The organism is uncultured Psychroserpens sp., from assembly GCF_947503375.1.
Taxonomy (GTDB): Bacteria; Bacteroidota; Bacteroidia; order Flavobacteriales; family Flavobacteriaceae; genus Psychroserpens.
Map to the genome: position 1 here is coordinate 173014 of NZ_CANNDQ010000007.1, position 53958 is coordinate 226971.

Below are 53958 nucleotides of genomic sequence, written 5' to 3' on the forward strand. Positions count from 1 at the left end.
AACGTGTTATAGCCTTAGCTGGTTCTTCGGTTAAAAAACCAAGATACTTTAAAACTAAAATTGGTAGTGAAGTAGCTACAATGATATACGATAACGGGGTAGAGAAAGACGGAAATGATAGAATAATATCAGGAAACGTTTTATCAGGTAAACATATAAAACCCGATGGGAGTTTAGGTTATTACGATAACGTGATTACTGTTATTCCTGAAGGTGATGATTATGAGTTTTTCGGTTGGAATAAGCCTATCTTTAATAAAATATCCACATCTAGAGCGTTGACATTTTCATGGTTGAATTCGAAAAAGAAATACGATCTAAATACTAATACAAATGGCGAACATCGTGCTTTTGTAACCACAGGAACATATGAACAAGTATTTCCATTAGATATATATCCAATGCAAATCTTGAAAGCTTGTATGTACCAAGATTTAGATGAAATGGAAGCTTTGGGGATGTATGAAGTAGCACCAGAAGATTTCGCATTGACCGAATTTGTTTGTGTGTCTAAACAACCACATCAAGAAATTATAAGAAAAGGATTAGACTTAATGCTTAAAGAGATAGGATAATGGGTTTAAAAAGTAATTTACATAATTTAAAAGAAAAGTATAAAGGGAAAAAAATGGCGCCTGCATTTAACGCACTCCATACCTTTTTATATTTACCTAATGAGACTACACATAACGGTACTCATATCAAAGCCGCCGATGATTTAAAACGTACGATGAATACGGTAATTATGGCTTTAGTTCCTTGTTTGATTTTTGGAATGTTTAATGCTGGATACCAACATTATTTAGCTCTGGGAGAAATTGAAGCTTCTAATGGATTCTTAGGTTCTACCTTTTGGACTTTAGATAATTTAGTAGTTGGGCTTTGGCAAGTTTTACCATTAGTAGTGGTGTCTTATGGTGTCGGGTTAGCAGTAGAATTCCTTTTTGCAGTAATTAAAGGCCATGAAGTAGAAGAAGGGTACTTGGTTACAGGAATGTTAGTTCCATTGATTGTTCCAGTAGATATCCCTTTATGGATGTTGGCTGTTGCTGTAGTTTTTGGCGTTGTCATCGGTAAAGAAGTGTTTGGTGGTACAGGGATGAATATTTTAAATCCAGCTTTAACTATTAGAGCATTTTTATTCTTTGCTTATCCAACTTGGATGTCTGGTGATAAAGTTTGGGTTCATGGTGCTGTAGAACGCGATCAAATGATAGCTTCAGGTCAAAATCTTGATGCCATTTCTGGAGAAACACTATTAGGATATTATGCCAAGTCTGGTCAAGAATTGACTTTAGCAGGATCAAATGGTGCTGCAGATGTAGTCACAACTTATGGTGATCGTGCTTCAGAATTATATTCAATATGGGATATGTTTTGGGGATTGATCCCAGGATCAGTAGGAGAAACTTCAAAATTCTTGATTATCATTGGTGCTTTATTTTTAATTTTCACAAAAGTTGGTAGCTGGAGAATTATTTTATCCACACTTATTGGAGCACTAGTAATGGGCTTGATATTTAATGGTGTTGTTGATGCTGGGTGGATTGGAGAATCCAGCAAGTTCTACGGCTTAATGAGTGTTCCATTCTGGCAACATTTAATTATAGGAAGTATTTTATTTGGTGCCGTATATATGGCAACAGACCCAGTTACTGCTTCACAAACGAATAAAGGCAAATGGATCTATGGTTTCTTGATTGGATTTATTTCAATTATGATACGTGTATTCAATCCAGCTTATCCTGAAGGTGTGTTCTTAGCTATACTATTAATGAATGTGTTCGCACCTACTATCGATCACTATGTGGTTCAAGGAAATGTTAAACGTCGTATGAAACGTCTAAAAGTTAAAACTGCTTAACGATGGAAAAGAGAACAGATAAAAATTCGTATACAATAATTTTTGCCATTGGTATGGTGTTGGTTGTAGGCTCCTTATTAGCCTATCTAGCATCATCTTTAAAGCCGAGAATTAGTGAAAATCAGCGTTTAGAAAAACAACAAAATATTCTTTACGCTATGGGTATCAATGATAATGATGAGACTAGTGCAGTATTTATTTCAACAGATAAAGCACCAGAAGCATTCGCTTCTAATGTTAAAGATCAATTGGTAATTACCGTTGACGCTAGTGGTAAAGTTGTTAAGAAACAAACAAGAGATGAGTATTTTCAAGAGACCAAACAAGAGCCTTATCTTATTGATGTTAAGAAGCAACAAGCTAGTGCTAAAAATGGTGGAGAAAGAAAATTACCATTATTTGTTGGTGAAAATAAAGAAGGTAAAAAAGTTTATGTGGCACCAATATATGGTAAAGGTCTTTGGGATGCCATTTGGGGATATGTAGCTATGGATGAAAATATGGTAGTTCAAGGTGCCTATTTTGATCATAAAGGGGAAACACCTGGTTTAGGCGCAAATATCAAACAACGTTACTTTATGGATGATTTTTACGGAGAGCACTTGCTTACTTCAAATGGAGCTTTTAAAGGTATCACAGTTGCTAAAGGTAATGCAGACCCAAAGAATAATGATAAAACAGATAATGAAGTAGATGCAATAGCTGGAGCTACTATTACTGGAGACGGTGTCTCTGCTATGATTAAAAAAGACTTGAAACTGTATAAGCCTTATTTTGATAATTTAAAAACACAAATGAATTAATATGGGACTACTTTCAAAAAAAGACGCCGCTTTAATTAAAGATCCTTTAACTGATAATAATCCCATTACTATTCAGGTATTAGGTATCTGTTCTGCTTTAGCAATTACTGCAGAATTAGAAGCATCAATTGTAATGTCTATATCAGTACTGTTTGTAATGGGTGTAGGTAATGTTGTGATTTCTTTGATGCGTAACATTATTCCGTCAAAAATTAGAATTATAGCACAGCTCATAGTAGTTGCTACTTTAGTAATTATTGTTGATTTAGTTCTTAAAGCTTTCGCTTACGAATTAAGTAAAACACTTTCGGTATTTGTTGGACTAATTATTACGAACTGTATTATTATGGGTCGTTTTGAAGCTTTCGCTTTAGGAAATGGACCATGGCGATCATTTTTAGATGGTATTGGTAATGCATTAGGATATGCGGTGATATTGATAATTGTTGGATTCTTCAGAGAATTACTTGGTTCAGGAACTTTATTAGGGATTCCTGTATTAGGAGATCCAATTGAGAAAACAGGATTGTATTCTATTGGTTATGAAAACAACGGATTCATGTTATTGTCGCCAATGGCATTAATTGTCGTAGGTATTATTATTTGGATACAACGTACAAGAAATAAAGATTTAGTAGAAGATTAAAAATAAGTGTTATTCTGAAATAGATTTCAGAGTTCAAAACGCAAAACATATGGAACACGTAGAATTATTTTTCAAATCAATATTTATAGATAACATGGTATTTGCTACATTCTTAGGAATGTGCTCTTACTTAGCAGTATCTAAAAAAGTTTCAACTGCAGTAGGTCTTGGTGCTGCTGTAATCTTCGTATTAGCGATTACAGTACCATTAAACTGGTTGTTAGATCAATATGTATTACAACCAGGTGCCTTAACTTGGTTAGGTCCAGAATATGCAGATTATGATTTAAGTTTCTTATCATTTATTATGTTTATTGCTACTATTGCTACAATGGTTCAATTGGTAGAAATAGTGGTTGAGAAGTTTTCACCATCATTATACAATTCTCTAGGTATATTTTTACCACTAATTGCAGTAAACTGTGCAATCTTAGGTGGATCATTATTTATGCAATCACGAGAGATTGCTACACTAGGTTTAGCACTTAATTATGGTATTGGCTCTGGTATTGGTTGGTTCTTAGCCATATTAGCTATTGCAGCCATTAGAGAGAAGATTAGATATTCTAATGTACCTCCAGCATTGAGAGGTTTAGGGATCACATTTATAATTACCGGACTTATGGCAATTGGTTTTATGAGTTTTGGAGGAATGCTCACTGGTGGTGATGAAGAAGCAAAAGAAGAGAAAACAGTTGAAGTGATCAAAACTAATGAAGACGATAAAACAGAATTAGCAAACAACACTAAAATAAATGAATAGTATGATTTTAGCAGCAGGTACAATAGGAACAGTAGTAGCTACAGTAGCAGCGTTTTTACTTGTTACACTAGTATTAGTAGCCTTATTATTGTTTGTTAAGCAAAAATTATCACCATCTGGTCCAGTGACTATAAAGATTAATGGTGAAAAAGAAATACAAGTTGCTTCAGGAGGTACATTATTATCTACTCTAGGAGGCGAAAAGATATTTTTACCATCGGCATGTGGTGGTGGTGGAACATGTATTCAATGTGAATGTCATGTACTTTCTGGAGGAGGCGAAGCGTTACCTACAGAGACACCACACTTTAGTAGAAAAGAATTACAACATGGTGCGCGTTTGTCTTGTCAGGTAAAAGTAAAACAAGACATGGAGATCACTATTCCTGAAGAAGTTTTCGGAATTAAAAAATGGGAAGCCACAGTAGTTCGTAATTATAACGTAGCCTCATTTATCAAGGAATTTGTTGTTGAGATTCCAGAAGATATGAATTATAAAGCAGGTGGATATATTCAGATTGAGATTCCACCATGTGAAATTAAATATTCTGATATCGATATTACAGCACATCCTGAAGAGCATGAAACTCCAGATAAATTCCAAGCTGAATGGGATAAATTTGGACTTTGGCCTTTAGTTATGAAAAATGACGAAACGGTAGAAAGAGCATACTCTATGGCCTCTTATCCTGCAGAAGGAAGAGAGATCATGTTAAACGTACGTATTGCAACACCACCATGGGATAGAGCTAAGAATGCATGGATGGAGGTGAATCCAGGGATTGCGTCCTCATATATTTTCGCTCAAAAGCCAGGTGATAAAGTGACCATTTCAGGACCTTATGGTGAGTTCTTCATTAACGAATCTGAAAGTGAGATGTTATACGTAGGAGGAGGAGCAGGAATGGCTCCAATGCGTTCGCACTTATATCACCTGTTTAGAACCATCAAAACTGGTCGTAAAGTAACATATTGGTATGGTGGACGTTCAAAGCGTGAGTTATTTTACATTGAGCATTTTAGAAAATTAGAAAAAGATTTCCCTAATTTCAAATTTTATATGGCACTATCTGAACCATTAGAAGAAGATAATTGGAAAGTTAAAAAAGATATTAATGATGAAGAAGGAGATGGTTTTGTAGGTTTTATTCACAACTGTGTAATTGATAATTACTTAAATCATCATGAAGCTCCTGAAGATATAGAATTATACTTCTGTGGACCCCCATTAATGAACCAAGCCGTTCAGAAGATGGGCGAAGATTTTGGTATTCCTGATGAACATATTAGATTTGATGATTTTGGAGGTTAATTCGAATGAATCTCAAATACAAATAAAAAAGCCAGTTTATTAAAACTGGCTTTTTTATTCATTTTAAGTTTTAAATCAACTGGTATTTTGGTTGATTGTTTTCAACTTCAAACAGTTTGGTGTAATCCATAACATTAGGAATGTTATCAAGCTCGCATAAGAACTTAATAACCTCAGACAAGCCATTAAATAACAAATCTTTGTCTTTTGGGTCTTTAGGTTTGAAATGATTGTGATGCAGTGGCAATTTATAATTACAAGCTTTCAGAAATGTAGCTTCTATATGTAGTAACTCTAATGGAGAATACCCATTGAACCGTCTGCCTAAGTTTTGGTGGACTTTACCCACATAATTTAAATCTAATGAGCCATGGTGGTCAGATAGATGCTTCCATGCATCAGTACGATCTAGAATATTTCCAACAGCACAACTCTTACAACATTCTGGGTGTAATTCATTGTTGTGAAAAGCAGTGTATAATTTTTTAATAGCTGTTTCTAATCGATGAGATGTTTTCATGAGTTTAATGATTTTCTTTTTCGATACTAAAAAGATACAAAAATAAATCCTCCTTGGTATAGAATATCTAATCAGTGTTTATTTGTATTAATTCATTATCAATTTGAGTTTTTAATATTACCGCACTTTTTTTCATCATATCCCAACGATTAATTTGCTCACGATTAACACCAAATTTCATTAGTGCCATTTTCCAGAAGGTCTTATTTTCTTTAATGCTAAATAAATCAAGCGTATCTAAATTTGAGAGGGTTTCAACATTGATACCAACTAATGATAACCCATCTTGATTTAGTAATAACGATTCCATATAGAGCGGTGTGATAATATCATCTGTTACCTTACGACTAGTTTCATCAGTATAGTTACTTCTAGAGGTTCTATAATAATCAAAAATTTGTTGTCGTAAAGTGTCGTTCATAACATAACTCATTGTGCCAGATGAAACTGCTTCGTCAAAAACACCACTATTGCATTGAAAATAATTATCTATTACAAATTGATACGACTGTTCAATAAAATTCGCCCTATCAATGGTATTTGGAGACGCTAATGATTGCAATAAAGTTTCAAGATTATCAAGCCTATCATTCGATAATTTAGTGTTATTCTCTATTTGAAGAATATCTAACTTAATTTCATTTGCTAAGCTTTTAAGAAGTTCAATTTCTTGATCGCGTTCTTTTCGATATTCACTTTTATTATTTATTTGTAATGCAATTAGAATACCAATAACTACCAATATGATCTCACCAATTGCATATAGAAGATATTTGCTGAACTTGTTTTCAGAAATAAATTTCTTTTTTGCTCGTCTAAAAAATTTAATCATAAGCACCTAAATTATTAGATTGATAAAATAAGCAACGTAATGTGTTAAATGATCAATAGTAAATGAATGACATTAAAAATAAGATTTTTTAGACTGAATACGAAAACTTCAATCACCTACGTTTATACTTTTATGAAAAAGCCATATCTAATTCTAATCATACTTCTCATAACTATAGCTGCTGTAGCATTTCAATTTAAGCCTGTAAAAAAGGTTGTTGAAACAGTGAAGGCTACTATTGAAACACCAAATTTAATTGCAAAAGATAGCTTAAGTATTTTAACACGAGTTAAGCCTCCTAAAGGGTACAAACGTGTTAATTACCCTAAAGGAAGCTTTCAAGAATACCTTCGAAATTATAAGTTGAAACCCTTTGGAAGTAAGATTGTCAATTATGACGATTCAGAATATTTTTGGCAAGGTGGTCACATAGGTGTTTTGGAAGTACCTGTACCAAAAAATGGCCTCCAGCAATGTGCTGACGCACTAATTAGAATTAGAAGTGAATACTTATGGGAACAAAACAGGAAAGATGATATTGGGTTTAATTTCACTTCAGGAGATTATTGTTCTTGGAAACGTTATGCAGAAGGGTATCGTCCTAAAATTAATGGAAATCAAGTGACATTCAATAAAGTAGCAAGAGCTGACCATTCAAAAGAGAATTTTTACAAATACCTAAATTTAATTTACACCTATTCAGGTACGTTATCCCTTTTTCATGAATTATCTGAGGTAGATGACAAGAACCTCAAAATAGGAGATATGTTGATTAAAGGTGGCTCTCCAGGTCATATTGTGATGATTTGTGATGAAGCGATTAACGAGGAAGGGCAGAAATTGTATTTATTATTTCAAGGAAACACGCCTGCACAAAGTGTGCATTTGGTAAAAAATTTGCAAAACTCTAATATTTCGCCATGGTATCAACTCCAAAAGGATGCAGTGATTTCTGTGTCTAATTATACATTTAGCAGTTCAAAATTTGTAAGGTTTAAGTAGCAAGTTCGTATCTTTGTAGCATGAGTAAACCACTTACAAAACAAGAACTACATAATTTAGCGATGAATCACGTTGGAAAAGATTTAGAACAACGAGGTTTTGAATTTGTAGCTATTAATAGTACATTAAAAAAGCATCCTCAATTTGTATGTATTGATAAGAATAGCCAATACTTTTTTGTGATTGTACGTGCTGTTATACTTCCAGAAAATCCGAATAATTATGATGTGGTTTGGATGGAAACATTCAAAAAGCATGCTTTCGATAAAAATGCTAAAGTATTATACGCTGGAGTAGGGTTGGGCAATCCTAAAGGCGAAGAATTACCTGTATATTTGAACGAAGACTATCTTATTGAGTATAATGGAATACAGGTGATTGAATCCAACCTAAATTAAATGAAAAAACTTATTCTGCTTCTAGTGATTGCATCGTTTTCTTGTAAAAAAGAAGTAAAACAATCTATCGTTCAACCTGAAAACATCAAACTTTCTGGGCCAGTTTTTGGAACATCTTATAATGTAATTTATGATTCCAAAATCAATTATGAAAAACAATTTGATAGCTTGTTTGCCAAAATTAACCAGTCGTTATCAACCTATATTCCAGATTCAGATATTTCAAGATTAAACAGAAATGAGGATGTAACCATTGATAATCACTTCTTGAAAGTTTTCCAGACCTCTAAGATGATCTATGAACTAACTGATGGTGCTTTTGATCCTACCATTGGAGATGTAGTAAATGCATGGAGTTTTGGAGCTGATAAAACTAAGTTTTTGACAGATAGTATTACAATAGATAGTTTGATGCGTTTTGTGGGCTTTGATAAAGTAATGATCGCCAACAATAAAGTAAAAAAACAAACGAGTACTTATCTTGAATTTAATGCCATTGCTAAAGGGTATGGTGTTGATGTTATTGGAGTGTTTCTTGAAAGTAAAAATATTAGGAATTATTTAGTTGAAATAGGAGGCGAAATACGCGCAAAAGGTATTAATATTGAAAAAGGGACACCTTGGCGTGTAGGCTTAGATGAACCTCGATTTGATGGAGGACAGTCTGTTTTAAAGGCCATCACATTAAAAGATGTAGCTATGGCTACATCTGGCACCTATAGAAAATTCAAAGTAGATCAAAATGGCAATCGCTTTGCACATATTATTAATACAAAAACAGGTTACCCAACAAAAACCAATATTTTGAGTGTATCTGTAATTGCCGATGAATGTATGACTGCAGATGCTTATGCAACAGCATTTCAAGCTATGGGAACGGATAAAGTAAAAACATTTTTAGAGCAGCATCCCAAACTTAAAGTCTTTCTTATTTTTGAGAATGACCAGCAAGAATTAGAAACTTTAAGTCTAAATAATTTTCCAGAAGATTAAGTCTTATAAACAACAGGAATAATTTCTCCTTTCGCCAAGCAATAGGTCTCAATAGCTTCTTCTGAAAGTGAAGTAGTGTAATCCACTTCATCTACTTTAAAACCAATAGTACGTAGTTTGTTAAAGTAGTCTAAACCATAAACTCTAACGTGATCATATTGACCAAAGATCTTCGCTCGAGCTTTCTTATCAGTTATGGTGTCATCTTCAAAGGTAATGTCTCTAGATAAATCCTGTGGGATTTGAAATATACCATAACCACCTGGTTTTAAAATACGATAAAGTTCTTTCATTGCTTTAGTGTCGTCTGGTATATGTTCTAAAACATGATTACATAAAATTACATCATAGCTGTTGTCTTCAAAAGGAAGGTTACAGATATCTGCTTTGACATCAGCTATAGGCGATTCTAGATCTGTTGTAGTGTATTGTAAATTAGACAGCTTTTTAAAGCGTTTTAAGAAACACTGTTCAGGAGCAAAATGTAGCACCTTTTTTTTTGCTAAAAAGAAATCGGTCTCATTTTTTAGATATAACCAAAGTAGTCTATGACGCTCTAATGAAAGTGTAGATGGTGAGAGTACATTGTTACGTTGATGACCATACCCATAAGGTAAAAAAGTCTTAAAGCGCTTACCATCAATTGGATCTACATATTTATTCCCTTTTAGAAAAAAAGCAAGTAAAGGGCTAGCAATGTAACTCAGCCTAATAAGAACAGGTCTCGGTATAATGTTTAAAATAAATTTGAAGAGTGTCTTCACTATTTATAATCTTCTCTAACAGGTGAAAATATATCTGTTATTTTACAAGCCGTTATTGCTTTACCAGAATGTTGAATATTAGAAGGTATGATCGCAAGTAAGCCAGGTGTATAAATATTTGTAATGCCATCAATAGTCATTTCAAATTGACCTTCAGTAACGATAAATATTTGCTCGTGAAGGTGTGAGTGCAAAGGTAATTCTGCTCCAGCTTCTATTTCCCAAAAAGCAGTAGTTGTATATTCACTATGAACAAAGCGGGCTTTAAAACCAGTTATGATTTCTTTCTGGTGAATATTTAAAATGTCTACATCCATTACAGTACTAAAGCTTCCCTTCTAAACTCATCTTCTTCAGTTGAGGTAATACCCAAAGCTTCATGAACATAACCAAATGTTGATAGAATTTCAGGCTTTCCGTCAATAATAGCGATGTCGTGTTCAAAGTGAACACTTGGTTTTCCATCTTGTGTTACAATGGTCCAACCATCTTTAAGTTGCTTAACTCGATGTGTGCCACCATTGATCATAGGTTCAATGGCCACAACCATCCCCTCAATAAATTTCTTTCCCCGACCTCTACGACCATAATTTGGCATTTCTGGATCTTCATGCATTTTACGCCCTAAACCATGACCAACGAGTTCTCTTACCACACCATAGCCATGAGCTTCACAGTGTTTTTGAATAGCATAACCTACATCTCCAACTCGATTCCCTATTTTAAGTTCACGAATCCCTACATACAACGATTCTTTGGTTACTTTAATTAGTTTTTTTGTTTCAGGAGCAACATCTCCAATTTCAAAGGTATATGCATGATCACCATAAAAACCATTCATCAATGCACCACAGTCTACAGAAACAATATCGCCATCTTCAAGAGGTCTATTTGTTGGCAATCCATGAACTACAGCCTCATTTACACTACATAATAAAGTAGACGGACAATCGTACAAGCCTAAAAAGCCTGGTAATGCACCTTGTGCTCTAATAAAATCTTCTGCAAGCTTATCTAATTGCATTGTGGTAACTCCAACCTTTATTTCTTTGGCTAGCATTCCTAAAGTTTTTGAAACAACTAATGCGCTTTGACGCATGAGTTCAATCTCTTCTCGTGTTTTTACTATAATCATATTATCGTTTCAAAAAAGAAAACAAGCCTTTTTTAGGTTTATTGTTTTTAATATTGAGTTCTTCATTTGCAATAAGTTGATAGACTTCTCCCCAACCCAAAATACCACCAATATTTCTATCGTCTATATAAATATCTGCATAGATCTTACGGCTTACCTTATTATCGTATTTTTCTTCAGGAAAACTTTGGTTTACAGCATAAAATTCTATACCATTGTCTCTACAAAATTGAACAGATTCATCCAATTTATCGCCACTTCTGTAGGTCCATAAAATGAGTCTATGACCGTCTTGTTGTAAGCGTTTCATAGTTTCAAAAGCGAAAATTCGAGGTTTTCCTATTTTTGGATAAGCATCTTCAACTATAGTGCCATCAAAGTCTATAGCTATTACTAGTTTATCTAAAAAGTTCATTCGTTAGTTCTTAATAATGCTGTAAAAGTACGATAAATATCTTTTTTAATTTAGAAGCTAACTAAAGATTGTTGCGTCATGGCCTCAGGTTTTTCGACACCCATCAGTTTTAAAATAGTTGGTGCAATATCTCCCAGAATACCATCTTTTACAACAGTTTTATCATTATTTATTAATATAATAGGTACTGGGTTTGTTGTATGAGCAGTGTTTGGTGAACCATCTGGATTGATCATGGTCTCACAGTTTCCATGATCTGCAATTAAAATTGTGGTATAGTCTTTTTCAAGGGCAGTAGTAACTACGTCTTTAACACAAATATCAACAGCTTCACATGCTTTTATAGCAGCATCCATAACACCAGTATGCCCAACCATATCTCCATTAGCAAAATTTAGGCAAACAAAATCTACAGTACTTTTTTCTAATTCTGGTATTAATGCATCTCTAAGTTCGTATGCACTCATTTCTGGTTTAAGATCGTAGGTCGCTACTTTAGGGGAATTTCTTAAAATTCGAGTTTCACCTTTGAAAGGTGTTTCTTGTCCTCCAGAAAAGAAAAACGTTACATGAGGATATTTTTCAGTCTCTGCGATTCTTATCTGCGTTTTATTGTGCTTTTCTAAGACTTCTCCTAACGTATTGGTTAGGTTATCTTTATTAAAAACAATTTTAATGTCTTTATAGGATTCGTCATAGTTGGTCATGGTTACATAATGTAAATCCAGCTTATGCATATTTTGTTCATGAAAATCATTTTGTGATAATGCTTCGGTTAATTCTCGACCACGATCTGTCCTAAAATTGAAAAATATAACCACATCACCATCTTTAATTTTTGCTACAATTTGATTGTTTTCATCAGTCATTACAATTGGCTCTATAAACTCATCAGTTATATTTTTATCATAGTTATCTTGGATAGCTTCTGTTGCATTTTGTGAATACTCACCGATGCCATTAACTATAGCATCATATGCTAGTTTTATACGTTCCCATCGCTTGTCTCTATCCATTGCATAATAGCGTCCAGTGATTGATGCTAGTTTTGTATTTGTATTTTTAATTTTGCTTTCTAAGGAGGTAACAAAACCAAAGCCAGATTTTGGGTCTACGTCGCGACCATCTGTGAATGCGTGAATGTATGAGCGTTTAACTCCATAATTTTCAGCAGCATCAATCAAGCCAAATAAATGATTAATATGTGAATGAACACCTCCGTCACTTAACAATCCTAAAAAATGAATAGGCTTATCATTTTTTTTGGCATATTCGAAAGCTTCTATCAGTACTTGTTCATCTTTAAGAGTGTTATTTTTTACTGCCAAATTTATTTTAACTAAATCTTGATAAACTATCCGACCTGCTCCTAAATTCATATGTCCAACCTCGCTATTACCCATTTGTCCTTCAGGTAAGCCTACATGTAAACCGTCTGTCCTTAGTGAGGCATGTGAATATTTCTTGTATAAAGAATCTATAAATGGCGTATAAGCATTATCGATAGCAGAAACTTTCGGGTCTGGAGATTTTCCCCAACCATCAAGAATCATTAAAATAACTTTGTTATTCATTGTGGTTTTAATTTGTTTCAAAGATAAAGTATAAAATGTGTTATGATTAAAATAAGATTGCAAATATTTTCTTTTAAAGATGTATTAAACAATGATTTAACTAGTGTTAAACAGGTATGTTAATTTATGAGACACTTAACATATTTGTTTACAAATAGTTAAAAAAATGTTATTTGTGATTTTTATTTGTAACACTAATAAAAAAAAATCGTCTATTTAATATAATCAAAAAACAATCAATTAATTTAAAATCTTTCATCATGAAAAAATCAGTAGTTATTATTGCGATCGCAATGGCGTTTTCTGTTAGTACTTTAAACGCAAAAAATGTTGTAGAATCTTCAACAACTTATGAAACAGTTACTAAAAAGGCTAAAGTGAGTGCTTTTTGTATGTCTATTGTTAAAGGTGATCTAGAAACCGTTAAAAAATTAATAGACTTAGGTACTGATGTTAATGAGAAATCTAATGGTCTAACTCCTGCCATGTATGCAGCACGTTATAATCGTTTGGATATCTTAAAACTTTTGGTTGAAAAGGGTGCGGACATTGACGCAAGAGGAAAAAAAGGAATGACAGCAAAAAAATATGCTAAGGCATCTAATGCTAAAGAAGTTCTAGATTATATTAAAAGTCTGGACTCATAAGAAGAAAGTATTTAGTCACTAATAATGGCAATATTTGAGTTAAGTTAGTTAATAAGAGAAAACGCTTTAATTTTAGTTAAAGCGTTTTTTTATACTTTTCAATAGAAGCCTTAATCTTTTCAATCCTATTTTCTGGATCTGGATGTGTACTTTGAAACTCAGGAACTCGATTAGGTCCTGCAGCCGCTTTCAAGATTTCCATAACGCCTATCATTTCATTAGGGTCGTAACCTGCTCGTATCATAAATTTAACACCTAAATCATCACTTTCTAATTCATCATCTCTCCCATTGGTTAGTAATGTATTTTGACCAATTCCACTTACCAAACCTCCAATATCACCTCCAACCGAACCAGCAGTTACTAAGCCTTGCCAATATTCGCTTTCGGCGATACGTTCAGCACTATGACGCCCCAAAACGTGACCAATTTCATGACCTAATACGCCAGCCAGTTGGTCATCGTTTTCTAGCTTAGAAAACAAAGCAAATGTGATAAATATTTGACCTCCAGGCAATGCAAAAGCATTAATGGTTTTTGAATCTGCTAATAAGTGAAATTCATAATCGTATGGTGTTTGTTTTGCAATACTATTATTTACCAATTTACGTCCTACATCATCAACCAATGCCTGGTATTGATTATTAGGATGTAATCCACCGTGTTGTTGTGCCATTCCAGGAGCACTAGCAAGACCTATTTGAATCTCTTCATCAGAAGACATAGAAATTGTTTGCATTCTACCTGTATAAGGATTTTCTTCTCGTTGGCTACACCTCTTGATCACAAAGAATAATGCTATAGCAACACCAATTAATAATCTGACTTTGAAATTTTTTCCTCTCATGATTGTGATAATTAGAATTATAAATTTACAAAAGTTCTGGATTTATATCCAAAATATTGTGATTTAAGTAATTGGTAATAAAATCAGTTGAAAAAAAACGATTACCAAGTAGGTTTTCATTTGAGATGATATCTTTTATATTCAAACATTTATATTTTGTAAGATAAGCCTTTGATAAGGGTTTATAGCTATAATGCCAAGGCTCATATTTGAAGCCTTTACGGTTAGCCGAGTTCGTATATACCAAATGAAATCCATACGAATTAGCATGTTCATCCATCCATAATTTAAGTTTACTATAGCATCCGTTGCTTTCAAAATGATTGGGTTGTAAAATAGATGCTGGTTGTTTAACATTAATATCAATAACATCTATATCTGTAGCCCAATGATGTCTCGATGTACCTGGAATAGTGGAGTATTCAATTATTTTTTCAATACTCTGCATGGGTGTTAATCCTCTATTGATGTAATTATTGTATTTACGTTCCCAAATACGGTTTTGGTGATCATAGCCTCTATAACTAGACACAATATGTATATTAATGCCGTTTTTAAGTGCTTCAGATTTTAATTCTAAAAAGGCATAGTATGCTTCTTTTCTCAATTTATAAGTATCGCCATATAGTTTTGGATTACCTTTTCCAATTAGTTCCTCGTAAGTTACACGTGTATTGATCTCTTGAAAAGCTAACTGAGGTAAGGTAGATAAGGCAATCCCAGTAGCAACTGTTTTTTTTATGAAATGTCGTCGTTTCAAGGCAGATAATTGTATTTGTGTTGATAATTTACTAATTCATTTTCAGTGAAAATAATTATATTCACATTAAATTTTCACGCATGTCATTTCATTTCAAAATTATTGAGTCTTTCAAAATAAATGATATTATACCTTTGGTACAACAATTAACCAGCCATAAATTTTCTGATGCTATTTTAGAATCGCGTTTTGCAGAAATGATAACTCAAAACTATGAGTGTGCTGTAATTTACGCTGAAGATCAACCCATAGGTGTTTCTGGTCTTTGGTATTGTACACGACATTATGCAGGTAAAAGTGTAGAGCTAGATCATGTGTTTATAATAGAAGAATATAGAAATAAAAGTCTTGGCAAACAATTTTTACAATGGATATATGACTATGTTTCTGAAAAAGGATGTACTACTATTGAACTTAATACTTATGTTCAAAATCATCCGTCTCATAAGTTCTATTACAATGAGGGTTTCGAAATTTTAGGATATCACTTTTTAAAAACATTATGATCATTTTAAATGACTTAAGCTTGTCCCAGAGTCTACCTCGTAAGGAGCTTTGTTATGCTCAAAAATACGAGCAGTAAGCGGTCCTTTAAGAACAATAGAATCACCAGCTACCTCTAACCAGCTTCCTTCTCGAATACCAACTACAGGTTGCGTGTTAAATGCATGAAATTCTTTAATACGAGTTTCTCTTGTTTCTCCCTTATGAGTGCTCGTTGGATCTGGGTCTAGATAATGAGGATTAATATTAAAAGGTATAAATCCAAAGGTTTTAAAGCTAGGAGGATACACAATAGGCATATCGTTAGTTGTGTTTACAGTTAGTCCACATATATTACTTCCGGCGCTAGTACCTAAATAAGGTGTGCCAGAGTTTACAGCACTTTTTATTGGTTCTAAGAGGTCATTTTTATAGAGCTGATTCACCAATACAAAGGTGTTGCCTCCTCCAGTAAAAATAGCTTTAGCATTTTTGACAGCAGTTTTAGGATCTTCAAACTCGTGTATACCTTTAGCAACTTTTCCTATTTGGCTAAATGCTTTGTTAATATTAGCAGTATATTCGTCATGAGATATTCCGCCAGGTCTAGCATAAGGAATAAATAAAATCTCAGAAGTGTCTTTAAAAAACACAGACAACTCACTCAGTAAATACTCTAGAGGTCCACTTCCGTGTATGGTAGATGTACTTGCAATAATTATATGCTTCATAGTTTTATTTATTTATCGTAAATTTAAGTAAACCTTTAATTTAACAAAAGTTTACAAGCTTTTATGTTTAAATAAAGCCAATAAGCAATTATTTTTATAGTTAAAACCAAACCTATGAAACCACTATTAACTCTTATCTTACTAATCACGAGCCTTAATACCATTTCGCAAGAAATTACACGAATAAAAATCGACGGTAAAATCATTGTTGAGAGTAACGATATTGAAGGAATAACTGTTTTTAATGCCTCATCAAATAAAGGTACGGTTACCGACGAAAATGGAGCGTTTTCAATTGATGTGGCTCTGAATGATCTTATAGAAATTAGAGCATTACAATATCAAAACTTTGATGTTAGAGTAAACGAAGCAATAATGGAATCTAAAAAAATGCGAATTTTTTTAATAGAAGAAATTAATAAGTTAGATGAAGTATTGGTAATGACTAAAGGACTCTCTGGTGATCTGGAAGTAGATATCAAGCGTGCAAAAACATTTAATCCAAAATTAGATGCACTTTATTTTGGAGTTAGAAATAGTGATGAATATGATTTTGCAGATGATAATAGGAGTCAAGTTGAAAATCCAGTGATGCATTCTCAATCACAAACCATGGTTAACGGGTTGAATATTGTTAATGTAGTAGACCAGTTATTAATACCACTTTTCAGGTCAGAGGTGAAAGATAAAAAAGCAGCTGGTATATCTGAAGTACCAGTGAAATCAATTAAATACTATTTTGGATCTGCATTCTTAGTTGACAATTTCGATATTCCAGAACATCGCGTTGAAGAGTTTATAAGATATGTTGAAGATGGTGATTTTGATTTTACACTTTTAAATTATGGTAAAGAATTAGAATTTCTTGAAGTGCTTAGTCAAAAGAGCAAGTCGTTTTTAAATTCTAAAAATGATACCGACTAAAGCTTATGTTTTATTAATTGTATGCTTATTTAAGTTGAGCATTTTAGTTGGTCAAACTACCGATATTTCTGGTAAGGTAATCGCTAACAGTGATGTAGATCGAATTCATATCATTAACAAAACATCAAATAAGTTTACAACTACAGATGATAATGGAGTATTTACAATTCCTGCTGCATTGAACGATACTATTTTAATTTCTGCTATCCAATATAAATCACTTGAAATTAAAGTCAATCAATTCATGATACAATCGCAAAAGATGGTTGTGAATCTTACCGAAAAAATTAATGAACTCGATGAAGTGATTGTTGGAAAAGTACTTACGGGAGATTTAACTTCTGATGTTCAAAACAGTGATGCTAAAGCAGATATTAATTTTTATGATGTTGGTATTCCTGGGTACACCGGAAAACGGAAAACTCAAAAGGAGAGACGATTGTACGATGCCAATCATGGAAAATATGTGTACTATTATGGGTTACTGGCTAGTATTAATATCAATAAAATACTTAACAAGATTTCTGGACGTACCAAACGATTAAAAAACTTAGTTCGACTAGAGCAACAAGATACTTGTATGCAAAGGGTCAATAGCGAGTTTTCTGATGATTTGTTTGGAGATTTAGATTTAGAGGATCACTTAAAAACGGAGTTTTTTTATTATGCGTCTGAAGATCCAAAATTTTTAGAGCTGTGTAAACTGAATAGCGATATAAAACTTTTTGAATTTTTAGCTCAAAAGTTATTAGATTTCAATAATCAAGTTGAAAGTACCAAAGATTAGTTTAATTTGTATTTTAAGTAGAAAAATCAGTAAATAATTACAGCAACGATTTATTCCCAAACCAAACATCTTAGTATATTTGCATCGTGATACAATTGACTACATTTTTATTTATAGGTACAACAGAGGTAATCTTTATACTTTTTATAGTTGTAATGGTTTTTGGTGCTGATAAAATACCCGAGATTGCTAGAGGTTTAGGTAAGGGTATGCGTATGCTGAGAGATGCTTCAAATGATATCAAATCAGAGATCACAAAAACTGCTGAAAAGCAAGGTATTGATACTGATATAACCAATAATATTACTGAAGAAATTAATAAAGTAAAAGATGATTTAGAAGACTTCTCTGGTTCTATTCGTCGTGAACAATAGATTACTTTTTTCTGCTAATCGTTAAACCATCTCGAATTGGTAATACAACAGTTTCAATTCTATGGTCTTCTTTTAAAAGCGTATTGAACTCTAAGACTGCTTTAGTGGACTCATCTTTTTCTTTAAGAGGTTCAACTACCTTTCCATGCCATAATACATTATCAGATATGATAATACCTCCAGGGCTCACCTTGTCTATGATTAGATGGAAGTAGTTGACGTAGTTAGTTTTGTCAGCATCAATAAAGACGAGATCATAGGTGTTGTTCAATGTAGGTATAATGTCTAATGCATTACCAATATGCTGATGAATTTGGTGGCCATAATCAGACGCATGGAAATATTTTCGTTGAAAGTCAGCAAGTTCTTCATTAATGTCTATGGTGTCTATCCTTCCGTTAGTCATTAACCCTTCTGCTAGACATAGCGTAGCATAACCCGTGAATGTACCCAATTCTAATATGGTTTTTGGTTGTTTCAATTTTGAAATCATACTAAGTACTCTACCTTGATATGGACCACTAAGCATAATAGGCTGCAATACCTTTTGATAGGTTTCTCGAGTTAATTGTTTTAATAATTGTGGCTCTTCTTGAGAATGAGCTACAACATAGTGGTCTATTTTTTTAGGTAAAAAATACATTTCTTGTCAATTGTATCACAAAGTAAATGATTTTAGTTTAGAAATTTTAGCTGAAGTCACTAAAGAAAGGTTTTCAATTAATTTCCTATCTTGTCTATAACTAAAACCCTCAATATGCCATATTGGTTGTCTATAGTAATCATTGTTGTTGTTATTTACATTGCTATTAGTACTGCATTGTATTACCTTCAAGATTATATGTTATTTAAACCTGAAAAACTTCCTAATGATTTTCAATTCAACTATGATAATCAAGCCACGAAAGAGTATAATCTAGAAACCAGAGATGGTGCAGTAATTAATGGTTTGCGATTCTTCCCAAAAGGTGAAAGCAAAGGTGTTGTGCTTTATTTAAAAGGAAATTCAAAAAGTATAAAAGGTTGGGGAAAATTTGCTGTAGATTTTACTAGACATGGTTATAATGTTCTCATGGTTGATTACAGAGGCTTCGGCAAAAGTACAGGCAGACGCTCACAAAAAGCAATTAAACGTGACTTGCAATTGGTTTATAACAAACTTAAGGAGATGACTACTGAAGACCGAATTATTTTATATGGTAGATCGCTTGGTTCTGGTTTTGCTGCAAAATTAGCATCAATGAATCACCCTAAAATGCTCATTCTTGATGCGCCTTATTATAGTTTAACCAAGGTAACTGCTCGTTATGCACCTTTTATGCCGTTATCGTTATTAATTAAATATCCATTGCCAACTTATAAATGGTTAAAATATGTGCAATGCCCTATACATATCATTCATGGAACTCACGATAAATTAATTCCGTATAAAACAAGCGTCAAATTATCACAAGTGAATCCTAAACTTACGAAATTACATACAGTGATTGGAGGTGGTCATAAAGATTTGAATAATTTTGAATCATACCATAGTATGCTTGATGATATTATTAATCAGGCACCAAAAACCATAGATTTAGAAACTACAAGCATAAATGTCATTCACACTTCAAAACCCAATAAAAAAAAGGCTTAAAACCCTCTTCAAACTATTAGTAATACTTTATGTTATGATTGGTGCATCTCTTTATTTTCTACAAGAAAAACTATTGTTTCTGCCTACAACATTACCGCAAGACTATACCTACCAATTTGAATACCCATTTGAAGAAGTGTTTTTGAATACAAGTGAAGCTGCTGTCATAAATGCAATTCATTTCAAAGCAGAACACCCTAAAGGTGTTATTTTATATTTTCATGGAAATGCTGGAGACTTAAGTCGATGGGGAACTATTGCTGAATTTTTCGTGGCAAATCACTATGATGTATTCATTATGGACTATAGAACCTATGGAAAAAGCACAGGAGCACTCAGTGAACAAGCCTTTTATAATGATGCTCAATACTGTTACGACTATTTGTTGAAACAATATTCGGAGAGTGACATCACATTATATGGTCGTTCTTTAGGAACAGGAATAGCTACTTATTTAGCTTCTAAGCATCAACCAAAACAGCTTATTTTAGAGACGCCTTATTACAGTATTTTGGATGTTGCTAAGCAGCGATTTCCAATATTTCCAATTAAACCTTTACTAAAGTATAAGTTTCCTTCAAATGAGTTTATAAAAAATGTGGAGTGTTCAATCACTATTTTTCATGGTACAGATGATAGTGTTGTTCCATATAGTTCAGCAAAGAAATTATACGCTGCGGTACCTGAACATGATATCGAGTTTATTACTATTAAGAACGGCGAACATAACAATTTAATTGACTTCAATGATTACAAGATAACTATCGAACTGATTTTGAATAATTAGATTTTCCAACTAGAAAAAGCTTGTAGATAAAATACAAAAATGGACCACCTGATACAGTAGTTAAAATTAAAAGGACTATAGCGAGTTTTCCTCCAATAAATGGTACTTTGCTTACTTCGGCATATATATTTGTTTGTCTCATGATGTAATACATTGACATTAAAGAAACGCCAAGACAAAAACCAAGAATTAAATAATTGACTTTAATAGGTTGTAACTTTAGCATTTGATACCCAAAGACTATCAATGATAAAAATATGCCAGAGACGAACATTCTCAATACTTGCTTTTGATTTTGATGTAGAGAACTACCTTTGAAGAACGACTTTAAGCAACTTTGACAGTAATCATTATGATTATTAATGCATGTGTGACACATGCCTCTATGGCAACCTTTACACTTTTTTTGAAGAAAGAGATTAGGATGTGTATGGCAAAAATACAGGGCTTTAGTATTATGTTCGTTCAATACAATTTTATTTAAAACGTAATTTAATAAAAAAAGCTTCAGATATCTGAAGCTTTTTTTACTTTTTGAATACTAAACATTATCCATTTGGATTCAATATAGCGTCAATTCGTTCTAACGCATCACGTAGGTGAATTTTACTCATATTATCACTAGTTCTATTCAAACCGCTTCGAATAGAGCTTTGTAGCGTCTTCAATTCAGCTCTAACAACTGCTCTTATATCTGATTGACTTGTATTTACTGCTGTTCTTTTAATATATGGACTAGGTGTGCGTCCACTTTGGTTTTTAGCAGTCATTAAATAGGCCAATCTATCAATGTGTGCACGTTGTAAATTTCGTCTATAGGTATCTATTGTTTTTCCACTACGTAATTCGCTCCAAATACCTTGACGTAGGTCTTTCATCATATCAGTAAGTACATATGCCTCACTACCATTAAATGTTTCTGCTTCGATCAAGCGCTGCATTTTACCCAAACTCATAATATTATTCAACGTTCTTACTTGTATTCTACGAACTCGTTCAATAGAACCAGAATATTCAATACGGTCAAAAATTGTTTTATCAATTAACCAATCAGGTGTATCAAATAGATTATTTTGTATGAATTTCATAGCTCTTTTTTGATGGTCTTTATCAACTGGAGTATAGACCGCACCAGGTTGATCTGCAGCCTTGTAATGTTCGTACACACCTCCAATATTGTTAGAGACATGTCCCATGTATCTATTGAATTGCGATACTACATGACCATACATCTCTTGTAAATCATCATAATCTTCACCAGCTTCGGTGGTCCAATCAATTAAATTAGGAACAATACGTTTTAAGTTCTTTATTCCGTATTCACTAGCCAACATTGCGTCATCACCTAAATCTTCAGTTTGAGAGCTAGGGTCGTGTACATCACCAACTTGTTGATGGCCAAATCTGTACATTGGATCTCCTGCATGGTCCATTATCCATTGGTTTAAAATAGGTTTCTCTTCTTCAGCAGTTTTTCCTAAAATTGGTCTGTAACCCCAAGAAATAGCGTACTTATCATAAATACCAATGTTCGGCATTAACGCAACACCTTCATCACCTGGTTGAGCAACGTAATTAAAGCGAGCATAATCCATTATAGATGGTGCAGTGCCATTCTTTTGAGTAAAAGCAGCGTCTCTTAATTTTTCTACTGGATAGGCGACACTACTTCCCATATTATGAGGCAAGCCTAATGTATGACCAACTTCGTGAGCAGATACAAAACGAATTAAGCGTCCCATCACTTCATCTTTAAATTGCGGACTTTGAGCGTCAGGGTTTATGGCTGCAGTTTGTACAAAGAACCAACCACGTAATAGTGACATTACATTGTGGTACCAATTAATATCACTTTCAAGAATTTCTCCAGTTCTAGGGTCGCTTACATGAGGCCCATTAGCATTTGGTATTGGAGACGCCAAGTAGCGTACTACAGAATAGCGCACATCTTCAGGAGTCCATTCAGGATCTTCTTCAATAGTAGGAGGATCTTTGGCTATGATGGCATCTTTAAAGCCTGCAGCTTCAAAAGCCACTTGCCAATCTTCGATTCCTTGTTTAATGTATTTACGCCATTTAACAGGAGTTGCTCTATCTATATAATATACGATTTGTTTTTTTGGAACAACCAATTCGCCACGTTTGAATTTTTCAATGTCTTCGTCTCTAACTTCTAGTCTCCAACGGTCTAAAAATTCGACCGATTTACTTTTCTGATCTTCTAATCCATAATCTGTTTGTGAGCTAGTGAACCAACCTACACGTTCGTCAAAATAGCGACGCTTCATTGGATTCTCAGGTAATAAGATCATTGAGTTGTTAATCTCAATTGAAATGCTTCCAGTACTAGAGTTAGATGGAGGTGAGCCAGCAGCATATGTTTTAACATGTCTAGCTTCGATATTTCTAGGATAGCTTTTTACGCTTTCAATAAACGATTTGTCACTTTCTAATCGTGTGATCTTAAAAGGTCGTCTTCTAAATGTAGGTAAGCCTAAAGATTTGACATCTTTTTCAAATAGAGGTGTAATATCTATAACAGTACTTGTAGAATCCTTACCAAAAGCTTTGATAGGAAATGTATACAATACAGGTTCAAAATTTGAATTTATAACTGCTTCATTTACTGGAAGTGAATCTGCAGCCACAACATTATAAGAAACGACTCTAAGGATTACTTTTTTTCCTTTCTTTTGCCAGCGCAATACTTGTTCATTTTGTTTTCCTCCTCCAAAACCAAGACCATTTGCAGTTTTAGAAATACGAGTTACCATGAGCATTTCACGCTCAAATAAAGAGTCTGGAATTTCATAGAAGAATTTTTCGTCTAGTGAATGAACCGTAAAAAGACCTTCATCACTTTTTGCCTCTTTGGTAATAACCTTACTGTAAGGTTGAATATCATTTTTACCAGGCTTCTTTGCTGGTTTTTTTGCAGCTGCTGCAGTAGCTGCTTTAGATTTTTTTGCATTTTTTGTAGTCGAGCAGGATACAATAAATAGTGCTGCTACTACAAACAATAATTTATAGGAAAAATGTTTCAAAATGGTTGAATTTTAAATTAGTACGTGAAAATAATAAATACTAGAGGAGTTATAAAAACCTATCTGGGTTTTAATACTTTTTTAACTTATGAAATAACTAGATATTAAACACAAAAAAGCCACTCATTAAATGGCTTTTTTGTGTTTTTTGAATGGTTTTATAATGTATCTAAATATTCTAATAAAATTTCAACACCCTCTTCATGAACTATTGTGGTTCCAATAAAAGGCATGCTGAATCCTTCATTGTAGTTAGAGATTCTGTTAATAATACTGTTCTTTCTACTTACGATATTAGAATCCTCTAATGACGTTTCAAAAGCCAATCGTAAGCTGGATTGTACTTCACAGAATCCACCTTCAATATGGCAATGCGCGCAATTGATATCAAAATAAGCTCTTGCACGTTGTTCTAAGGTATAATTTTCAGTATCTGTCCATTTTGGTAATTCTCCAATAGTAGCTGGATCTGCAACACCATCTAACAAATTACTATCAATCAATGCTTGCAATTGATTGATGCCGTTTGTACTAAAATTAAGCGTTCTTAGTTTTGGACCAATTGGTGTAAGGTCACCATTGGTTTGATGACAAGTTAAACAATCTGTATCAGAAGGAATTCTATAAGTTATTGAGTTCGATTCTCCTTCAGCATCAATCCAAGTGACTGGCACATCTCCTCCAATAGGGTCTAATGTTGCCTCTGTTTGAGCATCATTCCATCTGTAATCACCACTTACCCAATCACCATCTATTTTTATCAAGATACGAGTCTCAATAATTCTTTTTCCTAGCGAAAGGTCAGTTTCATTATTATTATAGAAAAATGTTTTTGCAATAACCGTATTTTCAGGAAAAAGAGGTAAGCCATCACCATCATAAGTCATAGATGCGCCTGTTGGTAAAGCGATCAACCGTTGTTTGTGAGCGTAATCTGAAAATAAAGTTGAATGTAAGTTGTATTCAAATACATACACGCTAGGGTTCAAATCACTTAACGTGCCTGAGAATAAATTCAATTCAGAAAGATTCTGTCTAAACTCTGGTACAACAGGTAACGACTGCGTTGTAAAACTGTATACATCAGAGTACATACTTAGATTGTCGGTACTACAAACTACTTGCACGTAAACGTCATAAGTGGTTTCTGGTAATAAGTTGTTTAAATCTAAGGTGGTATTGCTTTCTAAAGCAGTAGTTCCAGTGCCAATAACAAACCCTGAAATACCATATTCTATGATATATGAAGCAGCATTATTTGAATCTTGCCATGAGAGCGTTACACTTGTTGTTGTAATATTACTTGCTAAGATATTTGTAGCTTTACTGCAAGCAGCTACTGTATCATCGTCATTATTACAGGCAAAAAGGAATAATGAGAAAATGCATAGGAAACTTAGTCTTTTCATAATTTGGGTCAATGTTTTTCTGATTAATAGCTTAGCGAATGTAATAAAAATCTTTTTTATAGGCTCTATAAATCGCTGACAGGTAGTAATTTTCTTTTTAAATGATATGGTTACAATTGGTTTTTATATTCGGCAATCAATAGTGCATGATCAGATTCAGAATGGTATTCTTTTTCTAAAGATACAGGAGAATATTTATTACTAAGCCAAATATGATCGATTTCCATTAGTGGAATGCCTAATGGCCAAGTTGCTGTGAAACCATTGTTATACGTATGGAAACTCGTATAGTTTTTGTGATAATTTAAAAAATGTACACTTTCATAAGGCGTATTAAAATCGCCCACGATAAATGATGCATTATGAGTTTTGGCAACGTCAATTATTGAGTCTAAAGCAGGTTTTTTGTTTACAAAAGGATATGCATATATATCGACTACAATAAAGTTAACCGTTTTATTATTTATTGTAGCATTAATAAGATATGCTTCATGACTTTTCTTCTGGGCATAAATTTTTGCACTATTAATTTTGCCTTTTACACCTACTAACATGTGCGCATATAAATCTTTGAATGTATAATCTGGTAGTACTTTTTTAAGTATGTCTAAGTCATTTTGAGTAATATATTTTGCTTCTACAAAAGCTAAAACTTTTGGTTGGTGTTCCTTAGTTTGTTCTATAATAATATCTAAAGGGAGTTGAGGTTTTTTAGCAACATTCCAATACAATATTTTAGAGGTATTTAATGGAATTGTTTTATCGATTTGTACATAATAAAAGTTGCTTAACCAATAGAATACAAGGCCTAAAAGAGTGATAAACAAGCAATAGAAATGAACTTTTTTTCTAATGTGAAGTAGTATTATCAAGCTTCCTATAATAATTATTATTGGGATAGGGAAGGAGTAGAATAGAGTACTTATTGGGTATATATGATCTTTAAAAACAAAATGAATAAGTAATAAAAAAGCATATCCTATTAAAAGATATGCTTTATAATTTTGTTTTAATTTCAGATTCAAATCAAAAGTGTTTTGAATCTAAAACTAATAATATAACATTATATTGTTTTAGATGATTTCAACAAAGAGACCGTCATTATTCTTAACAACTTTAGCTGCTTTTTTTCCAGTTAAGCCTTTAATGGTTTTATCCCATTTTTTGTTACTTAAACCAGATTGTACTTTTAACTCATTCAAAGCAATTGGAGAATTAGATTTCAGCGTTTCAAAAACTGCTTTTTCTTCTTCAGTCATTTCTATTTGTTTCTTTTCAGGTCGCATTTGTGGAAAGAATAACACTTCTTGAATGGATTGATTATTGGTTAAAAACATGATCAAACGATCCATGCCAATTCCCATTCCAGATGTTGGTGGCATACCATATTCTAATGCACGTAAAAAATCATAATCAATAAACTCGGTGGCTTCATCATCCCCTTTAGCGGCTAATTTCAATTGATGCTCAAAACGCTCACGTTGATCTATAGGATCATTCAGTTCAGAATAAGCATTGGCAATTTCTTTTCCGCATACCATGAGTTCAAAGCGCTCAGTCAAATCTGGATCATTGCGATGTTCTTTGCATAGTGGACTCATTTCTTTTGGGTAATCTGTAATAAAAGTTGGTTGTATGTAATTGCCTTCACATTTTTCACCAAAGATTTCATCTATAAGCTTTCCTTTTCCCATAGTTTCGTCTACTTCAACGCCCATATCTTTGGCTGCTTGACGAATTTCGGCTTCAGATTTTCCTGTAATATCAAATCCTGTAAAATGCTTTATAGAATCTGCCATTGTGACTCGAGCATAAGGTGCTTTAAAGTCTATTTTGTGCTCACCAAAAGTAGCTTCAGTTGTTCCATTAACTGCTATTGCACAATGTTCTAATAGTCGTTCGCAGAAGCCCATCATCCAATTGTAGTCTTTATAAGACACATAAATCTCCATGGCGGTAAATTCAGGATTATGAGTTCTATCCATACCTTCATTTCTGAAGTTCTTAGAAAATTCATAAACGCCATCAAATCCACCAACAATTAGTCGTTTCAAATACAATTCGTTAGCAATTCTCATGTATAATGGAATGTCTAGACTATTGTGGTGCGTGATAAAAGGACGTGCTGCTGCTCCTCCAGGAATAGGCTGAAGGATGGGTGTTTCTACTTCAAAGTATCCAGCATCATTAAAAAATTGACGCATGGCATTAAACAGCTTAGTACGCTTAACAAATACTTCTTTTACATGCGGATTCACTACTAGATCTGCGTAACGTTGTCTGTAACGTTGTTCTGGATCAGTAAATGCATCGTGAACTTTGCCTCCACTATCAACTCTTGGTTGCGGTAGCGGTTTCAGTGCTTTACTCAATAAGGTAAAGTCTTTTACCATGACTGTTTTTTCACCAACTTTAGTAGTAAATAATTCACCTTCGATACCAATAAAATCTCCAATGTCTAATAGTTTTTTATAAACATCGTTGTATTTAGTTTTGTCTTCACTACTACTAATTTTATCTCTATTGAAATATACTTGTATTTTTCCAGCACTGTCTTGTAATTCAGCAAAACTTGCAGAACCTTGAATACGACGTGACATTAATCGCCCTGCTATAACAACCTTTTTGCCTTCTTGAAAAGCATCTTTTACTTGTTTGGATGTATGATCTACAGGAAATAAATCTGCAGGATAAGGATTGATGCCTAAGGCTCTTAATTTTACGAGTTTATCGCGTCTTACTGTTTCTTGTTCTGAAAGCTGCATGCTGTTTAATTTTGATTTGCAAAATTAAACTATTTACAAGAATTAATGCAAAAAAATAGTCTTGAATCCTTGTAGGTTTCAAAGTTCTTGGCTTCTTCTAGTTAATTTGTGACAATGCAGCAATTTCATTTTCTATATCTAATAGATAAACTTTAAATCCAGCATTAATATTTATAAAACGATTGGTTTCACGATATTTTGATAAAGCTTTAGTAAATTGTTTTTTAGCTTCAACTAGGTTTAGTTTTTCTTTGAGTGCAATTCCTAAAAAATAGTTGGTGTCGGCCATGTCCTCGTTTATAGTCAATTGTTTTTTTAGAGTGGCTATGGCTTTGCTATATTGTTTGTCTAACACGTAGAGTATGCCAAGCGAATGATAATCTGTTAAACCAATATCATCTTTAGATTTGTAATTAATAATACAATTTGATATGATTTCGATTCCTTTTTTGTATTGATTTGTTTTTGCATAAGCAAGACCAAGTATGATTCGCATGTCTTTATCGCCTCCAGGGGTAAATTGAACATATGCTTTTGGTAGTTTGTAGTAGGTTTCTAAATCTTCAATACAAAGGTTATAATTTTTATATTGCCAGTACCAGTACGCTCTGTAACATAAATATTCCTTAGGATCAATTTTAATGGCTTTGTTCAATATGTCTAGGCCTTCTCTTAGCAACCCTCTTTTAAAATAAGGAACCGATTTTTCATAGTAAGCCCAAGCAAACTCAGGAGCTATAGCTATGGCTTGATCAAATAATTTTTGTGAGGCTTTACTACCTTGAGGATATTGAATTGCTTTGTAGCTTAATTCGCAAGCTTTTCGTTCTTGGCTATTTTCAGCATATATATAACAATTTGGTTGTGCATAACTGAAAAGAGAAGATGTAAGAAGTATTAATAATGTTCTCATGTACTTTGAATTTTACCGTGATCTATTTTTATAACATGAAATGTATACCCGTCATAATCTTCTCCTTTGTAAATTGCATGATTCCAATTTTTCAAGTTTTTAAAAATTGTTTGAATGTGTTGCATTAGCACCTCAGAACAATTTGTTTGGTTAAAATTTGAATCAAGTACCTGAATTCTGATTCTTCCAGGTTCATTGTTACAATTTATAGCAAATCGCACAATAAAATAGCCATTGAAACCACTGTATTCAGGTTTAAATTCATAGTGTTTTATAATAGCTTTTTCAAGAGCTCTTTTACCTCCAGAGTAAGAGATGTAAGCTCTCTTGTGCAAAACATTAGTTGAATCACAAAACTTGAATTCAGGATCATCTAGATTAGGATTAAACGAGGTGTCGCCAATTTGATCTTTGTAGATCATTTCAACATTATTGCTGTTCACACAACTTATGAAAGAAAAGATCAAGATTAGGATCAATAAGTAGGTTTTACTTTCCATTAATGCTAGTTTTTAAAGCTTCAAGATTCTCTAATAAATCGTTATCATCAGGGAATTTTTCAATGGCATCTTTTAGCGTTTGAATAGCTTTTTTTGAGTACCCACTAATGCCTAAAGTATTTGCTAAACTCATAAAAGTTCTTGGATTGTCGGGAAATAATTGGGTATTCAATTTAAACACTTCAATAGCTTCATCTAGTTTATTTGAGGCGTATAATATGCGCCCATAAGTATTCAATTCATACATACTTGTGACTTTATTATCGTAAGTTTTTACTAAGCGCTTACTTTGTTTTTTGAGACCATTCAAGCCATCATCTTTTAGTATTGCATTTACTGTTTCTACAATTTGATAATTAGATTTATACGTGTTTTTAGTGACAATATTTAGTATGTCTTTTTCTAAAGTTTCTATTGGGTGCTCTACAATACGATTGACTTCTTTTCGATCTTTATAAAAGATAAAAGTAGGTACACGATGAATATTTAAACCAGCTTCCTCATGATTTGGGCTCTGCTTGTACATGTAAGGTTTTTTGCTAAGCGCAATAACAGTAAGTTGATCTTTAGGGAAATTGCAAGCTTCAATAATTTTGTAAAATCTCGGAACTTCCTTTTTACTGTCACCACACCAAGTACCCATAAAAAGTTTGATGTTGTAATCTTTAAGTTTTGACGTTAATAATTTTATGGTCGCTTGATCTAACTCATAGGTTTCATAGTTTTTCGAAAACCAGTGGTTATAATTTTCAGACATTAAGCCATCTTTATTTATTTTTCCGAGCAAAAAAGGTGATTCTTCATTAATGTTTATTTCATCATTAATGCTTTGCGCTATTGTAGTTGCAGAAAAACAAGCTACTACAAATAGTAAAAAATAGTTTTTCATAACTTTTATTTTGAATTAGCGTTTTTAATGACTTCTCCGATAATACGAAGTTTTTTCTGATTGTTATTCGCATTAGAAATCACAGTTATAGACTTTGAAAATTTACCTATTTTATTAGTGGCATATTTGATCTCTATAGTTCCAGATTCACCAGGTAGAATTGCTTGCTTTGGGTAGGTTGGTACTGTGCAACCACATGATGTTTTTACTTTGGAAATTACAATTGGAGCTCGACCTCTGTTTTTAAATTTAAATGTACGAGTCCCATTGTCATTTTGATGTATTGTACCATAGTCAATAACTTCTTCTTCAAATAGAAATATGCCTACATCTTTGTTGGAGGCTTGCTCTTGAGCGTAACCTAGACTAGAAAAGAAAAGTGTAATTAAAAAACCTAAGGTTAAAGTTAGGTAGCTTACTTGTGTTGGCGCATAATGTTTCATAATGTTTGTTTTTTGATTAATACAATAACAAACATCAAGATTTGTATGAGAAAACAGGGTGTATTATAGGTTGGAAATGAGTACTAGTCCCTAGGTTGAATTCTGTAACTAACTGTTAAACAGGGATTTTAATTCGTCTCTAGAACTAACGTTAAGTTTTTTGTAAACGTTATTTACATGTGTTTTTACTGTACTTACGCTTACAAAAAGGGTATCAGCTATATCTTTATTGCTATTATTTTCTAATAAAAGCTCCAAAACCTTTTGCTCTTGTTTGGTTAGTTGTGCTTTAACTTCAGAATGGCGTTTCTTTCTATTTTTATTTCTTGCAAAAAGGAGCCAAATATTAAATAAGAGTGATATAGATAATGCTATAATCAAAACATAAAGCCAATTAAAGCCTTTTGCATTTTCTGAAGGTGATGCAATGTATTTATCAGAAGACAATTCAGCCTTATATTGGTTGGTATATGGAGAGTTTGGATATTTTTCTGATAATCTTACAAGTAACTCGTCATAGTAACTATTACTTTTTAGGTCCTCTAAGTAATATTCATGAAATTGATTACTTCTGTCTGATAAAAATGCATAAATATATAATTCTGCTAGAGGTTCGTTGAGGTTTTTACCAAAGTCTTGTAGCGTTTTAAACCACTTTCTATTATTCAATTCTCTATTAGCTTTACTTCTAAATTCGCTGTAAGCAAATTTCATTTCCTCTTTTAAAGAATCAACTTTAATAAACGCAGCGGTTTTTGGGTTGTTTGATATAATGTCACAAAACATTTGCGCATCAAACGATAAAGGAAAGGTAATGGTGTCTGTATGTTTTGCAATAAACAAGATGTCTTTACTATCTGTACAATGGCCATCAAAATGATTGCTAGTTTGATTGTACGAATTGCAATTATCTACATGTAATTTATAAATTTTTTGATTGGTATCTAGATGATCTCCATTAAATCGAAAAAAACCTGATGAATCTGTTGTAACCTTAGAAATAATTTGTTCATCATAAATTCCATCAAGCGTTCTGTAGTCTTCAATAACAGATAAATAAACTTCATTTTGCCACCTATCATCATCAATGAAGCCTTCAAAACGGTGTTGTGCATTTACATTCGTTATCGCACAAATTAAGATAAATATGATATATGAAACTCTCACAGCACTAAACTACTATTTTTATTTAAAAAGAAATCTGTAATTGTATAATTATTGAGTTGTAACAAATAGCTTTCATGTACGTCCTATCAATACATCAATACTTAAATTATGAGTTTTTGGAGAGTACTTCTCGCTATTATTTGTCCACCTTTATCTGTGATAGGTAAAGGCTGTGGTTCTATACTTATTGTTTTCTTGCTTTGGCTATGTGGTTGGGTTCCAGGTGTGATTGCTGCTATAGTGATATTAAATAATCCTGAACGATAAAAACCGTATCTTTGTTTACCATTTTCTTAAAGTAGTCAAGTCTGTTACTAATAAAGATGCAGTTGTAAGTGAAGATGAAAAAACAGTCACATTAAAAATGAATTTTATAGAAATGATTAAGTCACCTGAAATGATGACTTTAGATGTTATTTTAGAAGATTAAATATTTTGAACAAAACCATAACATTACAAGATCTAGGAACTAAAGATTTTAAAGACACTTGGGATTATCAAGAACAATTATTTAAAGGAATTTTAGATACTAAGATTAAGAACCGAAGAGAGGCTTTGAATTTACCTACTGATAACTATTTTTTATTTGTAGAACATCCTCATGTATATACCTTAGGCAAGAGTGGAGATATATCAAATTTGCTGCTTTCTGAGGCACAACTCTCTCAAAAAGGCGCTACTTTTTATAAGATTAATAGAGGAGGAGATGTCACCTACCATGGACCTGGTCAAATTGTTGGTTATCCAATTTTAGATTTAGATAATTTTTTTACTGACATTCATAAATACTTACGTTTTCTTGAAGAAATGATCATACTAACATTGGCAGAATATGGTTTAAAAACCGAACGTAGTCCTGGGGAAACAGGCGTTTGGTTAGATGTGGGAACACCATTTGCGAGAAAGATATGTGCTATGGGAGTTCGGGCTAGTAGATGGGTAACTATGCATGGTTTTGCATTAAATGTAAATGCAAATCTAGGGTATTTTGATAATATCATTCCTTGTGGAATAAAAGGCAAGGCCGTAACCTCTTTAAATGTCGAATTAGGCCTAGAGAGTGTCAAAGAAGAAGCGGTTAAAGAAAAACTTTTAAAACACTTTAAAGCTCTTTTTGAAGCAGAGTTTTCTTGAACGTTTTAGTGTTTTTTTTGATTCAGCTTTTCAATAACTTTTTAATCTGATAATATGGAAATATCAAACCCTAGTATTCTAACTAATTCCATTACATCATCTTCTTTTAAGTTTTTAGTAGCTTCAATTCTTAACACATTATCAATGTCTTCAGTATCAACATTCCATTTTAATACTTCAGAATGATTATTTAATATTGGAGATAACAGCTTAACTTTTTGTGTTGTCTCAATGTTGGTTTGAAATAATAAAAGTTCCATGAGCTTATTCTGATTCTGAATTTGGTATTTCTTTTTGTGATGGATTTGATTGACGTTCAACATATTGTTGGAAGTATTTATCACCTTCTTCTTCCCAAAATTTGTTGTAATATTTCCATTTTGAGAAATCTGTCTTTGAATTGTCTTTACACTTCTTATTTGAATCCTTAGAAGATTTTTTATTTCCACTTCCCATACTACAACCGCCTAGGAGTAACTTAAGAAGTATGAATAATCCAACTGCTTGCCAATAAGATAGTAGTGGTAAACCAAAGATGTCTGGCATTAACCAATTCCATAGCCACATTACTACATAGCCAAAAAGGATGACTAGCCCTGAGATGAAGATTGCGCCAAAAACAATCATTACAAAAATCTCTATTGGTGATTTTTCTCTAAACTTGTGTGTGAAAAAATTTGTCATTATTTAGTATTTATATGAATTAATATTTAGTTCTATTTTTTTATATAATATGCCAATGGCTCTATGTCTTCGCGACATTAAAGTGCCTTCAGGTATTCCTGTTTCATTAGATATTTCTTTATAAGAATACCCTTCAAAATCTACAGCTATAATAATATCTCTATATGCAGGTTTTAGCTGTTCAATACATGTTTTTAAAAGGCTTATCATTGCATCAGAGGTGTAGTATTCTGATGTTTGTTGTAATACTTCAGCCAATTCAATCAAACGCTCATCATTATCTATATAGCTTGAAGATTTAGATGTTCTTAGTACATCAATGATTTTGTTTTTTATTGATCTGTACACAAATCCAGCTACATTATGTATTGGCGCATATCTATCTGCTCCAGAAAACAATTTAAGCGCTACATCTTGAATAATATCTTCTGCATCGCGATTTGCTGTGTCACTTATTCTAGTATTTATATAAATCTTTAGGGATTGATATTCTTTACTAAAAAAATCTTGTAGTTTTTTACTGTTTTCTGATTCTGAATTCATCTAAAACCTTTTTGTAAAGGGTCTTCGATTAAGAAGACGACGTACTCATCAATCTATTGCAATATTTTTTAGTTTTTCTATAAAAAAAACTCAAGTAAGTTGGTTAACCTTTTGCATAGGTGTGATACGAATTGATTTTTTGATTAAAAAGTACTGATTAACAATGAATTAGTTCTTAACTTTGTAGCGTCGTCTACGTTTTAATTCTTGATTTTCATAGCCTTCAAAATAGATAGGAATTGCAATATCTCTTTCTTTTCTAACTACAAAATGTAAATGCGGACCACTTGTGAAGCCTGTGAGTCCTGAAACACCTATTTTCTGACCTTTAGATACACGATCACCAACTTTAACAAAACTCCCTTTATAATCTAAATGTACATACGAAGCAATCGTTCCATCATCATGCATAATAACTATTTTATTTGCTTTTTTCATGAATGATTTTCCTCCATATTTAGTAAACCAGTCAATGACTTGCACAACAAGACCTTCTCTAGCAGCAAACACCAATTCACCTATTTCTAATTGAAAATCAATGGCATACTTTGAGGCAATGCTCTTATGGGTAGATTTACCATTAAACCCTTGACTTACACTATATTTTTTTCCTTTTTTAAACGGTAAGCGATATAGATAATCTAATTCAGGTTTTATAAGTGATTTATGACCATAGTAATATCCAATTCTCAGACTATCGTTAAATTGTTTTTTACATATGGAGTCAGGAATTTTACCACTGCAAAAAGTTAATACTGTACTATCTTTTGGCTTTACTAAAATTGAACTAGATTCATTATTGGTTGCTCTTTCTCGTAAAATGACCTCTATTGGAACTAAAAGTTTATTTTTTACAAAGAGCTTTAAAGTGTCATTTTTCTTATTCCAATATAAAGATATCTCATCTTCATATGAAACAGGTTCGTCCTTAGTTTTTTGGCCATAGCTATAACTAGATAGTATTATAAATATTGAAAATAGACTAAGCGTTTTCATAATGTTTTAAAATATATGAATGTATTATGTATCGATTAGTTTTTTATTATTGTAATGTTTCCTTCACCCCATGATGTGATTTGACTTTCAGAGTACGTATTGTAAGCCAATTTTCTTGTTTTTATATCTAAAATACCAGTTACTAGTATATGGTGGTTGTTATGATGAGGTATAAATTCAGTACTATCTGCGTTTATCGAAACTAAATAACCAATAATTCTAACCTTATTACCAACAACTTCAAATGGATTTCTAATATTTGATGATACCCAAATACTTTGATCTCCAATTTTGACTTTAAAAAAATTTGATTTAGCATCAACATATTTTACTTCGGTGATTTCAGATTCTAATGCTACTGTTATACCATCCCAATTAGATAGTTTCTTTTTTCTATTTATTTTTTTAAGAGTTTTCTCATTTAAATTTGTTGGATATGCTACTCCATGCGCACTAGAGCTGTTAACATGATCTGTATTTAGATACATCTTGGTAACGAGCTCTTTTAATTTAGGGCATTCATTAGTTAGTCTATTAAATATAGATGTATTGATATTGTTTCTGCTTTCATCATATAATATGCTTTGTCTTTCCCTTTCGAATTCATTTTTATAACCGTCAGAATAGTCTTCTCGTCTTCCAAGGCCTTGTAGTGTATTGTCTTTTTTAAAGCATTTGAAAATTTGTAAGGAAATTTTGTTTGTTTCTTTGCTATTGATATTATTTATACAATTGCATATTTCGAAAACGCCGCGATCTTTTATGTATTCTGTTTCTATGGTTCGAGTGTCTTGGCCTAGACTTATAAAGGCATTGAAGATTAATACAACAATTAATAGTGTGTTTCTCATGTGTTTTAATTGAATTTATAAGGCAAGAAGCAAATTATATAAGATACAAATATATTCATTACAGCATATTTTTAGTATTACCAGTGAAATTCCCGATCATCTATAGAAACATCTTCAGGGACCAAAAAATCTACAATTGTTGATTCTTTTGACGAAAATTGTTTGTGTCTAAACTCTAAGACCATTAGGTTTTCATTTAAATCTAAAATTTTAAAAAATTTATAGTCTTTATCTAAATGCATTAGTTTTTTGAGTTTTTCACTTTTTAGTTTTATATAAGGATAATTGTCTTTGCTATGGTATATGATCCAGTCTGCCGTTAGAGTTTCGCCACAATTCTCTTGTTCTGCATTATTATCATGCATATAACCATTTGTTAAGTATGTAACTCGGTACGATAAAAAACAGTCTCCCATATTCATTCTGGTTTTATTATTGAATCTACGAGCCAGTTTCCAAGATTTTGCTGAATCACCAGCGATAAGAGTTTTTGGACTTTGAGGTAAATTAAAAGGAGGCTTTTTATCATCTATACACGATAAAAAGCTGGCTAATGCTAATAATATAATTAAGTATTTCATTTATCCTTCTTCGTTAAAAAACACTTTGTAAAAATGCATTTTTTTAGTTTCATCATAACCTCGTTCAAGATATTCTGCAGAGGCATCTGGAGCATCTACATCTAGTTTTATTTTAATATTGGTGTCTAATTTTATTTCAGTTTTAATTTTTTGTTTTTGCTTTTTTAAAACAATTTCTGAAACGTCAAATTGGTTTCTAATCAAAATATTATGATCACTTTCATAGGTCTTTTTGTAGTCTTCAAAAAGTTGTATGGCATCTTCTTTTTCAAAGACTTCCTCTTTAAACGTTTCAATGTTTATAATTTCATTCTCCTTGAAAAAGTCAACAGCTTTAGCTAAAAAATTACTTTGTTCTTGACCACCAAATTGTGGCTGCATGATTTCTTTAGAAAATTCACGACACATCTCAATATAGTTTTTTGTATGCTCATTCGAATCATCAGGATATTTAACATTTAAGAAACTTTTTATCCAATATTGTGCATCATAATTATTATGGTCTACACTTAAAATAATTTTTCCTTCACCATCAGCAGCATTGAGGATTAAACAACCTTTATCTACTTTTTTTGCTGCTATTCCTTTTTGAGTAATGATATCATAACTGTTGTTCTCTAGGTAAGTTTGAAAAAAATGAGATTTATTTTCAATTTTAAAAACACCAACAGCATCTGTAAGATAATTTTCATATTGCAAATCGTGAAAAATACATATAATGACATCGCCAGTTTTTATTTGAGATGAATTGGATTGTTCAAACAAATGAGTTACGATATATTTTGATACGTCTATAAAGTTAGAATTGTCATCTAATAATTGAGAAGCGTAACTATTAATTTCATTGAGATCAATATTTGAATGATGATTAAAACGATATGTTTCAGAAATATTGCTAAAAGGTTTTAAAAGATAAGGTAAAATTAGGTCGTAGCTTACTTCATCAAATTCTAACTCTCGCTCTGAAAATGCGTTTTTTGTACTGTTGAATTTATTTCCAACTTTGTGAAGAATACATTTTGAGATGGAAGCTTTTGTGCGTTTGATCATGGTGCAATTTTTGTTTTACAATACTACAGAAATTGACAAAATATATAAAGAAAAACACCAAAGAAAACTTTGGTGTTTTAATGATTGAGGACTTTAGACTTGGTTACTTCATTATTGCATGATAAATTCGACACGTCTATTTTGAGCTTTACCATCAGGCGTTTTATTATCACCTACAGGCTCAGTTTCTCCTTTTCCGTCTGTTTGTAATCGGTTTTCTGAAATATGATACACATTGATTAAAGCATTTTTAACAGCTATTGCACGTGCTTTAGATAGTTTCATGTTTGAATTGTCATCACCATCAGAATCAGTATGTCCAACAATTTTCAGTTTTATGGTGTCATCTTGCAATAGTACTTGAGAGATTTGTCGAATAATACCATAAGATTGCGTTAGAATTTCATCTGAACCAGAATTGAATAAAATACCGTTAGTAGAAATACGCCCTTCAGACATCAATTTACGCCTCAGATCTAAACCGCCTTCAGCTACTTTTAAATTACTTATGAATGCACGATCTTTTCCTTCTTTAAGTCCATAAAGATTAAATTTTAAAGCTTTTATAGCATTATTAGGAGCGACCAATTGAGGGACATCAATATATTTCTTTTGATTTACCCAAAGCCTAAAACGTCTTTTATTTACAGCAATAGATATATGAGGTTTATTCAAAACATCTGTTCTTATATCTGAGGCTAAGCTACTGTTTATAACAGTAATTCCGTTTATTCTATTATGAAGTCTAATGTTAAATGCTCCAAATTGTCCTAATGGTAATTCTGCGGTAGCACTGTTTCTTCCGGCTTTGAAAGTATTATTATCATCAAGAGTAATACTAACGCGAGCTGTAGAAGAGGTCTTGTTATCTACTCCAGCTAAGAGCATATCGAATTCAATGGTATATTCCTCTGGCAAATCTTCGGGTAAGATAGGAATGTAAGTAATACCATAACCTGCTTTCATTTCAAACCATTTCCCATCTACAGAATTTATTTTTACGACCTCTCCTGAACCACTAGTGTTCCATTGACTAGGGAAATCTCCAATGAAATCTTTTGAAAAATCATCAAAAAATAAAAGTTTATCACCCGGAACAAAATCAAATTTTCCTAAAACTTCTAAATCATCAGATATGTTAGGAGGTGTTTCTTGAGTTTCGTTGTCATTAGGCTCAGAAGTATTACTGTCGCTAGAGTTTTCCTCATTTGAGTCATTGTTTGGGTTTTCCTCATCTTTTTCTTCAAGTTCACGCTGACCCAGTAATAACTCTTTTGCTGTTTTTATGCTGTAAGAAAGGGCTTTTTTTGCCTTGTTCATCTGAAGCGTGGCTTTGCCTTGCTTTAAAACACCTACACCATTTAGATCAGAAATTATATCTGGTGCAGCGTCACTTAAGGCAGTCATTTCTGCTAATGCTTCTTCTAAAACATCTATGTCTTCATCATCAAGCGGAGTACCAGCGGCAGCATAACCATCATACTTGTATACCTTATCATAAAGATCAAACGATTCTCTAACAAAATTATCTACACTAGAAATACCAACAGAGCTTTTAGGACGTTTGATTTTCTTAGTTTGGGCTTCAGCGAGTGGAATGTGTAATAGTAAAAAGTAAAAAAGGGGAAAGATTACTGTAGTCAGTTTTTTTGACATTGTTTTCTGTAATAGATTGATTAATAGTGTGTTTAAAAATAACTATAAATTACAAGAAAACAAAAAGCAATGTATGGCTAGCTCACTTTTATGTATGAGTGGAGCAAATTGATAGGCTTATTTAATTTCATAAATTATAATGGTATTGTTATCGCCTTTTACAATAACTTCTAGAGCATTATCGTTATCAACATCATCCATTTCTATAGATGAATTACCATATACTGGGAAGTTATTAATGAGTTTTGCTTGACTGTCAAAGAGGTATACTTTTTTTGCTTGTAAGTCGGTAACACTTATATAAATTTTGTCATTAATATAAAATATTTTTGGCTGTGTATAATCACCAAAGTCCAAATCTATAGTATTGGTCTTTATGGTTAGTTTATTGTCTGTTAAGGTAACTAAAGTTTTATTAGTTGTAGTAATTGTATGGTTTTCATCTAGATTTAGGTTGCTGTGTGCAATACTACCTTTTGTATTTACCTGTAGTAACTCTCCACTATTATTGGTTGTTGTAAATTTATTTTTGTATAGGTAAATGTTGTTTTTTGAAAACTCTATTTTCTCCTTAACATGAACGCGTCTCCTGCCAGTTCTATCTAAAATTTCTAAGGTATTTCCATCAGCAAATACAATGTAATCTTTTTTGCCAATTCTGAAATGTTTTGGCTGCGTTTTGATATTGCTTTTTGCAGATTTATATGTAAAACCAGTTACAATTTTGCCCCTTTGATCATACATGAGTACTTTTTTTCCTTGACTAACCATTAAACGATAATTTCGTTTTTTATCGTAATCGAAGACTGAAAGTGGTTGAGTAATTTTATCATTGAACTTCAATGGAAAAGGAGAAACATCTTTGCCATTTCTGTCTAAAACATAGATGCTTTTTGTTGTACAAAAAGCTAATTGCAATCGACCGTTTTTATACATGTCTATTTGAGATACATTTCCTAATATTTTCTCATTGAGTTGTTTTTTCCAGAAGATTTTCCCTTGATTTGAAATCAAGTATAAGTTATGGTCTATATCTTGTGCCAAGATGTCTTTTTGATTGTTAGTGTGGTTGCTAACTAATTGAATATCAGAGAGTATTAAATTGTCTATATTAATAGTTTTCTCTTCAGATATAGTATTGTTTTTCTGCTGTGATTTTTGAGTTTTTATTACTGCATTTACATGTGCATAATCAGTATCATAAATGAACTGAAGAGCTGAAGTTTTATATTGGCTTAAGTTTAGGTTTTTATCGTCATTAAAATTGGTGTTTATAACGTTGTTCAATTCTCTGTCATTTACATAAATAAATATCGAAGACTCATCACTCAAATTAAGCATCATATTTTTGAAATTTTCGTTTTCTGCTAAAGTATTTCCATTTTGATAATTAGAGATGATAGTTTCCAAAAATGACATGCTGTTAGAGAACACAAAAGCATCATCAATATTGAAATAATATGTTGCATTGATATTAGCAATAAATGGTTCGAAAATTTTAGCGAGAACTTCTTGTTTTTCAAAATTATATATAGCTACAGACCTAAAGGTCTTGTTTAGAGATTGTGATAAATTTTCTTGTGTATTGAAGGCGTCTAAAGAACGTAATATGATAGCATTTTCATTATTGTAACTAACCATACCTGCTTCAATTATTGTTTCAAATAGATGATCGTTGTTGGCTATTGTAATAGAGTCTGTTTTTTTGTGTTTTAAAAGGTTTGCTTCAAAAAGCTTAACGTTATTAAATGTTAAGCTTAAGAAATAGTCTGAGTTTCTAGGTATAATGGTTGCTATCTCATTTTCTTGTGGGATAGTTCCTTTAAATACATTGATTAGACTTTCAATTGAGTCTGATGCTTTAGTAATTCCGTTTAGTATAATATCATTTTGTGAAAAATCACAATCTAAAAGTAAATGGTTTGATAATTTGACAGTATTTAACTCAGAGTTGTTAAAAATTTTAGGCGAAAACCCTTCTTGTTTTAGATTTAATAGAATAGAAACTGATTTTTCAGGGTTAGACGCATTTAATAGTTTTTTCAATTCAGAGTCATATTGTGTGCTATTAAATGCGTTCTCTACTAATCTAAGACGGTTAGATATGAATAGAATGCTATCAATAGTTGTTGAATAAAAAATCTTTTTATTCACATTTAATTTTGTGATAGTTTTATTTTTTGATGAGAATTTTTCAGCAATGAAGTTTGGTATTGAATCTAATTCAAAAACTAAATTGCTATTGTAGGTCATAAAACTTACCTCTAAACTATCCTTAATATCTTTTGATAGGCAAACGTATAATGCTTCAGAAGGCTTAATGTGTTTTGTTGGAAAGAGATACTGATTAAAACTTTTAACCTGATTGTAAATGCCAAGCTCTTTCAGTAAACTATTATTATTTATAGAGCTTTTTAAACTTTCAAGAGAATTGGTTTTGATTACTAATGAAGTGTTTTCAGGTATATAGTTTAAAATATCTTGAGTTGTATCTGAATCATTTTGACAATTGAAGAGTAGTGCTGACAAAAGAATCAGTAGACAAATTTTTTTCATCGAAAATATTTTTTACAAATATAAAAAGTTAGAAGTCTAATTTTAACTGTTCAGGCAATAATCTGAAAGATTTTCTGTGGTATTTTGTAATGCCATATTTTTTAATAGCATTTCTATGTTCAACTGTTGGATAACCTTTGTTTTTTATCCAATTATACATTGGAAATTCTTCATGAATTTTTGCCATGTAGTTGTCTCTGTATGTTTTTGCCAATATGGAAGCAGCTGCAATCGTTAAGTATTTACTATCGCCTTTAATTATAACTTCATGTGGAATAGATTTATAAGGTTTAAAACGATTGCCGTCAACAATAATGAATTTTGGCTCAGGATTAAGCTTTTCAATTGATAGGTGCATTGCTAAAATTGAAGCATTCAAAATGTTTATGGCATCAATTTCGTTTTCAAATACATGATTTACAGAATAAGAGATTGCTTCGGTTTCTATAATAGGTTTCAAAAGCTCTCGTTTTTTTTCTGAAAGCAGCTTAGAATCAGTTAATATTGAATTTTTAAAATTCTTAGGCAAAATAACTGCTGCAGCAGTAACTGGGCCAGCAAGGCAGCCTCTTCCAGCTTCATCTGTACCACATTCTAAATTAAAATCTGAATATTGTGTATAAAGTTTCAAAATGTTAAAGTTTGAACAAAGTTAAAATTTTAACGCAACCTTTTTCAAGTCGATGCATCTTAATCATAGAAAAAACAAGCATCTTAGGCTTTTTCACCTAAATTTTTAAAAGCAATTACATTAACATTTTTTTGGCTGAAATACTTGTTTATTTAATATATTATTAAGATGTTTGCGCTAGACTAACTCAAATAATTGTTTTATGAAATTAAAGTTAACATGGTTAATGACGCTATTCATGGCGTTTGTGATGCAATTTTCTTTTGCACAAGAGAAGACGATCACAGGAACAGTTACATCTGCAGCTGATGGTTTACCATTGCCTGGAGTAAATGTAATTGTAAAAGGAACTTCAAGAGGAGTTCAAACAGATTTTGATGGTAATTTCTCTATCAGAGCTAACGAAGGTGAAGCACTAGTGTTCTCATTTCTTGGCTTTAAAGATTTTGAAGCCTCAGTAGGATCTTCTAGTACAATAAATGTTCAAATGCAAGAGGATGTTGCTACTTTAGATGAAGTAGTAGTTGTTGCTTATGGAGACGCTGCGTCTCTTAGAACAAGTACTGCCTCAATAAGCACAGTAGATGCTGAAGTGCTCGAAGATAGGGCAAATGCTTCTGCTATTCAAAACCTTCAAGGTCAAGTAGCAGGTTTAAATATTTCTACTGGTACTGGTCAGCCTGGTGCTGATAGTACAATTATCTTAAGGGGGCCAGGATCTATTAATGGTAACGTAGAACCGTTATTCGTGGTAGATGGTATTCCTGTTGATGAAGATAACTTTAGAAGTATCAACCCTAATGACATTGCAACTTATTCAGTACTTAAAGATGCTGCAGCCGCAAACATCTATGGTAACAGAGCTGCAAATGGTGCGATTGTAATTACAACTAAAAGAGGTAAGTACAATCAAGCATTGAAATTTAGATACAGTGCTTCTTATGGTTATAATGAATTACAAGATCAACCTTTTGAGTTAATGAACTCAAGAGAAATTCTTACTTGGCAAAATATTAATGGTGCAGGTTTAGGTTCAGAATTGACACCTAATGAAATCAATGCTATAGCAAACCAAGTAAACACTAACTGGGCAGATGTTTTCTTTAGAAAAGGAACAACATCTTCTCACGATTTATCGATTTCATCTGGTGGTGAGACTTCTAATAATTTTACATCTTTGCAATATTTTGAGCAAGATGGTATATTTATTGGCTCAGACTTCAAACGTTTCTCTGTTAGAAATAATTTCAGTGGCAGAAGCGCAGATGATAAATTTAACTACAACTTAAATCTATCTTTAGGTTTTTCAAAAACTAATGAAGTAGGTGATAGTTCTGGTTCTGGGTCAACATTCTTTAACCCATTTAGTGCTGCATTACAAGGATTACCTTATTTAAGTCCTTTTGATCCAGACGGATCAATCACTAGAGATGGTGGTATCGCGCCTGGTGATATTGGAGCTATTTTAGGTAGAGGTGCATCAAACTTCCCTTACGTTTTATTAAACAGTCTTTCTTTAAATACAGATAAGGAAGAGGAAGTTAAGATTTTAGCGTCTTTTAACGCTAACTGGAATTTTGCTAAAAACCTTACTGCAGGTATACAATTAGGTATGGACTACAGTAATGAAATGAGATTAGAGATATTACACCCTGAAAGTATTTTAGGACCATTCCAAGATAGAGTTGGTAATAACCCAGCAACATTGTTTGGAGGTATCCAAGAAGAAACAGTTACTAGAGATTTCAGATTTAACTCTGTATTTTCTTTAAATTATAATAATGTCTTCGCAGATAAGCACAAAGTAGATGCTACGGCTTTCTTTGAATATTTAAAAGGTCATTTAGACGGATTTGATTATGACCAATTTGGTCTTGATCCACGTTTATTAGGTGCAGGTTCTGCTTTCGTGGCAGGTACTACAACTGAGGTAATCAACGGTGCAACTGTAAATCCTTATATTGATATTCTTAACCAGTTCACAACAACTGTTGGTAACGTGTCTATCTTTGGACAATTCGATTATGAGTACGACGGTAGATATGGATTTGCTGCAGGTATCAGACGAGATAACTCATTTAGATTTATCGATGATAATAAATGGGGTACATTTTGGTCTGTTTCAGGTCGTTGGAATATCGATGCTGAATCATTCATGGAAGACTCTGCGTTTGACTTATTAAAACTTAGAGCTTCTTATGGTGTGTCAGGTAATGACAGAATTAGAGGAGGTTACTATGGAGGTACAAACGAAACACGTAACCTTTATACTGCTGGTACAGGTTATAATGGTACTGTTTCTACAGTTCCTAGCCAAGTAGCAAATACATCATTAAGCTGGGAAGAGACAACACAAAAGAACATTGGTATTGATTTCTCTTTATGGAACAGAAAGTTCAGCGGTACTTTAGATGTATACGAAAAAACTACTGATGACTTATTCCAAAACAATAACATTTCTTTATTGAATGCAACAGGAGGTACTATTGAGGCTAACTTAGGTACAATGGTAAACTCAGGTGTTGAATTACAATTGAATTATACTATTTATGATAAAAACGATTGGAGAATATCGGTTAATGCTAACGGATCTTATAACAAGAATGAGATCGAAGCATTGCCACCATCTACAAATGGTTTAGTAAACCTTGGAGGTTCTACAGCATTAGGTGAAGGAGAATCATTAGGATCTTTCTTCCTAGTAGAATACGGAGGAGTTAATCCAGCAAACGGTAATCCTTTATTCGTAAGACCTGACGGAACGTTGACTGAAACACTTATTGATGCTGACAGACAGTTCTCTGATAGATCTATCTATCCAGTTTACCAAGGTGGTTTCGGTTCTGATATCAGATACAAAGGTTTTGAGTTTACAACACAATGGTCTTTTGTTGCTGAAGTTTACAGAAACAACTTAGATTTTGCTAGTTTAGAAAACGTTTCTCAAGGTTCAGTTGAAAATGGTAGAAACAGATCTGTAACATTATTTAATGCATGGCAAAATGTTGGTGATATCACAGAAGTACCTCGTGTAGGTTCTGCTTTCGGTGGTGTTGCATTCATTAACCAAACAGATAGATATCTTGAAGATGCTTCTTTCTTAAGATTGAGAAACATCACTTTTGCTTACTCTTTACCAAGTAGTGTGTTAGAACAATTACCTATTACGGGAATGAGATTGTATGTACAAGGTGAAAACTTATTAACTTTCACAAAATATAGAGGTTGGGATCCTGAATCTAACTTTAGAACTACAGATAGAGGTCAGTTCCCTACTCCTAAGATATATACTTTTGGAGCAACAATTAATTTTTAATAACAAATTGATATGAAAAAATATATTTATAAAATAACATTCTTATCTGCGTTGGTATTTACATTTTCTTGTGAAGATGCTACAGATATCGTGCAGGAAGGGGAACTTACTGAAGATGCTGCTTTCAGAACAGTAGCCGACATTCAGACTGGTTTGTTGGGAGTTTATGCAGCTTACGATCCTGATGCAGGAGGAAACGGACAAGGAAACTCACTTTATGGTAACGCCATTTTTAGTGACAACTTAAAATCTGGAAATGCAAGTAATGGGCAAGGTGCTCAAGATTATAATTATCTTGTAAGCTTTACATCTGGTAGTATCCCAGATAATATCTGGAATGACAGATATACCACAATTAACTTTGCTAACCGTATCTTAGATGTCATCGATAGTAGAACATTTACTGGAGATGATTTAGTTGAAGTTAATCACATTAAAGCACAATTGTTGGCACTTAGAGCTGTATGTCACTTTGAAGTGATGCAATACTTTACAACAGATTACAGTAATCCAAATGCTTTAGGTGCTATTAATATTGATTTTGTTCCTGAAATTGATGATACATTTGAAAGAAATACAGTAGCACAAAATTTAGCTTTTATTAAAGCTGATTTAGATGCAGCTTCTGGATTGTTCGATCCTTTTAATGCCACTACCTCTAATCCAATCTTTATCAATCAAGACTTTGTTAAGTTTTTAAGATTGAGAATTGCTTTAACTGAAGGTGATTACAGTATGACTAATATGACCTTGGCTAATCAGCTATTAGCTGATTATCCTTTAGCCGACTTCGGACAATACATTGGTATGTTCTTAGATGTTGATAATACTGAAGTAATATTCAAACTTTCTAGAGTTGCTGGAGATGCAAGTGTGGTACGTTTATTCTACTTCAACTTTGTAGGACCTGGTGATGGTTTCCTTGAAATGTCTAATGAGTTATATAATATTTTAGATACTGAAGGTGGTGCTCGTCGTGCTGCATATGTGAATAATCAAAGTACTATTATTGCGCCTAATGATCCAGCAAATGAGATATTGATTAATAAATATCCAGGTTCTGCTGATGGTGTTCAATTGAACGATTTCAAAATGATGAGAGCTTCTGAGGTTCAGTTGATAAAAGCTGAATTACAAGCAAGAAATAACATGTTAACTGATGCTGCTACAACTGTTGCTGCATTGAGAACTGCTAGAGGTTCTTCTACTGCAACACCAGCTACTTATGCTAATGTAAATGCTGCTTTAACAGATATTATGTTAGAGCGTCGTAAAGAATTATGTTACGAAGCACACCGCTGGTTAGATATCAAACGTCTTGGGGCTGAGTTAGGTCTTGGACTTAGTAGACAAGCTGAAGACTGTGCTTCTTTTGAAGCTATATGTGATGTAGCTACTAGTGATTTTAGATTCACTATGGCTATTCCACAAGATGAGTTAAACGGTAACTCTGCTATTTCTCAAAACCCTGGATATTAATTCAGATTAAACTAAAAATAATAATTATGAAAAACATATTTAAAATATCATTTGCTCTGTCGTTGATGATGCTTACTTTTTCCTGTGATGAAACAGTTGATCAAGTGATCTACAATGGTGTGGCTTCTGAAAATAGAACATTCTTGTCTTTTACGGCAAGTGTATATAATTTACCAGTGACAATTGATGATACTGGACAATTAGATATTACGCTTAATTCTAGTACTGCAACTTCTAGTGATAGAACGTTTAATGTAGTGTTAAATACCGATCCTGAATTAACGACTGCAGATCCTAATACATACACATTACCTGCAACAGTTACGATACCTGCTAATTCTTATCAAGGTACGTTGACTATTACTGGTGCAGATAATGGATTAGTTGATGCAACAGTTAAACAAATTGTATTCTCTTTAGATGGTTTACCAAGTTCGGTAGATATGGATTCAAACCAAATTACAGTTAATGTATTTGAAGTTTGTCCTGTTCCTGATACCTTCTTTGTTGGTCAGTATAACTTAGTAGATAGTAATGGTAATTTCCCAAGTGAAGAAGTAACTGTTAGTGTTGGTGCTACATCAACAGATAGAGTTTTCACATCTACATTCTTACCTGGTACAGGAGTTGATACGGTTTTACCTGTTAACATTAGCTTAGCTTGTAACTTATTCAATCTTACACCAGATATTGATATTACAGTATCTTGTACAGGAGGTGCACCACCATACTACATCTTAACAAGCGCTGGTGCTAGTAATAGTAGTTATTCATTAGCTTCAGATACAGTACACGTTGTTAACTATACTGAAGATCCTAATGCATCTTGTGGAGGTACATCTATTCAAAACTTTACTCTAACCAAAATTTAATATCTAGTTATGAAAAATACTTTAAAAATAGCTTCTTTATTTGCTTTTGTATTGTTCGCTTTTAATAGTTGTGACGATAGTGAAGGTGAAAATGAAGGAAAATTTGATGACAATCCGGAAGCTGGATGGGTTCAATTTCAAACTAGTGCTTCGCAGATTAGTTTAGATGCTTTTGATTTTACAACGCCTTTTACTATACCTGTAGAGGTTAATGTGCCTGTAGTGCCTAATGACCTTAGAATTAGTTATAGTTTAGAAAGTGTATCTGGAGCAAATCCAAATATGGTTTTTTCAAACTCAGGCTCAATTATTAATCCAGGAGGAACATCAAGTCACTTTGATTTAAATTTCCCTGAAATTGAATTTGATATGTCTGAAGCATTAAGTGCTGGCATTTCTGAACCTATGGTTTTTGATGTTGTTTTAGAATCAACAGATAAAGCATCTGTAGCAGTTGGTATATTTGGTTCTGACAGACCTACTAGTTATAGAATTACTGTATGTCCTTCTTTTGCATCTTCAACTGGTGCTTTCATAGGAGATTATACATTGACTGTTCCTACAGGAAATGGTGCCTTTGGCGAAGCAATTTTTGCTGATGGTCAAACAGTAACACTAACAGAAGGTGACGATGGTGAATTCAGTAGAAAATTCACTACTGTATATTTACCAGCTTTTCAAGCAGACACAATGGAGGTAACCTTCTCATTCGTAGGTGGTACTGTTGCAATTGGTAGTGGTTTGAATACCGATATTGGTTGTGGAGGTTTTATACTAATTGGTGGTGATGCTGCTAATACTGTTGCTCAGCCTTGTGATGACTCTTCTCTAATGTTAAATATGTTAGATTTCGAAGGTGGATCAGGTGGTTGTGGACCAGCTGACTTACCATTTACAGTTATGCTAACGAAGATATAGTTTACAAAAACTTATATAAATAAAAAAAGCCGCTCAATAGCGGCTTTTTTTATTTATATATAATAACCATAAAGTTATTTTCTAGTTAAATGAAATAGCTGCTTGTCTATTTTTATTTATTTTTACTTTTGAAAACAAATGACTATTTTAGTAAAAAAAAATTATGAAGAAGAATATACTTTTTAACAGTTGGATCGTATTGCTGTTTTTTGCGTTGTCAATTAATGGTTACAGTCAGGATAGTTCTACATTTTGGGATAAAGTTTCTGATGAAGCAACGATTTCAGCTGAACGATGGAATAGGATAGCTATGCCATTAAAATACGATACCTATAATTTAAACTTAGATTTACTATTTAGTCAGTTGCAGAACGCACCCAGTAGAAAACAATCTAGTATTTCGCAAGGTATTGTAGTAGATTTTCCGTCTATAACAGAAGGTTATGAAAAATATGAAGTCTATGATGCATCTGTATTAGCTCCTGAGTTACAGGAAGAATTACCAAATATCAGGTCTTTTGTTGGTAAATCATTAAAAGATGCTAATAAAATAGTTAGATTCAGTATTTCTCTTTTTGGTTTAAAAGCTGTTATATTAAATGCTAAAGAAGGAACTCAGTATATTGATTGTTTAACTAAGGATAGAGCTTCCTATATAATGTATTTAAGACAAAATGTTTCTCCAGAAGAAAATGGAATAGAATGTCTTACCGACGATCAATCTGTTGAATTGCCAAGTGGACTAGAGAGTACTATCTCTGAGGATGAATTTAGAAATGCAAATGATGGTCAATTTAGAGAGTTTAGATTAGCTTTGTCTTGTACTGAAGAATATGCTACATACCATGTAAATCAAGCAGGATTGGGTTCAGCTTCAACTGCAATAAAAAAAGATGCAGTTTTAGCTGTCATGAATGATATAATGACCAGAGTAAATGCAGTCTATGAAAATGAACTAGCTGTCACGATGACTATAGTAAATAATAATAGAAATGTCATTTTTATCACAGATACGTTTTTGACTAATAATAATATCGGAGTTTTAATAAATGAAAGTCAAACATTTATTGATGGGTTTATTGCTGAGGCTTATGACATTGGTCATATGTTGAGTACTTCAGGTAGTGGACTAGCGCAATTATTTACTCCGTGTACAAGCAATAAGGCTAGAGGTGTAAGTGGAGGCCTAGGTGGTGTACCAGAAGGTGTAGTTTATGAAAATGTGATCATGCATGAGATGGGGCATCAATTTGGAGCTTTTCATACATGGAGCGCTCCAGGTTGTTCGGGCACATATACTAATTTTTCCGCTGCTGAACCTGGTGGAGGAACTACTATAATGGCTTATGCTGGTATTTGTGGTAATAGTGCAAACATTCAACCAGTAGCAGATACATATTTTCATCAAATTAGCCTTCAACAAATGTGGGCAAATATTACAATAGGAAATAGTACCTGTGCTCAACAAACAGCAACAGGAAATGGTGCTCCGACAGCCAACGCTGGAGGAGATTTTACCATACCGTTTGGAACGCCATATAAATTAGTTGGTTCTGGCACAGATGATGGTAGTTCACTAAGTTATTGTTGGGAACAATTAGATGTTAATGGTCCGGAAGCGTTGCCAGGAGATTTTACTATTGAAGGACCAATTGTAAGATCATTTCCTCCTGAAACTAATAGTACTAGATACATTCCTAGATTAGCAGACTATGTTAATATTGTTAATAGTTCCACAAGTTGGGAGAAAATAGTATTGGTTAACAGAGATGTCAACTATGAATTAACTGTAAGAGATAATGATATTAGTGGTGGTCAAACAGCTTCTGATGGTATGACAGTTACGGTTACTAATACGTCAGGACCTTTTGTTGTGACTTCTCAAAATGCTTTTGATATTGTATATGATGGAAACACGACGCAAACAATTACATGGAATGTTGCTAATACAGATTCTGGTCTTGTGAGTTCTTCAAATGTAAATATTTTACTTTCTACTGATGGAGGATTAACATTTGATACGATGCTATTAGCAAATACGCCTAACGATGGCACACAAGATATAACCATTCCAAATACAATTGACTCAACAACTTGTAGATTTATGGTAGAATCTGCTGATAATATTTTTTACAATATAAATAGAAGAGATTTTGAAATAAGAGCATCTTTAAGCTTAGATGATAATTCTTTTGCTAATAATTTATCTATTTATCCTAATCCAAATTCTGGAGAATTCAGTATCAAGTTTACATCTAATAATTTTAATGACGATGTTAACATACAGTTATTCGACATAAGAGGCAGATCTATTTTTAAGAATATATATGATGGTGCTAATGAATTTGATGAGACCATTAGCTTAAGCAATGTACAATCTGGTGTTTATTTGGTGAGTATCAGTAATGGAAACAATAAAGTTACAAAGAAGATAGTTATACAATAAGTAACTTAATTTTATAAAAGTAAAAAAAGGAGGTGTATTTTTACACCTTCTTTTTTTATCTTGACAAAATTTAAATTGATAATGCAGAGTCTATAATGTTTATAAAGACTATTATTTCATGTTTTTGTTTTCTTTTAAGCACATTTGTTTTTGCACAAAAGCTTGAAAGAATTCAAAGTGCTCCTCCGCAACAAGGTATCGATACTACTAAAGTGGATCGCAGAAGTACATCAAATAAGGGATTAAAAAATGAGAATGCCACTATAGATCAATATTTAGTTATTTCTCATAAGAATGATACCACTTTTGTTGATACTACGTTAACTATTAAAAAAGAGTTCAAATTTAATTACTTACGTAAAGATAACTTTGAACTCATTCCGTTTTCCAATCTAGGACAAACATATAATAGTTTAAGTAAAAATATATACGACTCAAAGACATTGCCAGAATTTGGTGCAAGAGCAAGGCATTTTAATTACATGGAAATTGAGGACATAAATTATTACCATGTACCAACACCGTTAACTGAAATTTTATTTAAAACTGCTTTTCAACAAGGTCAGCTACTCGATGCATTTTTTACAGTTAACACATCTAAACAATTCAATTTTTCGTTGGCATATAAAGGGCTAAGATCGTTAGGAAATTACCAACACATACTGACTAGTACAGGTAATTTTAGGTTTACAACAAATTATACAACCAAGAATAAAAGATATACCGCTCGTTTTCATATGGTCACTCAAGACTTGTTAAATCAAGAAAATGGTGGGCTTACTGATGAAGACGTGGTAAATTTTCAATCTGGTGAAGAAGATTTTATTGATAGATCTGTGTTTGATCCCATATTTGAAGATGCTGAAAGTATGCTTAGAGGCAAAAGATTTCATTTAGAGCATCAATATGCAATTAAATCTATTGATTCTTTATCAAAGTATGATTTGAAAATCGGCAATATTATTTCATTTGAAGATAAATATTTTCAGTACGACCAAACTATGTCAAATGAAGTTTTTGGTGAATCTTTTGTTGATAGAAACATAAGAGATAGAGTTACACAAGAAAATTTTCATGCTAGGCTTTATGGACTAATCAATAGTAATGTTATCGGAAGCATACAATTTAATTTAGACTATCATGACTATAATTATGGTTATGACCAAGTCACACTTTTATCTGACGGTACAATAATTAAAAACAGAATTAAAGATAATACAGTCTCTATTGGAGGTTCGTACAAGAAGGAAATTAAAAAAGTTGATCTTGGGGTTGAAGCAGGATTGAATGTTTCAGGACAATTTGATGGTAATTTTATTTCTGCAAATGCAGGCTATCAAATTACAGATGGGATAAAAATTCAAGCAGCATTAAATTATAATAGCAGTGCACCTAATTTTAATTTTTTATTATTTCAGAATGAATATATCAATTACAATTGGGATAACTCTAATACATTTGATAATGTCCAAACAAGTCAGCTAAAGTTTATTGTTGATGCTAAAAAAATTGGAACCCTAACAGTAGATTATACTAATACTGATAATTATGTCTACTTCGCTGAACAAGGAGATAATAATTTAGTTAAACCAGTTCAATCTAAAAGCACAATAAATTATTTAAGAGTAAAAGCGAGTAAAGAATTTAAATATGGAAAGTTTGCTTTAAACAATACCATAATGTATCAAGAAGTTCCCAATGGAGATAATGTTATTAATGTGCCTCAGCTTATTACTAGAAATACATTATATTACGCAAATCATTTTTTTAAAGATGCCTTATACTTACAAACTGGAGTGACATTAAATTATTTCACCGAGTATAACATGGATGCATATGATCCTATATTAGCTGAGTTTTATACTCAAAATGAAACTAAACTTGGGAATTTTCCAAGGTTAGACTTTTTTATCAATGCAAAGATAAGACAAACAAGAATCTTTTTAAAAGCCGAACATTTCAACGCTGCATTTACTGGATACGATTATTTCTCAGCGCCTAATTATCCATATAGAGACTTCGCAGTACGATTCGGATTGGTTTGGAATTTCTTTTTATAGATATTAGAGGATTTATTTTAGGTTTATAAAGTCTTCATTTCTAGCGTTTGAAGTTTGG

The 53958-nt window shown here is 32.6% G+C and carries 55 protein-coding genes (1 of these 55 only partly in view); 24 read left to right on the forward strand and 31 right to left on the reverse strand.

The annotated features are described in order from the left end of the window. The 6 genes in view from Q0876_RS13075 to nqrF are tightly spaced (at most 49 nt apart) and all read left to right on the forward strand, a layout consistent with a single transcriptional unit that may run on beyond the window. A protein-coding gene (locus tag Q0876_RS13075) for a Na(+)-translocating NADH-quinone reductase subunit A (RefSeq protein WP_299228582.1) crosses the window boundary here: on the forward strand, nucleotides 1-575 show its end. The gene continues 775 nt to the left of window position 1, outside the view; the window shows 575 of its 1350 coding nt (coding positions 776-1350); its start codon lies off the left edge, out of view; the stop codon is at nucleotides 573-575. Next, nucleotides 575-1864, forward strand: a complete 1290-nt coding sequence (locus Q0876_RS13080; protein WP_299228584.1) for an NADH:ubiquinone reductase (Na(+)-transporting) subunit B — start codon at nucleotides 575-577, stop codon at nucleotides 1862-1864. Before Q0876_RS13075 ends, Q0876_RS13080 begins: the two co-directional genes overlap by 1 nt. 2 nt (nucleotides 1865-1866) lie before the next feature. Further along, on the forward strand, nucleotides 1867-2667 hold the full coding sequence (locus Q0876_RS13085) for a Na(+)-translocating NADH-quinone reductase subunit C (protein WP_299228586.1): 801 nt from the start codon (nucleotides 1867-1869) through the stop codon (nucleotides 2665-2667). A gap of 1 nt (nucleotide 2668) precedes the next feature. After that, a complete protein-coding gene (locus Q0876_RS13090) occupies nucleotides 2669-3313 on the forward strand; it encodes an NADH:ubiquinone reductase (Na(+)-transporting) subunit D (RefSeq protein ID WP_299228588.1) in 645 nt (214 codons plus the stop codon). A 49-nt stretch (nucleotides 3314-3362) separates the two neighbouring features. Continuing rightward, nucleotides 3363-4076: an NADH:ubiquinone reductase (Na(+)-transporting) subunit E gene (nqrE, locus tag Q0876_RS13095; protein ID WP_299228590.1), complete on the forward strand. Its 714-nt coding sequence runs from the start codon at nucleotides 3363-3365 to the stop codon at nucleotides 4074-4076. 1 nt (nucleotide 4077) lies between these two features. Continuing rightward, on the forward strand, nucleotides 4078-5388 hold the full coding sequence (gene nqrF / locus Q0876_RS13100; protein WP_299228592.1) for an NADH:ubiquinone reductase (Na(+)-transporting) subunit F: 1311 nt from the start codon (nucleotides 4078-4080) through the stop codon (nucleotides 5386-5388). Nucleotides 5389-5458: 70 nt separating this feature from the next. Here nqrF and Q0876_RS13105 read toward each other — a convergent pair whose 3' ends face one another. Next, nucleotides 5459-5908, reverse strand: a complete 450-nt coding sequence (locus tag Q0876_RS13105) for a Na(+)-translocating NADH-quinone reductase subunit F (protein WP_299228594.1) — start codon at nucleotides 5906-5908, stop codon at nucleotides 5459-5461. 67 nt (nucleotides 5909-5975) lie between these two features. Further along, entirely contained in the window at nucleotides 5976-6740 is a 765-nt protein-coding gene (locus tag Q0876_RS13110; protein WP_299228596.1) for a DUF6090 family protein, read from the reverse strand. Between the two features lie 132 nt (nucleotides 6741-6872). On the opposite strand from Q0876_RS13110, the gene Q0876_RS13115 reads away from it, so the two are divergent. The 3 genes from Q0876_RS13115 to Q0876_RS13125 are packed head-to-tail and all read left to right on the forward strand — an operon-like array spanning nucleotide 6873 to nucleotide 9133. Then, entirely contained in the window at nucleotides 6873-7742 is an 870-nt protein-coding gene (locus tag Q0876_RS13115; RefSeq protein WP_299228598.1) for a DUF4846 domain-containing protein, read from the forward strand. Nucleotides 7743-7762: 20 nt separating this feature from the next. Beyond that, nucleotides 7763-8140 (forward strand): Na(+)-translocating NADH-quinone reductase subunit F, encoded by a 378-nt coding sequence (locus Q0876_RS13120; RefSeq protein WP_299228599.1) that lies wholly within the window; start codon nucleotides 7763-7765, stop codon nucleotides 8138-8140. Then, nucleotides 8141-9133: an FAD:protein FMN transferase gene (locus Q0876_RS13125; RefSeq protein ID WP_299228601.1), complete on the forward strand. Its 993-nt coding sequence runs from the start codon at nucleotides 8141-8143 to the stop codon at nucleotides 9131-9133. On the opposite strand, the gene Q0876_RS13130 is transcribed toward Q0876_RS13125, so the two are convergent. From Q0876_RS13130 to gpmI, 5 genes are read right to left on the reverse strand one after another with little or no spacing between them, the layout of a single operon-like run. Further along, a complete protein-coding gene (locus Q0876_RS13130; RefSeq protein WP_299228603.1) occupies nucleotides 9130-9897 on the reverse strand; it encodes a class I SAM-dependent methyltransferase in 768 nt (255 codons plus the stop codon). The two genes, Q0876_RS13125 and Q0876_RS13130, sit on opposite strands and share 4 nt — an antisense overlap. Then, the gene (locus Q0876_RS13135) at nucleotides 9897-10214 is read right to left on the reverse strand and encodes a cupin domain-containing protein (RefSeq protein WP_299228605.1); all 318 of its coding nucleotides are present in this window, start codon (nucleotides 10212-10214) and stop codon (nucleotides 9897-9899) included. The genes Q0876_RS13130 and Q0876_RS13135 overlap by 1 nt, the downstream gene beginning before the upstream one ends. Beyond that, nucleotides 10214-11032 carry a type I methionyl aminopeptidase gene (map, locus tag Q0876_RS13140; protein ID WP_299228607.1) on the reverse strand — a complete coding sequence of 273 codons (819 nt, stop codon included), beginning with the start codon at nucleotides 11030-11032 and terminating at the stop codon, nucleotides 10214-10216. Before map ends, Q0876_RS13135 begins: the two co-directional genes overlap by 1 nt. A 1-nt stretch (nucleotide 11033) precedes the next feature. Next, a complete protein-coding gene (locus Q0876_RS13145; protein ID WP_299228609.1) occupies nucleotides 11034-11447 on the reverse strand; it encodes a BT0820 family HAD-type phosphatase in 414 nt (137 codons plus the stop codon). Nucleotides 11448-11497: 50 nt separating this feature from the next. Next, nucleotides 11498-13021: a 2,3-bisphosphoglycerate-independent phosphoglycerate mutase gene (gene gpmI / locus Q0876_RS13150; protein ID WP_299228613.1), complete on the reverse strand. Its 1524-nt coding sequence runs from the start codon at nucleotides 13019-13021 to the stop codon at nucleotides 11498-11500. A 260-nt stretch (nucleotides 13022-13281) separates the two neighbouring features. Between gpmI and Q0876_RS13155 the strand changes: the two genes are divergently transcribed. Continuing rightward, nucleotides 13282-13668: an ankyrin repeat domain-containing protein gene (locus tag Q0876_RS13155; protein WP_299228615.1), complete on the forward strand. Its 387-nt coding sequence runs from the start codon at nucleotides 13282-13284 to the stop codon at nucleotides 13666-13668. A gap of 76 nt (nucleotides 13669-13744) precedes the next feature. Here the strand turns inward: Q0876_RS13155 and Q0876_RS13160 are convergent, their stop codons facing one another. Together Q0876_RS13160 and Q0876_RS13165 are read right to left on the reverse strand one after the other, a co-directional pair. Further along, nucleotides 13745-14515 carry a M48 family metalloprotease gene (locus Q0876_RS13160; protein WP_299228617.1) on the reverse strand — a complete coding sequence of 257 codons (771 nt, stop codon included), beginning with the start codon at nucleotides 14513-14515 and terminating at the stop codon, nucleotides 13745-13747. 25 nt (nucleotides 14516-14540) lie between these two features. Further along, the gene (locus Q0876_RS13165) at nucleotides 14541-15275 is read right to left on the reverse strand and encodes a M15 family metallopeptidase (protein ID WP_299228619.1); all 735 of its coding nucleotides are present in this window, start codon (nucleotides 15273-15275) and stop codon (nucleotides 14541-14543) included. Between the two features lie 80 nt (nucleotides 15276-15355). Between Q0876_RS13165 and Q0876_RS13170 the strand changes: the two genes are divergently transcribed. Then, nucleotides 15356-15781, forward strand: a complete 426-nt coding sequence (locus Q0876_RS13170) for a GNAT family N-acetyltransferase (protein WP_299228621.1) — start codon at nucleotides 15356-15358, stop codon at nucleotides 15779-15781. On the opposite strand, the gene pepE is transcribed toward Q0876_RS13170, so the two are convergent. After that, on the reverse strand, nucleotides 15782-16489 hold the full coding sequence (gene pepE / locus Q0876_RS13175) for a dipeptidase PepE (protein ID WP_299228623.1): 708 nt from the start codon (nucleotides 16487-16489) through the stop codon (nucleotides 15782-15784). Between the two features lie 114 nt (nucleotides 16490-16603). On the opposite strand from pepE, the gene Q0876_RS13180 reads away from it, so the two are divergent. From Q0876_RS13180 to Q0876_RS13190, 3 genes are all read left to right on the forward strand, one after another. Beyond that, a complete protein-coding gene (locus tag Q0876_RS13180) occupies nucleotides 16604-17413 on the forward strand; it encodes a carboxypeptidase-like regulatory domain-containing protein (protein WP_299228625.1) in 810 nt (269 codons plus the stop codon). Next, complete coding sequence (locus tag Q0876_RS13185; protein WP_299228627.1) at nucleotides 17400-18200, forward strand: carboxypeptidase-like regulatory domain-containing protein; 801 nt, start codon at nucleotides 17400-17402, stop codon at nucleotides 18198-18200. The genes Q0876_RS13180 and Q0876_RS13185 overlap by 14 nt, the downstream gene beginning before the upstream one ends. Before the next feature lie 86 nt (nucleotides 18201-18286). Further along, complete coding sequence (locus Q0876_RS13190) at nucleotides 18287-18574, forward strand: twin-arginine translocase TatA/TatE family subunit (RefSeq protein WP_299228629.1); 288 nt, start codon at nucleotides 18287-18289, stop codon at nucleotides 18572-18574. A 1-nt stretch (nucleotide 18575) separates the two neighbouring features. Here Q0876_RS13190 and Q0876_RS13195 read toward each other — a convergent pair whose 3' ends face one another. Next, nucleotides 18576-19217, reverse strand: a complete 642-nt coding sequence (locus Q0876_RS13195; RefSeq protein WP_299228631.1) for an O-methyltransferase — start codon at nucleotides 19215-19217, stop codon at nucleotides 18576-18578. Nucleotides 19218-19331: 114 nt separating this feature from the next. On the opposite strand from Q0876_RS13195, the gene Q0876_RS13200 reads away from it, so the two are divergent. Continuing rightward, complete coding sequence (locus Q0876_RS13200; protein WP_299228633.1) at nucleotides 19332-20210, forward strand: alpha/beta fold hydrolase; 879 nt, start codon at nucleotides 19332-19334, stop codon at nucleotides 20208-20210. Further along, on the forward strand, nucleotides 20170-20997 hold the full coding sequence (locus Q0876_RS13205; RefSeq protein ID WP_299228635.1) for an alpha/beta fold hydrolase: 828 nt from the start codon (nucleotides 20170-20172) through the stop codon (nucleotides 20995-20997). Before Q0876_RS13200 ends, Q0876_RS13205 begins: the two co-directional genes overlap by 41 nt. Here the strand turns inward: Q0876_RS13205 and Q0876_RS13210 are convergent. From Q0876_RS13210 to Q0876_RS13255, 10 genes are all read right to left on the reverse strand, one after another. Next, a complete protein-coding gene (locus Q0876_RS13210) occupies nucleotides 20972-21139 on the reverse strand; it encodes a hypothetical protein (protein ID WP_299228637.1) in 168 nt (55 codons plus the stop codon). The genes Q0876_RS13205 and Q0876_RS13210 overlap by 26 nt on opposite strands. 406 nt (nucleotides 21140-21545) lie before the next feature. Next, on the reverse strand, nucleotides 21546-24044 hold the full coding sequence (locus Q0876_RS13215; RefSeq protein ID WP_299228693.1) for a zinc-dependent metalloprotease: 2499 nt from the start codon (nucleotides 24042-24044) through the stop codon (nucleotides 21546-21548). A 155-nt stretch (nucleotides 24045-24199) separates the two neighbouring features. Further along, on the reverse strand, nucleotides 24200-25450 hold the full coding sequence (locus tag Q0876_RS13220) for a fibronectin type III domain-containing protein (RefSeq protein WP_299228639.1): 1251 nt from the start codon (nucleotides 25448-25450) through the stop codon (nucleotides 24200-24202). Between the two features lie 110 nt (nucleotides 25451-25560). After that, entirely contained in the window at nucleotides 25561-26475 is a 915-nt protein-coding gene (locus Q0876_RS13225) for an endonuclease/exonuclease/phosphatase family protein (RefSeq protein WP_299228641.1), read from the reverse strand. Between the two features lie 48 nt (nucleotides 26476-26523). Continuing rightward, the gene (gene lysS / locus Q0876_RS13230) at nucleotides 26524-28215 is read right to left on the reverse strand and encodes a lysine--tRNA ligase (protein ID WP_299228643.1); all 1692 of its coding nucleotides are present in this window, start codon (nucleotides 28213-28215) and stop codon (nucleotides 26524-26526) included. Nucleotides 28216-28312: 97 nt separating this feature from the next. Beyond that, nucleotides 28313-29128, reverse strand: a complete 816-nt coding sequence (locus tag Q0876_RS13235; RefSeq protein WP_299228645.1) for a hypothetical protein — start codon at nucleotides 29126-29128, stop codon at nucleotides 28313-28315. Next, nucleotides 29125-29628 carry a hypothetical protein gene (locus Q0876_RS13240; protein ID WP_299228647.1) on the reverse strand — a complete coding sequence of 168 codons (504 nt, stop codon included), beginning with the start codon at nucleotides 29626-29628 and terminating at the stop codon, nucleotides 29125-29127. Before Q0876_RS13240 ends, Q0876_RS13235 begins: the two co-directional genes overlap by 4 nt. Continuing rightward, nucleotides 29618-30517, reverse strand: coding sequence for a thioredoxin family protein (locus tag Q0876_RS13245; RefSeq protein ID WP_299228649.1), 900 nt, complete (start codon nucleotides 30515-30517; stop codon nucleotides 29618-29620). The genes Q0876_RS13240 and Q0876_RS13245 overlap by 11 nt, the downstream gene beginning before the upstream one ends. 5 nt (nucleotides 30518-30522) lie before the next feature. Then, nucleotides 30523-30960: a DUF1573 domain-containing protein gene (locus tag Q0876_RS13250; RefSeq protein ID WP_299228651.1), complete on the reverse strand. Its 438-nt coding sequence runs from the start codon at nucleotides 30958-30960 to the stop codon at nucleotides 30523-30525. Nucleotides 30961-31068: 108 nt separating this feature from the next. After that, the gene (locus tag Q0876_RS13255; protein ID WP_299228653.1) at nucleotides 31069-32127 is read right to left on the reverse strand and encodes a LuxR C-terminal-related transcriptional regulator; all 1059 of its coding nucleotides are present in this window, start codon (nucleotides 32125-32127) and stop codon (nucleotides 31069-31071) included. 108 nt (nucleotides 32128-32235) lie between these two features. Here Q0876_RS13255 and Q0876_RS13260 point away from each other — a divergent pair, with 108 nt between their 5' ends. Both Q0876_RS13260 and lipB read left to right on the forward strand, forming a co-directional pair. After that, nucleotides 32236-32394 (forward strand): YqaE/Pmp3 family membrane protein, encoded by a 159-nt coding sequence (locus Q0876_RS13260; protein ID WP_299228655.1) that lies wholly within the window; start codon nucleotides 32236-32238, stop codon nucleotides 32392-32394. Nucleotides 32395-32562: 168 nt separating this feature from the next. Next, complete coding sequence (gene lipB / locus Q0876_RS13265) at nucleotides 32563-33261, forward strand: lipoyl(octanoyl) transferase LipB (protein WP_299228657.1); 699 nt, start codon at nucleotides 32563-32565, stop codon at nucleotides 33259-33261. Nucleotides 33262-33302: 41 nt separating this feature from the next. Here lipB and Q0876_RS13270 read toward each other — a convergent pair whose 3' ends face one another. The 10 genes from Q0876_RS13270 to Q0876_RS13315 all read right to left on the reverse strand — a co-directional run bounded on the left by Q0876_RS13270 (nucleotide 33303) and on the right by Q0876_RS13315 (nucleotide 42809). Beyond that, entirely contained in the window at nucleotides 33303-33521 is a 219-nt protein-coding gene (locus Q0876_RS13270; protein WP_299228658.1) for a hypothetical protein, read from the reverse strand. A gap of 4 nt (nucleotides 33522-33525) precedes the next feature. After that, on the reverse strand, nucleotides 33526-33945 hold the full coding sequence (locus Q0876_RS13275; RefSeq protein ID WP_299228659.1) for a hypothetical protein: 420 nt from the start codon (nucleotides 33943-33945) through the stop codon (nucleotides 33526-33528). A 3-nt stretch (nucleotides 33946-33948) separates the two neighbouring features. Then, a complete protein-coding gene (locus tag Q0876_RS13280) occupies nucleotides 33949-34488 on the reverse strand; it encodes an RNA polymerase sigma factor (protein ID WP_299228660.1) in 540 nt (179 codons plus the stop codon). Nucleotides 34489-34656: 168 nt separating this feature from the next. Then, nucleotides 34657-35484 carry a M23 family metallopeptidase gene (locus Q0876_RS13285; protein WP_299228662.1) on the reverse strand — a complete coding sequence of 276 codons (828 nt, stop codon included), beginning with the start codon at nucleotides 35482-35484 and terminating at the stop codon, nucleotides 34657-34659. A gap of 35 nt (nucleotides 35485-35519) precedes the next feature. Continuing rightward, nucleotides 35520-36335, reverse strand: coding sequence for a hypothetical protein (locus tag Q0876_RS13290; RefSeq protein WP_299228664.1), 816 nt, complete (start codon nucleotides 36333-36335; stop codon nucleotides 35520-35522). A 77-nt stretch (nucleotides 36336-36412) separates the two neighbouring features. Next, complete coding sequence (locus Q0876_RS13295) at nucleotides 36413-36916, reverse strand: lipocalin family protein (protein ID WP_299228666.1); 504 nt, start codon at nucleotides 36914-36916, stop codon at nucleotides 36413-36415. Then, on the reverse strand, nucleotides 36917-37966 hold the full coding sequence (locus Q0876_RS13300) for a nucleoid-associated protein (protein ID WP_299228668.1): 1050 nt from the start codon (nucleotides 37964-37966) through the stop codon (nucleotides 36917-36919). Nucleotides 37967-38077: 111 nt separating this feature from the next. Next, nucleotides 38078-39622, reverse strand: a complete 1545-nt coding sequence (locus tag Q0876_RS13305) for an OmpA family protein (protein ID WP_299228670.1) — start codon at nucleotides 39620-39622, stop codon at nucleotides 38078-38080. Between the two features lie 117 nt (nucleotides 39623-39739). Beyond that, on the reverse strand, nucleotides 39740-42178 hold the full coding sequence (locus Q0876_RS13310) for a ribonuclease HII (RefSeq protein WP_299228672.1): 2439 nt from the start codon (nucleotides 42176-42178) through the stop codon (nucleotides 39740-39742). Between the two features lie 28 nt (nucleotides 42179-42206). Continuing rightward, a complete protein-coding gene (locus Q0876_RS13315) occupies nucleotides 42207-42809 on the reverse strand; it encodes a ribonuclease HII (RefSeq protein ID WP_299228674.1) in 603 nt (200 codons plus the stop codon). Between the two features lie 202 nt (nucleotides 42810-43011). On the opposite strand from Q0876_RS13315, the gene Q0876_RS13320 reads away from it, so the two are divergent. From Q0876_RS13320 to Q0876_RS13345, 6 genes are all read left to right on the forward strand, one after another. Beyond that, nucleotides 43012-46125 carry a SusC/RagA family TonB-linked outer membrane protein gene (locus Q0876_RS13320; protein ID WP_299228676.1) on the forward strand — a complete coding sequence of 1038 codons (3114 nt, stop codon included), beginning with the start codon at nucleotides 43012-43014 and terminating at the stop codon, nucleotides 46123-46125. 12 nt (nucleotides 46126-46137) lie between these two features. Continuing rightward, nucleotides 46138-47604, forward strand: a complete 1467-nt coding sequence (locus Q0876_RS13325) for a RagB/SusD family nutrient uptake outer membrane protein (protein ID WP_299228678.1) — start codon at nucleotides 46138-46140, stop codon at nucleotides 47602-47604. A 26-nt stretch (nucleotides 47605-47630) separates the two neighbouring features. Then, entirely contained in the window at nucleotides 47631-48476 is an 846-nt protein-coding gene (locus Q0876_RS13330) for a hypothetical protein (protein WP_299228680.1), read from the forward strand. 9 nt (nucleotides 48477-48485) lie between these two features. Continuing rightward, a complete protein-coding gene (locus tag Q0876_RS13335; RefSeq protein ID WP_299228682.1) occupies nucleotides 48486-49394 on the forward strand; it encodes a hypothetical protein in 909 nt (302 codons plus the stop codon). Between the two features lie 163 nt (nucleotides 49395-49557). Beyond that, nucleotides 49558-51840, forward strand: a complete 2283-nt coding sequence (locus tag Q0876_RS13340) for a M12 family metallo-peptidase (protein WP_299228684.1) — start codon at nucleotides 49558-49560, stop codon at nucleotides 51838-51840. A 95-nt stretch (nucleotides 51841-51935) separates the two neighbouring features. Next, a complete protein-coding gene (locus Q0876_RS13345) occupies nucleotides 51936-53900 on the forward strand; it encodes a putative porin (protein WP_299228686.1) in 1965 nt (654 codons plus the stop codon). Nucleotides 53901-53958: the final 58 nt, after the last annotated feature.

What these genes read in the sequence shown, in the direction of transcription:
- Q0876_RS13080 (WP_299228584.1), top strand. Translation starts at nt 575, where the DNA reads ATGGGTTTAAAAAGTAATTTACATAATTTAAAAGAAAAGTATAAAGGG.
- Q0876_RS13085 (WP_299228586.1), top strand. Translation starts at nt 1,867, where the DNA reads ATGGAAAAGAGAACAGATAAAAATTCGTATACAATAATTTTTGCCATT.
- Q0876_RS13090 (WP_299228588.1), top strand. Translation starts at nt 2,669, where the DNA reads ATGGGACTACTTTCAAAAAAAGACGCCGCTTTAATTAAAGATCCTTTA.
- nqrE (WP_299228590.1), top strand. Translation starts at nt 3,363, where the DNA reads ATGGAACACGTAGAATTATTTTTCAAATCAATATTTATAGATAACATG.
- nqrF (WP_299228592.1), top strand. Translation starts at nt 4,078, where the DNA reads ATGATTTTAGCAGCAGGTACAATAGGAACAGTAGTAGCTACAGTAGCA.
- Q0876_RS13105 (WP_299228594.1), bottom strand. Translation starts at nt 5,908, where the DNA reads ATGAAAACATCTCATCGATTAGAAACAGCTATTAAAAAATTATACACT.
- Q0876_RS13110 (WP_299228596.1), bottom strand. Translation starts at nt 6,740, where the DNA reads ATGATTAAATTTTTTAGACGAGCAAAAAAGAAATTTATTTCTGAAAAC.
- Q0876_RS13115 (WP_299228598.1), top strand. Translation starts at nt 6,873, where the DNA reads ATGAAAAAGCCATATCTAATTCTAATCATACTTCTCATAACTATAGCT.
- Q0876_RS13120 (WP_299228599.1), top strand. Translation starts at nt 7,763, where the DNA reads ATGAGTAAACCACTTACAAAACAAGAACTACATAATTTAGCGATGAAT.
- Q0876_RS13125 (WP_299228601.1), top strand. Translation starts at nt 8,141, where the DNA reads ATGAAAAAACTTATTCTGCTTCTAGTGATTGCATCGTTTTCTTGTAAA.
- Q0876_RS13135 (WP_299228605.1), bottom strand. Translation starts at nt 10,214, where the DNA reads ATGGATGTAGACATTTTAAATATTCACCAGAAAGAAATCATAACTGGT.
- map (WP_299228607.1), bottom strand. Translation starts at nt 11,032, where the DNA reads ATGATTATAGTAAAAACACGAGAAGAGATTGAACTCATGCGTCAAAGC.
- Q0876_RS13145 (WP_299228609.1), bottom strand. Translation starts at nt 11,447, where the DNA reads ATGAACTTTTTAGATAAACTAGTAATAGCTATAGACTTTGATGGCACT.
- gpmI (WP_299228613.1), bottom strand. Translation starts at nt 13,021, where the DNA reads ATGAATAACAAAGTTATTTTAATGATTCTTGATGGTTGGGGAAAATCT.
- Q0876_RS13155 (WP_299228615.1), top strand. Translation starts at nt 13,282, where the DNA reads ATGAAAAAATCAGTAGTTATTATTGCGATCGCAATGGCGTTTTCTGTT.
- Q0876_RS13160 (WP_299228617.1), bottom strand. Translation starts at nt 14,515, where the DNA reads ATGAGAGGAAAAAATTTCAAAGTCAGATTATTAATTGGTGTTGCTATA.
- Q0876_RS13170 (WP_299228621.1), top strand. Translation starts at nt 15,356, where the DNA reads ATGTCATTTCATTTCAAAATTATTGAGTCTTTCAAAATAAATGATATT.
- pepE (WP_299228623.1), bottom strand. Translation starts at nt 16,489, where the DNA reads ATGAAGCATATAATTATTGCAAGTACATCTACCATACACGGAAGTGGA.
- Q0876_RS13180 (WP_299228625.1), top strand. Translation starts at nt 16,604, where the DNA reads ATGAAACCACTATTAACTCTTATCTTACTAATCACGAGCCTTAATACC.
- Q0876_RS13185 (WP_299228627.1), top strand. Translation starts at nt 17,400, where the DNA reads ATGATACCGACTAAAGCTTATGTTTTATTAATTGTATGCTTATTTAAG.
- Q0876_RS13195 (WP_299228631.1), bottom strand. Translation starts at nt 19,217, where the DNA reads ATGTATTTTTTACCTAAAAAAATAGACCACTATGTTGTAGCTCATTCT.
- Q0876_RS13200 (WP_299228633.1), top strand. Translation starts at nt 19,332, where the DNA reads ATGCCATATTGGTTGTCTATAGTAATCATTGTTGTTGTTATTTACATT.
- Q0876_RS13205 (WP_299228635.1), top strand. Translation starts at nt 20,170, where the DNA reads ATGTCATTCACACTTCAAAACCCAATAAAAAAAAGGCTTAAAACCCTC.
- Q0876_RS13210 (WP_299228637.1), bottom strand. Translation starts at nt 21,139, where the DNA reads ATGAGACAAACAAATATATATGCCGAAGTAAGCAAAGTACCATTTATT.
- Q0876_RS13220 (WP_299228639.1), bottom strand. Translation starts at nt 25,450, where the DNA reads ATGAAAAGACTAAGTTTCCTATGCATTTTCTCATTATTCCTTTTTGCC.
- lysS (WP_299228643.1), bottom strand. Translation starts at nt 28,215, where the DNA reads ATGCAGCTTTCAGAACAAGAAACAGTAAGACGCGATAAACTCGTAAAA.
- Q0876_RS13235 (WP_299228645.1), bottom strand. Translation starts at nt 29,128, where the DNA reads ATGAGAACATTATTAATACTTCTTACATCTTCTCTTTTCAGTTATGCA.
- Q0876_RS13240 (WP_299228647.1), bottom strand. Translation starts at nt 29,628, where the DNA reads ATGGAAAGTAAAACCTACTTATTGATCCTAATCTTGATCTTTTCTTTC.
- Q0876_RS13245 (WP_299228649.1), bottom strand. Translation starts at nt 30,517, where the DNA reads ATGAAAAACTATTTTTTACTATTTGTAGTAGCTTGTTTTTCTGCAACT.
- Q0876_RS13250 (WP_299228651.1), bottom strand. Translation starts at nt 30,960, where the DNA reads ATGAAACATTATGCGCCAACACAAGTAAGCTACCTAACTTTAACCTTA.
- Q0876_RS13260 (WP_299228655.1), top strand. Translation starts at nt 32,236, where the DNA reads ATGAGTTTTTGGAGAGTACTTCTCGCTATTATTTGTCCACCTTTATCT.
- Q0876_RS13270 (WP_299228658.1), bottom strand. Translation starts at nt 33,521, where the DNA reads ATGGAACTTTTATTATTTCAAACCAACATTGAGACAACACAAAAAGTT.
- Q0876_RS13275 (WP_299228659.1), bottom strand. Translation starts at nt 33,945, where the DNA reads ATGACAAATTTTTTCACACACAAGTTTAGAGAAAAATCACCAATAGAG.
- Q0876_RS13280 (WP_299228660.1), bottom strand. Translation starts at nt 34,488, where the DNA reads ATGAATTCAGAATCAGAAAACAGTAAAAAACTACAAGATTTTTTTAGT.
- Q0876_RS13285 (WP_299228662.1), bottom strand. Translation starts at nt 35,484, where the DNA reads ATGAAAACGCTTAGTCTATTTTCAATATTTATAATACTATCTAGTTAT.
- Q0876_RS13290 (WP_299228664.1), bottom strand. Translation starts at nt 36,335, where the DNA reads ATGAGAAACACACTATTAATTGTTGTATTAATCTTCAATGCCTTTATA.
- Q0876_RS13295 (WP_299228666.1), bottom strand. Translation starts at nt 36,916, where the DNA reads ATGAAATACTTAATTATATTATTAGCATTAGCCAGCTTTTTATCGTGT.
- Q0876_RS13300 (WP_299228668.1), bottom strand. Translation starts at nt 37,966, where the DNA reads ATGATCAAACGCACAAAAGCTTCCATCTCAAAATGTATTCTTCACAAA.
- Q0876_RS13305 (WP_299228670.1), bottom strand. Translation starts at nt 39,622, where the DNA reads ATGTCAAAAAAACTGACTACAGTAATCTTTCCCCTTTTTTACTTTTTA.
- Q0876_RS13310 (WP_299228672.1), bottom strand. Translation starts at nt 42,178, where the DNA reads ATGAAAAAAATTTGTCTACTGATTCTTTTGTCAGCACTACTCTTCAAT.
- Q0876_RS13320 (WP_299228676.1), top strand. Translation starts at nt 43,012, where the DNA reads ATGAAATTAAAGTTAACATGGTTAATGACGCTATTCATGGCGTTTGTG.
- Q0876_RS13325 (WP_299228678.1), top strand. Translation starts at nt 46,138, where the DNA reads ATGAAAAAATATATTTATAAAATAACATTCTTATCTGCGTTGGTATTT.
- Q0876_RS13330 (WP_299228680.1), top strand. Translation starts at nt 47,631, where the DNA reads ATGAAAAACATATTTAAAATATCATTTGCTCTGTCGTTGATGATGCTT.
- Q0876_RS13335 (WP_299228682.1), top strand. Translation starts at nt 48,486, where the DNA reads ATGAAAAATACTTTAAAAATAGCTTCTTTATTTGCTTTTGTATTGTTC.
- Q0876_RS13340 (WP_299228684.1), top strand. Translation starts at nt 49,558, where the DNA reads ATGAAGAAGAATATACTTTTTAACAGTTGGATCGTATTGCTGTTTTTT.
- Q0876_RS13345 (WP_299228686.1), top strand. Translation starts at nt 51,936, where the DNA reads ATGTTTATAAAGACTATTATTTCATGTTTTTGTTTTCTTTTAAGCACA.